Source organism: Leisingera caerulea DSM 24564 (assembly GCF_000473325.1).
GTDB lineage: Bacteria > Pseudomonadota > Alphaproteobacteria > Rhodobacterales > Rhodobacteraceae > Leisingera > Leisingera caerulea.
Window position 1 is genome coordinate 2048509 of record NZ_KI421513.1, and the last position, 55894, is coordinate 2104402.

General features: G+C 59.5%; 57 protein-coding genes and 1 pseudogene (1 of these 58 cut by a window edge). 40 read left to right on the plus strand and 18 right to left on the minus strand.

The genetic code is table 11. The features are described from left to right. Positions 1–53: 53 nt before the first annotated feature. Positions 54–707 carry a cytochrome c biogenesis CcdA family protein gene (locus CAER_RS28155; RefSeq protein WP_082023080.1) on the plus strand — a complete coding sequence of 218 codons (654 nt, stop codon included), beginning with the start codon at positions 54–56 and terminating at the stop codon, positions 705–707. 14 nt (positions 708–721) lie between these two features. Here CAER_RS28155 and CAER_RS0117200 read toward each other — a convergent pair whose 3' ends face one another. Further along, positions 722–937 (minus strand): hypothetical protein, encoded by a 216-nt coding sequence (locus tag CAER_RS0117200; protein WP_027236524.1) that lies wholly within the window; start codon positions 935–937, stop codon positions 722–724. Between the two features lie 477 nt (positions 938–1414). On the opposite strand from CAER_RS0117200, the gene CAER_RS28160 reads away from it, so the two are divergent. From CAER_RS28160 to CAER_RS0117220, 3 genes are all read left to right on the plus strand, one after another. Further along, positions 1415–2080, plus strand: coding sequence for a L,D-transpeptidase (locus CAER_RS28160; protein ID WP_036797386.1), 666 nt, complete (start codon positions 1415–1417; stop codon positions 2078–2080). 490 nt (positions 2081–2570) lie between these two features. Continuing rightward, the gene (locus CAER_RS0117215) at positions 2571–4922 is read left to right on the plus strand and encodes a heavy metal translocating P-type ATPase (protein ID WP_167332324.1); all 2352 of its coding nucleotides are present in this window, start codon (positions 2571–2573) and stop codon (positions 4920–4922) included. Between the two features lie 63 nt (positions 4923–4985). Beyond that, on the plus strand, positions 4986–5495 hold the full coding sequence (locus CAER_RS0117220) for a L,D-transpeptidase family protein (protein WP_035919395.1): 510 nt from the start codon (positions 4986–4988) through the stop codon (positions 5493–5495). A 223-nt stretch (positions 5496–5718) separates the two neighbouring features. Here the strand turns inward: CAER_RS0117220 and CAER_RS0117225 are convergent, their stop codons facing one another. The 7 genes from CAER_RS0117225 to CAER_RS0117255 are packed head-to-tail and all read right to left on the minus strand — an operon-like array spanning position 5719 to position 10339. Further along, positions 5719–6174, minus strand: a complete 456-nt coding sequence (locus tag CAER_RS0117225) for a DUF411 domain-containing protein (RefSeq protein WP_027236527.1) — start codon at positions 6172–6174, stop codon at positions 5719–5721. A 2-nt stretch (positions 6175–6176) separates the two neighbouring features. Beyond that, entirely contained in the window at positions 6177–7550 is a 1374-nt protein-coding gene (locus tag CAER_RS0117230; protein ID WP_027236528.1) for a M23 family metallopeptidase, read from the minus strand. After that, on the minus strand, positions 7547–8173 hold the full coding sequence (locus tag CAER_RS0117235) for an SCO family protein (protein WP_027236529.1): 627 nt from the start codon (positions 8171–8173) through the stop codon (positions 7547–7549). The genes CAER_RS0117230 and CAER_RS0117235 overlap by 4 nt, the downstream gene beginning before the upstream one ends. Next, entirely contained in the window at positions 8173–8637 is a 465-nt protein-coding gene (locus tag CAER_RS0117240) for a copper chaperone PCu(A)C (RefSeq protein WP_027236530.1), read from the minus strand. The genes CAER_RS0117235 and CAER_RS0117240 overlap by 1 nt, the downstream gene beginning before the upstream one ends. A gap of 27 nt (positions 8638–8664) precedes the next feature. Continuing rightward, complete coding sequence (locus CAER_RS0117245; RefSeq protein ID WP_027236531.1) at positions 8665–9324, minus strand: DsbA family protein; 660 nt, start codon at positions 9322–9324, stop codon at positions 8665–8667. Next, positions 9321–9746 carry a disulfide bond formation protein B gene (locus CAER_RS0117250; protein ID WP_027236532.1) on the minus strand — a complete coding sequence of 142 codons (426 nt, stop codon included), beginning with the start codon at positions 9744–9746 and terminating at the stop codon, positions 9321–9323. Before CAER_RS0117250 ends, CAER_RS0117245 begins: the two co-directional genes overlap by 4 nt. Next, complete coding sequence (locus CAER_RS0117255; RefSeq protein ID WP_051357804.1) at positions 9743–10339, minus strand: SCO family protein; 597 nt, start codon at positions 10337–10339, stop codon at positions 9743–9745. The genes CAER_RS0117250 and CAER_RS0117255 overlap by 4 nt, the downstream gene beginning before the upstream one ends. A gap of 174 nt (positions 10340–10513) precedes the next feature. Between CAER_RS0117255 and CAER_RS0117260 the strand changes: the two genes are divergently transcribed. The 3 genes from CAER_RS0117260 to CAER_RS0117270 all read left to right on the plus strand — a co-directional run bounded on the left by CAER_RS0117260 (position 10514) and on the right by CAER_RS0117270 (position 12857). Further along, positions 10514–10942 (plus strand): MerR family transcriptional regulator, encoded by a 429-nt coding sequence (locus CAER_RS0117260; RefSeq protein ID WP_027236534.1) that lies wholly within the window; start codon positions 10514–10516, stop codon positions 10940–10942. Between the two features lie 237 nt (positions 10943–11179). Next, positions 11180–11950: a transglutaminase-like domain-containing protein gene (locus CAER_RS0117265; protein WP_027236535.1), complete on the plus strand. Its 771-nt coding sequence runs from the start codon at positions 11180–11182 to the stop codon at positions 11948–11950. Further along, the gene (locus CAER_RS0117270) at positions 11940–12857 is read left to right on the plus strand and encodes a cation diffusion facilitator family transporter (protein ID WP_027236536.1); all 918 of its coding nucleotides are present in this window, start codon (positions 11940–11942) and stop codon (positions 12855–12857) included. Before CAER_RS0117265 ends, CAER_RS0117270 begins: the two co-directional genes overlap by 11 nt. A 297-nt stretch (positions 12858–13154) precedes the next feature. On the opposite strand, the gene mntR is transcribed toward CAER_RS0117270, so the two are convergent. Further along, a complete protein-coding gene (gene mntR, locus CAER_RS0117275; protein WP_152612216.1) occupies positions 13155–13613 on the minus strand; it encodes a manganese-binding transcriptional regulator MntR in 459 nt (152 codons plus the stop codon). A 109-nt stretch (positions 13614–13722) separates the two neighbouring features. Here mntR and CAER_RS28165 point away from each other — a divergent pair, with 109 nt between their 5' ends. Genes CAER_RS28165 through phnE form a run of 4 tightly spaced genes read left to right on the plus strand, consistent with a single transcriptional unit; the run spans position 13723 to position 17943 of the window. Next, positions 13723–15576, plus strand: coding sequence for a cytochrome c peroxidase (locus CAER_RS28165; protein WP_036797390.1), 1854 nt, complete (start codon positions 13723–13725; stop codon positions 15574–15576). After that, the gene (locus CAER_RS0117285; protein ID WP_027236538.1) at positions 15576–16433 is read left to right on the plus strand and encodes a phosphate/phosphite/phosphonate ABC transporter substrate-binding protein; all 858 of its coding nucleotides are present in this window, start codon (positions 15576–15578) and stop codon (positions 16431–16433) included. The genes CAER_RS28165 and CAER_RS0117285 overlap by 1 nt, the downstream gene beginning before the upstream one ends. Continuing rightward, positions 16430–17200, plus strand: coding sequence for a phosphonate ABC transporter ATP-binding protein (locus tag CAER_RS0117290; protein ID WP_027236539.1), 771 nt, complete (start codon positions 16430–16432; stop codon positions 17198–17200). The genes CAER_RS0117285 and CAER_RS0117290 overlap by 4 nt, the downstream gene beginning before the upstream one ends. Further along, positions 17200–17943: a phosphonate ABC transporter, permease protein PhnE gene (gene phnE, locus CAER_RS0117295; protein ID WP_036797393.1), complete on the plus strand. Its 744-nt coding sequence runs from the start codon at positions 17200–17202 to the stop codon at positions 17941–17943. Before CAER_RS0117290 ends, phnE begins: the two co-directional genes overlap by 1 nt. 158 nt (positions 17944–18101) lie before the next feature. On the opposite strand, the gene CAER_RS0117300 is transcribed toward phnE, so the two are convergent. Further along, positions 18102–18479: a YnfA family protein gene (locus CAER_RS0117300; protein ID WP_051357805.1), complete on the minus strand. Its 378-nt coding sequence runs from the start codon at positions 18477–18479 to the stop codon at positions 18102–18104. Beyond that, positions 18425–18838: a MerR family transcriptional regulator gene (locus CAER_RS0117305; RefSeq protein ID WP_027236542.1), complete on the minus strand. Its 414-nt coding sequence runs from the start codon at positions 18836–18838 to the stop codon at positions 18425–18427. Before CAER_RS0117305 ends, CAER_RS0117300 begins: the two co-directional genes overlap by 55 nt. 76 nt (positions 18839–18914) lie before the next feature. Between CAER_RS0117305 and CAER_RS0117310 the strand changes: the two genes are divergently transcribed. The 6 genes and pseudogenes from CAER_RS0117310 (at position 18915) to CAER_RS29300 (ending at position 22831) form a co-directional block, all read left to right on the plus strand. After that, positions 18915–19307: a mercuric transporter MerT family protein gene (locus tag CAER_RS0117310; RefSeq protein WP_027236543.1), complete on the plus strand. Its 393-nt coding sequence runs from the start codon at positions 18915–18917 to the stop codon at positions 19305–19307. Positions 19308–19319: 12 nt separating this feature from the next. Next, positions 19320–19634, plus strand: coding sequence for a cation transporter (locus CAER_RS0117315; protein ID WP_027236544.1), 315 nt, complete (start codon positions 19320–19322; stop codon positions 19632–19634). A gap of 321 nt (positions 19635–19955) precedes the next feature. Then, positions 19956–21380 (plus strand): mercury(II) reductase, encoded by a 1425-nt coding sequence (merA, locus tag CAER_RS0117325; protein ID WP_027236545.1) that lies wholly within the window; start codon positions 19956–19958, stop codon positions 21378–21380. A gap of 157 nt (positions 21381–21537) precedes the next feature. After that, positions 21538–21705 (plus strand): annotated as a pseudogene (locus CAER_RS29760) (cation transporter); the annotation flags it as partial. 74 nt (positions 21706–21779) lie between these two features. After that, positions 21780–22247, plus strand: a complete 468-nt coding sequence (locus tag CAER_RS0117340) for a DUF411 domain-containing protein (protein ID WP_027236546.1) — start codon at positions 21780–21782, stop codon at positions 22245–22247. 38 nt (positions 22248–22285) lie between these two features. Beyond that, positions 22286–22831, plus strand: a complete 546-nt coding sequence (locus tag CAER_RS29300; RefSeq protein ID WP_082023082.1) for a c-type cytochrome — start codon at positions 22286–22288, stop codon at positions 22829–22831. A gap of 451 nt (positions 22832–23282) precedes the next feature. Here the strand turns inward: CAER_RS29300 and CAER_RS0117350 are convergent, their stop codons facing one another. The 4 genes from CAER_RS0117350 to CAER_RS0117365 form a co-directional block, all read right to left on the minus strand. Next, entirely contained in the window at positions 23283–24359 is a 1077-nt protein-coding gene (locus CAER_RS0117350; RefSeq protein WP_027236547.1) for a tyrosine-type recombinase/integrase, read from the minus strand. A 631-nt stretch (positions 24360–24990) separates the two neighbouring features. After that, entirely contained in the window at positions 24991–26838 is a 1848-nt protein-coding gene (locus tag CAER_RS28180) for an AAA family ATPase (protein WP_161631089.1), read from the minus strand. Between the two features lie 473 nt (positions 26839–27311). Continuing rightward, positions 27312–28049: a GIY-YIG nuclease family protein gene (locus CAER_RS0117360; RefSeq protein WP_245597377.1), complete on the minus strand. Its 738-nt coding sequence runs from the start codon at positions 28047–28049 to the stop codon at positions 27312–27314. A 308-nt stretch (positions 28050–28357) separates the two neighbouring features. Beyond that, positions 28358–28849: a hypothetical protein gene (locus CAER_RS0117365; RefSeq protein ID WP_027236549.1), complete on the minus strand. Its 492-nt coding sequence runs from the start codon at positions 28847–28849 to the stop codon at positions 28358–28360. A 171-nt stretch (positions 28850–29020) separates the two neighbouring features. Here CAER_RS0117365 and CAER_RS30640 point away from each other — a divergent pair, with 171 nt between their 5' ends. Continuing rightward, positions 29021–29143 (plus strand): hypothetical protein, encoded by a 123-nt coding sequence (locus CAER_RS30640; protein ID WP_206539693.1) that lies wholly within the window; start codon positions 29021–29023, stop codon positions 29141–29143. 411 nt (positions 29144–29554) lie between these two features. Continuing rightward, positions 29555–31216 carry a plasmid recombination protein gene (locus CAER_RS0117375; RefSeq protein ID WP_027236550.1) on the plus strand — a complete coding sequence of 554 codons (1662 nt, stop codon included), beginning with the start codon at positions 29555–29557 and terminating at the stop codon, positions 31214–31216. Between the two features lie 419 nt (positions 31217–31635). Here the strand turns inward: CAER_RS0117375 and CAER_RS0117380 are convergent, their stop codons facing one another. Further along, positions 31636–31995, minus strand: a complete 360-nt coding sequence (locus CAER_RS0117380; RefSeq protein WP_036797399.1) for a hypothetical protein — start codon at positions 31993–31995, stop codon at positions 31636–31638. 519 nt (positions 31996–32514) lie between these two features. Continuing rightward, positions 32515–33078: an EF-hand domain-containing protein gene (locus tag CAER_RS28185; RefSeq protein ID WP_027236552.1), complete on the minus strand. Its 564-nt coding sequence runs from the start codon at positions 33076–33078 to the stop codon at positions 32515–32517. A gap of 172 nt (positions 33079–33250) precedes the next feature. On the opposite strand from CAER_RS28185, the gene CAER_RS0117390 reads away from it, so the two are divergent. The 16 genes from CAER_RS0117390 (at position 33251) to petA (ending at position 50326) form a co-directional block, all read left to right on the plus strand. After that, positions 33251–33976, plus strand: coding sequence for a response regulator (locus tag CAER_RS0117390; protein ID WP_027236553.1), 726 nt, complete (start codon positions 33251–33253; stop codon positions 33974–33976). Next, complete coding sequence (locus CAER_RS0117395; RefSeq protein ID WP_027236554.1) at positions 33973–35373, plus strand: ATP-binding protein; 1401 nt, start codon at positions 33973–33975, stop codon at positions 35371–35373. Before CAER_RS0117390 ends, CAER_RS0117395 begins: the two co-directional genes overlap by 4 nt. 13 nt (positions 35374–35386) lie before the next feature. Beyond that, positions 35387–35713: an SHOCT domain-containing protein gene (locus CAER_RS0117400; protein WP_226429034.1), complete on the plus strand. Its 327-nt coding sequence runs from the start codon at positions 35387–35389 to the stop codon at positions 35711–35713. Between the two features lie 175 nt (positions 35714–35888). Continuing rightward, on the plus strand, positions 35889–36476 hold the full coding sequence (locus CAER_RS0117405; protein ID WP_036797401.1) for a L,D-transpeptidase: 588 nt from the start codon (positions 35889–35891) through the stop codon (positions 36474–36476). Positions 36477–36868: 392 nt separating this feature from the next. Then, positions 36869–38263: a multicopper oxidase family protein gene (locus CAER_RS0117410; protein WP_027236557.1), complete on the plus strand. Its 1395-nt coding sequence runs from the start codon at positions 36869–36871 to the stop codon at positions 38261–38263. After that, positions 38260–38742 (plus strand): c-type cytochrome, encoded by a 483-nt coding sequence (locus tag CAER_RS0117415; protein ID WP_027236558.1) that lies wholly within the window; start codon positions 38260–38262, stop codon positions 38740–38742. The genes CAER_RS0117410 and CAER_RS0117415 overlap by 4 nt, the downstream gene beginning before the upstream one ends. Further along, entirely contained in the window at positions 38739–39470 is a 732-nt protein-coding gene (locus CAER_RS0117420) for a DsbA family protein (protein WP_154667788.1), read from the plus strand. Before CAER_RS0117415 ends, CAER_RS0117420 begins: the two co-directional genes overlap by 4 nt. Before the next feature lie 219 nt (positions 39471–39689). Further along, positions 39690–40370 (plus strand): TVP38/TMEM64 family protein, encoded by a 681-nt coding sequence (locus CAER_RS0117425; RefSeq protein WP_051357808.1) that lies wholly within the window; start codon positions 39690–39692, stop codon positions 40368–40370. A gap of 544 nt (positions 40371–40914) precedes the next feature. Beyond that, a complete protein-coding gene (locus CAER_RS28190; protein WP_167332325.1) occupies positions 40915–41289 on the plus strand; it encodes a DUF5676 family membrane protein in 375 nt (124 codons plus the stop codon). Between the two features lie 60 nt (positions 41290–41349). Then, positions 41350–42735 (plus strand): MBL fold metallo-hydrolase RNA specificity domain-containing protein, encoded by a 1386-nt coding sequence (locus CAER_RS0117435; protein ID WP_027236562.1) that lies wholly within the window; start codon positions 41350–41352, stop codon positions 42733–42735. After that, complete coding sequence (locus CAER_RS0117440; RefSeq protein ID WP_027236563.1) at positions 42732–44237, plus strand: thymidine phosphorylase family protein; 1506 nt, start codon at positions 42732–42734, stop codon at positions 44235–44237. The genes CAER_RS0117435 and CAER_RS0117440 overlap by 4 nt, the downstream gene beginning before the upstream one ends. Then, on the plus strand, positions 44234–45136 hold the full coding sequence (locus CAER_RS0117445) for a ribose-phosphate diphosphokinase (protein ID WP_027236564.1): 903 nt from the start codon (positions 44234–44236) through the stop codon (positions 45134–45136). Before CAER_RS0117440 ends, CAER_RS0117445 begins: the two co-directional genes overlap by 4 nt. 47 nt (positions 45137–45183) lie before the next feature. Next, a complete protein-coding gene (locus CAER_RS0117450; protein ID WP_027236565.1) occupies positions 45184–47544 on the plus strand; it encodes a copper-transporting P-type ATPase in 2361 nt (786 codons plus the stop codon). A gap of 241 nt (positions 47545–47785) precedes the next feature. Beyond that, positions 47786–49147 carry an APC family permease gene (locus CAER_RS28195; RefSeq protein WP_051357809.1) on the plus strand — a complete coding sequence of 454 codons (1362 nt, stop codon included), beginning with the start codon at positions 47786–47788 and terminating at the stop codon, positions 49145–49147. 128 nt (positions 49148–49275) lie between these two features. Next, the gene (locus CAER_RS30790; RefSeq protein WP_226429044.1) at positions 49276–49458 is read left to right on the plus strand and encodes a DUF2933 domain-containing protein; all 183 of its coding nucleotides are present in this window, start codon (positions 49276–49278) and stop codon (positions 49456–49458) included. A gap of 319 nt (positions 49459–49777) precedes the next feature. Beyond that, positions 49778–50326 (plus strand): ubiquinol-cytochrome c reductase iron-sulfur subunit, encoded by a 549-nt coding sequence (petA, locus tag CAER_RS0117460; protein WP_036797405.1) that lies wholly within the window; start codon positions 49778–49780, stop codon positions 50324–50326. A gap of 183 nt (positions 50327–50509) precedes the next feature. Here the strand turns inward: petA and CAER_RS0117465 are convergent, their stop codons facing one another. After that, positions 50510–50707 (minus strand): cation transporter, encoded by a 198-nt coding sequence (locus CAER_RS0117465; protein WP_027236567.1) that lies wholly within the window; start codon positions 50705–50707, stop codon positions 50510–50512. Positions 50708–50886: 179 nt separating this feature from the next. Between CAER_RS0117465 and CAER_RS0117470 the strand changes: the two genes are divergently transcribed. The 5 genes from CAER_RS0117470 to CAER_RS0117485 form a co-directional block, all read left to right on the plus strand. Further along, on the plus strand, positions 50887–53397 hold the full coding sequence (locus CAER_RS0117470; RefSeq protein ID WP_027236568.1) for a heavy metal translocating P-type ATPase: 2511 nt from the start codon (positions 50887–50889) through the stop codon (positions 53395–53397). A 23-nt stretch (positions 53398–53420) separates the two neighbouring features. After that, positions 53421–53822: a Cu(I)-responsive transcriptional regulator gene (gene cueR / locus CAER_RS0117475; RefSeq protein WP_027236569.1), complete on the plus strand. Its 402-nt coding sequence runs from the start codon at positions 53421–53423 to the stop codon at positions 53820–53822. Between the two features lie 609 nt (positions 53823–54431). Beyond that, a complete protein-coding gene (locus CAER_RS29770; RefSeq protein WP_152612217.1) occupies positions 54432–54824 on the plus strand; it encodes a hypothetical protein in 393 nt (130 codons plus the stop codon). An 82-nt stretch (positions 54825–54906) separates the two neighbouring features. Continuing rightward, a complete protein-coding gene (locus CAER_RS0117480) occupies positions 54907–55131 on the plus strand; it encodes a hypothetical protein (RefSeq protein WP_051357810.1) in 225 nt (74 codons plus the stop codon). Next, on the plus strand, positions 55131–55894 hold the 5' portion of the coding sequence (locus tag CAER_RS0117485; RefSeq protein WP_027236571.1) for a TolC family protein. The gene runs 697 nt beyond the window's last position; the window shows 764 of its 1461 coding nt (coding positions 1–764); it begins with the start codon at positions 55131–55133; its stop codon lies off the right edge, out of view. The genes CAER_RS0117480 and CAER_RS0117485 overlap by 1 nt, the downstream gene beginning before the upstream one ends.

A 55894-nucleotide genomic window follows, 5' to 3' on the forward strand; every position in this document is an offset into this window, starting at 1 on the left:
TCACAGTGCGGAACTTTGCAGCCGTTGCCTTTTCGGGTGTTTGCTGACGCAGCATTCGCTCGCAACCGCGGCACGCTCATCGCAGCTTTCCAGCCACTGCTGGTGATGTCGAAGAGGTCAGCCGGGCTCAGACCCTTTGGCTCAACCTCTGCTTCGTGCTCGGGTTCTCAACGATATTCATGGCACTCAGGGCTTCGGCAACGGCCCTGGGTCAGGCACTGTTGCGGTGGCGTTATGAACTCAACCTCGTTGGCGGTGGCATCGTGATTCTGTTCGGGCTGTTCATGATCGGCGCGGCGCGGATCGGCGCCATGGAACGGGATCTTCGGTTCCATCTCGACGTCCCCGGCGGCAGGCCGGCCGCGTCCTATGTTCTGGGCCTCGCGTTCGGCTTCGGCTGGACCCCCTGCATTGGCCCAATTCTCGGTGCGATCCTCACCGCCAGTGCGGCGAGCGCCATGGTTGGGCAAGGGGTCTTGCTACTGGCGATTTATTCTGCAGGCCTTGGCGTGCCGTTCCTGATTGTTGCGGGTTTCACCGATCGGCTTGTCGGCCGGTTGCAAGGCGCCAGACGGGTCGGGTGCCGCCTGCATCAGGCCGCGAGCGCGGTCATGGTCGTGATGGGGCTTGCGATGATGACCGGGCAGCTCACCGCGCTGTCCTACTGGCTGCTCGATGTCTTTCCGGTCCTCGGGCGGATCGGCTAGCAGCCAAATGATTGTCAAACTCCTAGCACCGATCCTGGGATCAAACCTGTCTGTTCCACCACCGCGAGTACAAGGCCGGCACTAGAGTTGGATTCTATCTGCACGAGCCGGCAGTCGGCCGCCCAGTCGATCCTCGCGGTTGGATCCAGCGCATGAACGTTCCGGGCGAGTTGGCCGTAGTCCGCCTCGCCCGTATAAAAAGGGACATCAATGATCAGCTTCCGGTTCATTGACAGACACAATGCAGCTTTCCGGCGCTGGAGTGTCAAGACTTATCCGGTACGGTACAAGAGCTGCGCCACGTCTATTACAACGGTCTGCGTGTCAATCGGCATGATGTCGGGACGCGTCATAGGCATTCAAAATGGCTCTGAATCGATTTTGGCACAACTACCCCGTCTCTAAGGTCAGAATACTTGAACGAGCCGTGACTTGAACACGCCGATATTCGCCCTGCCATCGAAGCCACCGCGTGGCGCAATGGGCCGAAATCTGCCATTCAACTTCTCTGTCAGAAACCTCCATGTGATGAACTGATCAGTTTTCCCTACCCACGGAGGCCTTGCCAGGTTGGGACAGTAAGCAAAAATAGCTCGGTCCAGAAATCTACGCTGGCCTCAGAAACCCCTTGACCCTTTAGTAGCTGTAGCTCTTATCGGAGTGGGGTAATTTGAAGCAATCAAAGGGCACAGGAGAAAATCTCAGATATGATTACGAGACGCCATTTTGTCGCAAGTTCGTCAGCACTGTTCTCTACTGCAATCGCAGAACCGGTGTGGGCCGGATCTTGGCCGACTGCCACACAGAAGGCAAATTGGGACGCTCAAATCACACCGCCAAACTATGATCCGGCAACGTCTAATCCATGGGGGCTGCACCAACGTTTCCTTCCCACCCGGGTCGTTGCAAACGACGGGTTGGTGCCGGGGGACATCCATGTCGATGCCATTGCGAGATACCTTTACCACATTGAAGAGGGGGGAACTGCCATGCGCTATGGTGTGGCCATAGCCCGTGGCAATTTGTACGAACCTGGCACTTACACCATCCGGCGAAAAGTTGAGTGGCCGCATTGGACGCCTACTCAATCCATGATCGAACGCGACCCGGAGGCCTATTCCCAGTATGCAGACGGGCAGGAACCAGGCCCCAAGAACGCGCTAGGTTCCCGCGCTCTCTATTTGTTTGTTGGAAACCGCGATACCTACCTGCGTATTCATGGAACGCCTTGGCCGCGTTCGATCGGTGGCAGGGCGAGTTCAGGATGCGTCCGCATGGTTATGGCGCATATCAACGATCTCTACCCAAACGTGGAAACCGGCTCGACGGCCTATCTGTATGAGGCCGAAGACGGCATCACTTCACGGAGTTGAGGGGGAGGTTGGTGACCTAATCTATGCGTTTGGTTTCGAACAGATCGGGTTTCCCGCCGTTGTTCTAAGCGGCAGCAACGTGGTTTCAACTGGCCCGCTATGCTCATACCAGTAGCAGCCGTCTTCAGGCAGAAGCCGTGCAGACGCAAGATTTTGTCCCGGAGCCGCGAGATCAACGACGGCGTCAGGCACGTTTCCGACCCGCGTTGCGGCGTTGCCGGAGACACTAGTAGAGGAAGAACATCCTGCCAGAATTAGCATTGTGGCCACGATTGCCGCATTTCGTTTCTGCATCTGAACCTCTGCCGTTTGCTTTTTTGTTTCCCGTCGGCAATCTGGCATACGGTATGTTTCGCCACAAGCCAGAGGTCGGACCCTCGCATTTACGGCGCATTTGAGCGTCTAGCGAAAAAACGCGTTTGACCACTTGAAGCTCTAGGTGCTGTAGGAATTAGGTTCGAAGGATCTCGTCGAATCTGAAGGTCCGCCTATGCCGCTCGAAACCCGCCGTAACGATGACAATAGCACCTGCACGCAGGATCATGAATCTGCCTGCTGCGGCGGTGCTTCAACCTGCGGGGACATTGGTCCGGCAGGCCCGCCCCCTGCTAACGGGCGCAGTTTCCAGGTCTCCGGACTCGATTGCGCCGAAGAGGTGGCAATTCTGAACCGGGCCGTGGGTCCGAGTGTGGGCGGAACCGAGCACCTGGCGTTTGACGTGATCAACGGACGCATGACGATCCTTGATACCGCAATAGCACTATCCGACTCCGAGGTCACCAAGTTGGTCGCTAGTACCGGGATGAGTGCGAAGCCCTGGGACGTCAAGAACGCAGCGAAGGATCAGGCAGCGCATCTGGCACGTCAATGGCGCTTCACCGCGTTGAGTGGCGGATTTTGGGCAGCAGGTTTCCTCTACCACATCGTCGAGACCGGTATGAGCGGGGCTATAGGGCTGTTCGCTGGTCATGGGGAGGGACCGATGCCGATGGCCGAAGCCGGACTCTTCGCGGTTGCGATCCTCTTTGGCGTCTGGCTCGTCGCTCCCAAGGCGTGGTCCTCAGCGCGGCGGTTCTCGCCCGACATGAACCTCCTGATGGTCGTCGCCGTGGCCGGCGCCATCGGCCTTGGCGAATTCTTCGAGGCCGCGACGGTCGCCTTTTTCTTCTCGCTTTCGCTTTATCTCGAAAACTGGAGTGTCGGCCGGGCGAGGAACGCAGTTTCGGCGCTGCTGGACCTCGCGCCCCCCACGGCAAGGGTGCTTTATGACGATGGATCGGAAGCGGAGGTTCCAGCGTCCGCGGTAGCTGTAAATGCAAAATTCATTGTGCGCGGCGGCGACCGCATTCCGCTTGACGGTGAAGTCGTAGGGGGAGCGGGTGCTGTTGATCAGGCCCCCATTACCGGTGAAAGCGCTCTGGTGCCAAAGGAACCGGGCGACGAAGTCTATGCCGGCACCATCAACGGTGAAGGCACTCTTACTGTGCGGGCAACGAAGAAGGCATCGGACACAGTGCTTTCGAAAATCATACGCATGGTTGGCGACGCGCATTCCCGCCGCGCTCCTGTGGAACAGTGGGTGGCGAAGTTCGCGCGGATATACACGCCGGTAGTCATGGCACTGGCAATCGCTCTCGCGGTTCTTCCGCCACTTGCTGGCGGCGCATGGGGCTTCTGGTTCTACAATGCTCTGGTGCTCCTGGTCATCGCCTGCCCCTGTGCGCTGGTGATTTCGACGCCTGTCTCGATCGTTGCGGCGCTGGCCTCTTCGGCGCGGGCGGGCGTGCTGATCAAGGGCGGCGCCTATGTCGAGGCACCTGGCCGCACGACGGCGCTGGCCTTGGACAAGACCGGAACGATCACCGAGGGCCGACCGGAGGTTGCGGCAATCCATCCGCTTGGAATGGTGGAGGCGCGGGACCTGCTTGCGCTGGCGTCTTCGCTGGAGATGCGCTCCTCGCACCCGCTAGCGCGCGCTATCCTCGAGCGCGCCGGGCGGGACGCCGTTTCAGTAGCCGCTGCGGAGGATACCCGCACGGTGCCGGGGCGAGGGCTCGAAGGTCGCATGGGTGACCGGCCCGTCTGGCTTGGTTCTGACCGGTTCGCCGCGGAGAAAGGTTTTGGGGATGCCATTCCTGATGAGTTGCGGGACCGGATCGAAGGGGCGGGGGCGACGCTGGTCGCGTTGGGCGACGAGACGGGCGTGTTGGGCGTTCTTGAACTGCGCGACCGGATCAGGCCTGACGCCAAAGGCATCGTCTCTCGATTGCACGCACAGGGTGTCAACACCGTTGTCATGCTAACTGGCGACAACGAGCGCACGGCGCGCGCGGTAGCAGCCGAAGTCGGTATCGACGAGGTTCGCGCTGAACTGCTGCCAGAAGACAAGGTAACCGCCATCGAGGAACTGGTGGACAGCCATTCGGTTGTTGCCATGATTGGGGACGGCGTAAACGATGCCCCCGCCATGGCGCGGGCGCATTACGGCATCGCCATGGGCGCCGTAGGCTCGGACGCGGCCATCGAGACGGCGGACATCGCGCTGATGACAGATGACATCGCCAAGGTGCCGTGGCTGATTGCCCATTCGCGCCGCACGATGAGCATCATCCGCCAGAATATCGGCCTTTCGTTAGCGACGAAAACCGCCTTTGTCGTGGCGACTGCATTCGGAATGGCCTCGATGTGGGGGGCCATTGCTGCGGACGCGGGTGTGTCGTTGCTGGTGGTGGCCAATGCGCTGCGGCTTCTGAACGCGGACGGCCGCCACAAGTCGCCGCCGGAAGGCGGCGAGCCAGCAGGTGAACAAATGGCGAAGGGCGCTTTGGCACATGGTCATTGATTTGGTGCCGGCCCTTCAACTAGGGTTGTGGTAACAAGCCGTCAATAATGGCACCGAGCAGCGATGATCAACAGAATCCCGAGACGCAGAATTCTACTGGGCGGCATTGCCGTCCTCCTATCCGGCTGTGCAAGCAAGTTCCGTAGTTATACCGGGCCCGAAGTTACCCGTTTGCGGCTCTACAAATCAGAACGTTTGCTTGTTCTGGATGGCGCTGAGGGTGTTTTGCGCACCTACCCGGTCGGGCTGGGGTTTGCACCGGAAGGTCATAAGCAATTTGAGGGGGATGGACGAACACCCGAAGGCGCCTACCTCATTGACCGGCGCAATCCTGACAGTCTGTTCCACCTCTCCATCGGCATCTCTTATCCAAACGAGGCGGACATCGCATTTGCAGCGGCGCAAGACAAATCTCCGGGTGGTGACATCTTCATCCATGGCGGGCCGCGACGGGGCATTGACCCAATGAACAAACGCGACTGGACCGCAGGCTGTATCTCTGTGTCCGACCGCCAGATCGAAGAGGTCTATGCAATGGTGCGGGACGGGACGCCCATCGAAATATATGCATAGACCGCGCTCGACGGCGGGCAGTCACGCAAATGGTGCTTGAATTGCGGCATTGAAGGCCGAGATTGCAAACACCATCACGATCACCTCGCAGGCATCGGTATACTCCGTCCGTAGAAACGAAACCGGTCTGTGATCATCAAGTGATTTGGTTGCAAGGTAGCCTGAACGGCCAGGCGAACAGAGGAATACAGCTCCGTTCTCAGCCCGCGTGCAATCGTGCTGATCAGTTGCCGGGGTAACTGGCGTAGACTTCGGTCGAGCCGTCATTGTTGATAAGGAACACATCGTAAGCCTCTCGCCAGCTGCCCTGATCCATACCAGGCGATCCGAGCGGCATGCCGGGTACGGCAAGACCCACTGCGTCGGGACGCTCGGCAAGGAGCCTGCGAATGTCGGCCGCGGGCACATGCCCCTCAATTACGTAACCCTCGGTGAGACCTGTGTGGCAAGAAACCATGCGCTGCGGCACACCGTTGTCGAGTTTGAACCGCACGAGCAGCCCTGCGAACATGTTTTTTCCGCTTGGAACAAACACGCTTTCCCCCAGATGTTCCATCCAAGCGAGGCAGCAACCGCAGCCATTGGTCTTTTTAACCTCAATGGGCGTCGATTGGGCCAGCACCTGTGCGGCGGGGAGCAGGGCAAGAGCACATGCCAGGGCGGCGATCGGTCGTTTCATGGTCAAAGCCTTTCATTGGGGTTCTCGGCGATCACGCTGGCAAGCTGCTCCTCCAGCCTGGCGCGTGCCGCCCTCAGGCGTGTAAGCGCCGCTGTGTCCGGTGTTGCACGCCTGGTGGCCTCGGCGAGCCGGTCATCGGAGAGCGGGTCAGTGGGCCGGCCGTCTACGCGCACCTCGTAATGCAGATTGGGGCCGGTCGCAGTGCCCGTCGCGCCGATCCGGCCAATGGTATCCCCGGCCGACACGCGTTGACCCTCAGCAAGGCCTTCGGGCACGGCGCTGAGATGAGCATATCGGGTCAGTGTGTCCGCACCATGGGCAATCTCGACAACACGGCCATAGCCACCGCGCCATCCAATAAACGCAATACTTCCGGGCGCAGTGGCGCGGACAGGCGTTCCACGCGCTGCAGCAAAGTCCACACCAGTGTGCATGCGGACATTGCCAAAGACCGGGTGCTTGCGGCGGCCGAAGACGGAAGTTAGCCGCGCGCCCTCTACTGGCTGGGAAAAGACACGCAGCACTTCGCCGTCGAGATAGATTGTAGCCTTGCCGGTTCCATCCTCTGGCCAGGCGATTTCATAGAGAGCGTCTCCAAGGTCCAATGCAGCGAACGAAATTTCGGGCTGGCGGACAGCCTTGTTCGCAACCCGCGCCTCGCGCCAGAGAAGGCGCAGCGTCTCGCCGCCGCTCAGTTCGCGCCGGAAATCCACTGTGCCGCCCAGCATTTGCGCCAGATCGACGGCGAACCGGGCTGGTATCCCGGCATCGTCCAGTGCCCCGAAGATCGAGGTTTCGATCCTGGTCTCGCCAGCAAGGGTCACGATTTCGGGTTCAGGGGCCACAACCCGGGTGGCGAGCTGCTCTCCAAATAATGCCTCGATCCGTATGCCCTCTTCGACAACAAGGGTCACATTGCGAGGGCTTCCATCTGTCGTGGATATGACAGTGATTGCGTGACCGGGGCGCAGTCGGCGGAGATCGTATTCTGCGTCAATCGCAAGGGCGATCTCTGCGCGGTCTGTGGCGGCAAGCCCGGCCTCGGCCAGAACCGCATCAAGCGTCTCGCCCGGAGCTATTTCGCGTGACCATGTGATGAGTGGCGGTTCTATGGCAGTCAGCGGAGCATCGTTCCTTACCACGGCCGGAAGGAACGGCGGACGAAAGTCCGGCGCACTTCCAGGCCGCGTGCGGGCAAGCCTGTAAGAGGGGCCTTCCACAAACCGAGGCGGTGTGAGAGGCGCAGGTTCCCAAACGCCAGCCTCGGCTAGGGTCGGCTGAACAGGCGTAGTTGAGTAGGATGTGGCGACCATTGCGACCGCCGCCGAAATCCCGCTCGTTACCGCCAGCCCGGCCATCAGGCACCTCAACCTCATGTTGCTCCCTCCAGTCTAACTTTCATCGCGCGTCGGATTTTCGGAACTGCGAATTCTCTCGGTTCGTGGTAGTCGATAGTGCTGACGAAGCGTCCCTCGGCATCGAACAGAAAGACCTTCGCCGTATGGTTCATCGTGTATCTCCCATCTTCGCCAGTAACCTTCTCATAGGTCGCGCGAAGGCCCTCGATTGCACGCTTGATCTGCGCTTCTGGACCGGTCCAGCCGCGGATCGCCGAATGGAAGTAGCCGACATACTCTGCCATAGCGTCGACAGTGTCGCGCTCGGGATCTACCGTGATAAAGATGGTGTTCAGCCGCTCGGCGTCCTCGCCCATCATGTCCAGCCAGCTTGAGATGTCCGAGAGCGTCGTGGGGCAGACGTCAGGACAGTAGGTGAAGCCGAAGAATATCATCGACGGGCGCCCGACAAGCGTATCAGGGCCGACTGGCTGCCCTTTGTGGTCAGTCAGGCGGAAGTCCATCGCCGTAAGCGGCAAGGGCCGCTGGTCCATGGGCTCTGGTGCGCCGGGGCCGTCTACACGCCACCAGCCCAGCAAGAGTGTCAGGCCAATCGCACCAAATGCCGCCGCGCCATATCCGAGAGCTGAACGCCGCCGCATCAGTTTCCCGGGCCGCGCGCTGCGATGCCAAGAACCGGCACGTTGACCGTTACCCAGCCACCGTCCGAAAAAACAAGCGAAAGCGGAAAAGTCTCCCCTTCCTTCATCGGGCGCTGAAGTTTCATCAGCATGGCATGCAGACCGCCGGGCTCCAGCGCGACGGTCTCTCCTGCCGCAATAGACACGTCACCCGCGGGAGCCATTGAACTGACGCCTTGTTCGTTCGTCGAACTCCGATGAATTTCAGGCATCATGGCAATATCAGTCTTGATACCTGTCAGTGTGACCGGCTCATCGCCTTCGTTCACTATCTCCATGTAGGCAGCTCCGGGACGGCTGGTGCCGATAGATGCCCGCGACCAGGCATTCTCGATGCTCACTTGGCCGGAACCGGCCAGCGCGGCGGAGGCGGCGCCGAGTGGCAGCACAAGTGCTGCAAGGGCAGCATGAAGTACCGGTTTCATTTCGCCAGTTTCCTTTCAGATTGTCACTCAGCTATTGGTTGCCGCGACTTCGGCTGCGACCAGCGCGCGCAATTCTGCCTCGCCGAAAGTAGCGAGCGGCTTGCCGTTCACAAAGAAGGTCGGCGTCTGGCGCACACCCACGGCTTCGACATCGGCACGGTCCTGATTGAGGATGCCTACAATATCCGGCAGGCGCATTTGCGTCCGCGCGGCTTCTGCGTCGAGACCTGCGACCGCAGCGATATTGAGGATGAGGCCGGGCTCGGGCGCACCGTGGGACGCCCAGCGGGGCTGATCCCGCAGTATCGCTTCCAGAACTTCCTCAAAGACCCCCTGCATGCGCGCAGCTTCGAGGACCTGGATCGCTTCTTCCGAAGCTTCCCCGTGAAACGGTGTGTAGCGGATCACCACACGCACTGTATCGCCATGCTCGGCCATAATATCCTTCACGACCGGGTAAAATGCGCGGCAGGCTTCGCACGCAGGATCGAAGAACTCCACGATCGTCACGGTCGCACCCTCGGGGCCGAGAACCGGCGAATAGGGCCGGATCAAAGCGTCGGCAATCTCCGGGGTGACTGAAGAGGCCTCCCCAATGGGCTCTGATCGCGTTGCATACCAAGAGGCGCCAGAAAAGGCCGCAACTGCGAGAGCAGAAACGGAAAGGATCAATGAGCGGCGGTTCATTCGGTATTTTCCTTCAAAGAAGCGGCTGACAGGGCAGCGGTGAGGGCAAAGGCCAGGAACGAGAGCAGCGGGATTGGCACGCTGAGGACAAGCTGGCCTTGGTCAGTGCAGGACGGACCTGCCGCAGTACAGGGCTGGATGCGTTCGGGAATGAGCCCCCAGAAAAGGCCGAGATGCCACAATGCGATGGCTCCGCCGGCGAGAGAAAGCGCGACACCGTAGCGGCCGGCCCTCCTGTCCCGCCACCAGAGCCCGCAACCCAGCACAACCGCCAGCGGGAACATGAATGCCCGTTGAAACCAGCAGAGGACACAAGGCGTCTGCCCCAGAACCTCGCCAATGAACAAAACAGACAGTGAGGAAACTAGTGCAACGATCCATGCGGCTGCGAGCGACGTGTCGGATGATAGCCTGAATGTCATAAGGAAATCTGCTCTCTCAGACTGGATACGATCTCTTCTGCTGGCGTGCCATAGGGCCACGCCGTGACATAGCCACCTTCAGGATCGAAAAGGAACAGCTGCGAGGAATGCCCCATAGTGTAACCGCCGGGGGCCGCAGCCTCCTCGATTTTTTCGTAAAAGATGTGAAAGCTCTTCGCTGTCCGGTCGATCTGGTCCGGGGTCCCCGTGAGACCGATGATGCCGGCCTCGAAGCGCGGTACGAAATCTGCAAGCGTCATTGGTGTATCGCGCTCGGGATCGATCGAGATGAAGAGCGGCTGAATCCGCCCGGCGTCCGGACCTAGACCTTCCATCACAGCGGCGACCTCAGCGAGAGTCGTCGGGCAGACATCGGGGCAGTTCGCGAAGCCAAAAAAGACTAGCATCCACCGCCCGGCGAAGTCTTCCTGCGTCCGTGTTATTCCTTGATGGTCCGTGAGTTCGAAGGCCGCACGGAAAGCCGACTGCGTCTCACGTGCCTGATCCGCACGATAATCCGCCCAAAGCAAAAGCCAAATTAGCGCAACAGCCGCCAGCGCCCAAAGAATTTTCCGAAGGAGTTTAAGCTTCAAAGCAAGCAGCCCGTTTCTGATTCCACGTATTTTTTGCGCGTCTACACCCTGCAGCTACTAGAGGTTCAACCGTTTTTTTCAGGAGAGGGACTTTGTCGCGTGTCTGTGAATTGAGTTGTGGCCAGTGCCAGACCCAATTAAACCTACCAGAACTGTAGCGTCCTGGGGGTGCGTATGCTCACGATTGGCAGTTTGGGAAAGAAGACTGGCACCAAAGTCCAGACCATCCGCTACTATGAACAGATTGGCCTGATGCCCGAACCAGGCAGGACCGAAGGCGGTCAGCGGCGCTATGGTGAAGCCGAGCTTGATCGCCTATCCTTCATCCGTCACGCGCGCCAGCTCGGCTTTTCTCTGGATGCAATCCGGGAACTACTCGATCTGAGCGACCATCCGGAACGGTCCTGCGACGAAGCCGATGCTATAGCACGGCGGCAGTTGAAGCAGGTGTATCAGCGGATCGCCAGACTTGAGGCGCTGCGCACTGAGCTTGAACGAATGGTGCATGAATGCAGTGGCGGCAAGACATCTGATTGCCGGGTCCTTGAGGTGCTCCGTGATCATGCCGAATGTCTGACGGAGCACGACGAAATCGGCGCATGAGTGCAGCTCTCAACTATCCGGGGCGTTGTGCATTTAAGCACTGACATGCCTTCTTTCGAAGGCAGCCGCTGCGAGCACGAAGTCTGGAGGCTCACAGCCTGCAAAAGGAGTGGACCACATAACAGCTTAAAGGCAAGTGATCCTGACAATCCTGGATAGCGATTGCAGGATTAGGGCTTGAAGCTACAGTTACTGTAGCGGTTACACCCCTTCTTGCAAGATTCGAGGAGAAATGCAGTGTATCCGGCAGATCCGCTTCTTAAGCCTACGAGGCTATTGGACTTTGACCATCCGTCAATTGCCAGGCTAATAACGAACCGCGGGTGGAAGGAACTGGCCCAGCATGAGCAAATCGGCGCGGTGTACGGCTTCGTCCGCAACGAGATTGCCTTTGGTTACAACCACGCGGATGACATCCCAGCCTCCAGGGTTCTCACCGACGGCTACGGCCAGTGCAACACCAAGGGCACACTGCTCATGGCGCTTTTACGCGGAGTGGGTGTGCGGTGCCGGCTGCATGGCTTCACGATCCACAAGGCGCTGCAGCGGGGCGTGGTACCAGAGATCGTTTATCCAATTGCTCCAGACGAGATCTTGCATTCATGGGTGGAGGCCGAGACAGAGGAAGGCTGGGTCAATCTCGAGGGTTTCATCCTTGACGAGGCATTCTTAGGGACGCTCCAGGCCGCCTTTTCCGGTACCGAAAGCCTATGCGGCTATGGTGCCGGAACCAATTGTTTGAGCGCGCCACCAGTCGATTGGACAGGTGGAGACACTTACATTCAGAAAACTGGTATTGTCCGGGATTTTGGAACTTTCGGCACACCGGACGAATTCTACCGGGACCACCGGCAGGCGTTCGGAATTTTGCGTGACTGGCTCTATCGCAAAGTTATCCGCCACTGGATGAATGCTCGTGTCCGCGCAATACGGTCCGGGCACGTGCCGCACATCCCGGGACTGGGCCTAGTGAACCACCGCCACGAGAAAAACCAAGATGCCGCATGATCATGGCCATGCTCATATCGATCCTGCTTCTGGAGACCGTCGGATTTCCATCGCGATCTGGGCGAATGCCCTTCTGACCATCGCTCAAGTCGTCGGCGGAATTTTCGCGGGCAGCCTCGCTTTGATCGCGGACGCGCTGCACAACTTTTCAGATATGGCATCTCTCCTCATCGCGTTTGCCGCGCGCAAGATCGCCCGGCGGCCCGCCGACGAGCGTATGACTTTCGGCTACGGCCGGATCGAGATTGTCGCTGCGCTGGTCAACTACACAACGCTCATACTGGTTGGTGTCTATCTCATCTACGAGGGGGGCATGCGGATGATCGACCCCCCCGAGGTTGCGGGCTGGACTGTCGTAATCCTCGGCGGCATTGCGCTGGTGGTGGACACGTTAACCGCATTTCTCACTTACTCGATGCAGAAAGGCAGTGTTAACATTCGAGCACTCTTCCTGCACAACCTTTCTGATGCGCTGGCTTCAGTCGCCGTGATTATCGGTGGCTCGCTCATCATTCTCTATGACATGAAGTGGGTTGATCCTGCGATCACAATTGGTATCGCGCTTTACATTCTCTACCTCGCTGTGACCGAGATCGGCCGCCCAATCCGGACGCTGATGCTGGGCAGCCCGCCGGACATAGACGGCAAGGGGGTCGTGGAAGTGATCCGGAGCGTGGACGGTGTTGCCGATGTTCATCACGTGCATCTTTGGCAAATGCAGGAACACGAGGTCGCGCTCGATTGCCATGTGGTAGTCGAAGAGGGATGCCTTGCCAATGCTGAGCAGATCAAGTCGGATATCAAATCGTCTCTCGCAAAACACTATGGCATCCGCTATTCCGTTCTGGAGTTTGAGGCATCCGCCAACATGCACACCGGCGCGGAGTTGTTTGGACATGGTTCATGACAGTCGATGCAAGGCACACCGGTTCCAGCGGAAGCCTTGGAAAGCGTCTCATGCCGAGGAAGATTGGATGCCTCTTGCCGGTAGACAATAGATCTCCTCGTCTCCCGGCAATAAATCACTCACGGATGCTTCCAGCCTGCAGATTGATAGGGGTAAAACCGGAAGGCAATCGCGCGGGCAGCTGTATTGCTGTGCTGAAAGCCCGCCTAAATTAGCCGCACTCGTCATGGGCAGCACGATCTCATCGGGAATTTTGTGGGCTTTCTAGCCGCCCCAGTCAATAGCGCCAAAAATAGCTCAGCTTTTTGTCCGTTCACTGGTAAACGCGTGGAATACAGATAAGGTTTCTTCGCTGACGTGGTGCTCGATCCCTTCGGCATCATATTCGGCCACCTCTTGCGACACGCCAAGAGCCACAAGGAAATCCACAACGATTCTGTGCCGTTTGCGGCAGGCTTCGGCCAGCTGGCGGCCTTCTTCCGTCAGGCGGATCGAACGGTAGGGCTCCTGCAGAATCAGCCCTTCCCGTTTCAGGCGGTTCAGGTTCTTGGAGACCGTGGGCTGGGTCACGCCTAGACGCTCGGCGATTTCAACAGGCCGCGCTGCGCCGTTCATGTGAATCAACTCGGCAATCAGCTCGACATAATCTTCGACCATCTCGCTTTGATGAGCCGTGCGTACGGCCTCAAAACCGCTTGCCTGTTCATCTGGGCTTCGATTGAGGGCGTTTTCATCTGTTTCGGTCATGTCGCTCATAAGATCGCATGTCATTTTGGCCTCCCTGTATGCCTGCAACAAGGCGGGTTGACAACGGCATAGAAGAAACTACACAATTTAGCCAAAGCTAACTTTTGTAGGTTCGACCATGAAAAACCTCATTTCAGCGGCATTAGTCGGCCTTTTGCCGGTGGCCGCCGGGGCCACAGCGATTGAGCAAGCCCCATGGGCGCCGCGCTCTGCCGCTTACCGCCTGACACTGTTCATGGGGAACCTGACCCCGGTTCCCTGGGAAAAAATCGAAAACAGCTGGACCGCACCGGCACCGGGCAGCGCATTGTCTGAAGATGCCATGTCGCGGGTGAGCCCGGATGAGGCCCGCGCAATCAGCGCGGCTCTTGCATCGCATGACCGCCAGGCGCTGTTCGAGGCGGCCACGGCAGCCGTGGCCCAGGGTATCCTGCGTCACTTGGCAGCGGCAGAGACTGCGCTTGGACAGCCCTACGCAGCACATGAGGTTGCCAATGCCGAAGCGCTGTTCCGGGCGTTCGAGGACGGCATCAAGGCGGCGGATGCGAATGCCGCGCGCGATCTGGGGCGGGCATGGCTCGCCCTGAACTCCTCGCTTGGCACTGCTGGCGTGCTTGGCCATGGAGCGCAAGAGACCGATGCAGAGAGCTTTGCCGCAGCACGTGCAACGCTCGAAACCTATCTGACAGAAAATTATTTGCCTGCCGCCTATGCGGAACGCGAAACGCTGACCCCGGTCCCCGAAAGCGCAGTGCGCTCGGGAACGCCGGTGTCGCTGCCTGCAACCTTGCCGCCGGGGTCGAATATCGCCGATCAGCAGGAATTGCCCCGGCTGGTGCTGCAATTTGAAGAAGCTGGCGAGGATGAGGCGAACCTGCCGCTGGTTGCCTATGGCGACATGCTGTTCGACAGCCCGGAAATTTTTGGCGGCCCGGCTCGCGAACTGGGTATTGCCTGTTCCACCTGCCACAACCGTTCGGATGTGAACCGGGACTTCTTCATCCCCGGACTGTCAAAATACGCGGGCGGCATGGATGTGGACGGCTCCTTCTTCAACCCGATGTTCAATGACCGGGTAGACGACCATCTGGACACGCCTTCAATGCGGGGCATCCGCTTTACTGCGCCTTACGGGCGCGATGGGCGCGAGCCCAGCCTGCGGCGGTTCATCCGCAATGTGATCGTGACCGAGTTCGCAGGCGATGAGCCGACACCCTTCCAGCTGGACGCGCTGGAGGCCTATGTCAAGCAGTTCGACTTTCTTCCGAATCCGAAAATCGACAGGGCGGGCAGGCTGACGAATTTGGCCTCGGAAGCTGCCAAGCGCGGGGAGAAGCTGTTCAACACCGATTTCGCCGGACTGGGAGACCGCTCCTGCGCCTCGTGCCACACGCCCGAGCGTAACTTCCGCGATGGTCTCACATACGACATCGGCACTGCCGAGCCCCCCTTCCCGGGCGGTACGCCAATCCACTTTGAAACGCCCACCTTGCGCAATATCAACTTCACCGCGCCCTATATGCACGACGGGTCGCTGCCAACGCTGGCCAGCGTTGTGGACTGGTTCGACGAAAGCAAAGTTCTGGGGCTGGATGAGGCACAGCGTGCCGATCTGACCGCCTATCTCGAGGCTGTCGGAGATGGTGAGGAACCCTATCAGGCGTTTGAAGGCCGCGACAGCGTGTTCCGCTTGTCCTGGGAAGAACTGACCACTTTCGCAAGCACCCTGGATACGCTGCTGCCGATGCGCGATGCCGAAAACATCGCCCTTCTGGTGGATACGGTCGCCCCTGATCTGGCGGCAGATGCGAGTGTCATGGTTAATCAAAACTCCAAGCCGGAGATCTATGAGTTCGCGGCCATCCTGCGGGCTGTCGGCGATGCAAGCGCCAAAGGCGATTGGGAGGAGGCAGGCCGCCAGTGGGACCTGTTCAAAGCGATGCAAGCCGATATTGACGAGAGGATGTTCTGATGCTGTCGCGCCGCAATTTTCTGGCCGTATCGGCCGCATTCCTCGCCGCGCCAGCCTTGGCAGCGGGTGAGGAGCTGAAACTGGCCTTCATTCCGCAAGAAAACCCCGAAAAGCTGCTGGGCGACATAAAGGCGGTCACCGGCTGGCTGTCCGAACGCATGGGAATGCCGGTGACAGGGTTTGTGACCTTCGACCATGCCGCCGCCGTCGAGGCGCTGCGCAACGGCGATGCAGACATATCTTTCATGGGCGCTCTGCCTTATGTTCTGGCCGAGGATCAGATTGGTGCCGTGCCACTGCTGTCCGAGGTCTACCGCGGGCAGCCGAGCTATGCGGGTCGCGTGTTTGTCCGCAAGGACAGCGGCATCGAGACGCTGGCCGACCTCAAAGGGCGTGACATTGCCTTTGCCGATCCGGTATCGGAGTCCGGCTATCTATACCCGCTTGATCTGTTCGTGCGCGAGGGGCTTATCGCCGATGCCGCCGATGCGGACAATTTCTTTGGCCGGAAGTTCTTTGCCGGGGGCTATCAGCAGGCGATGCAGGCCATGGCGAATGGGCTTGTGGATGCCGCCGGCGCCAGCCAGTATGCCGATCTTCTGCTGACGCCGGATCAGCAGGCAGAAGTCAAAGTCCTGGCCGAAAGCGAACAGATCCCAAGCCATGCGGTTGTTGCACGGCCCGGCCTGGACAAGGGCGTGCAGGCCAAGTTCATCGAAACCATGTTGCAGCTCAATGAGCCAGGCAACCGCCACCTGCTGGCGTATCTCTATGGGCCGGACGGCTACATCGCGGTGGACCGGGACGTTTACGAAGGCGTGCGCGAGACGGCACGGCGCTACGGGTACCTGAAATGACAGCAGCTTTCACCCTGAATGCAGTGTCGCACCACTTCGGCGGCGCCGCGGCGCTGTGCGAAGTGTCGCTCAGCGCCGCACCGGGTGAACGGGTGGCCCTGCTTGGCCCGTCGGGCGCCGGGAAATCCACCCTGCTCGCACTGCTCGACGGCCGCCTGCGCGGCTGGCGCGGCGAGGCCGAGGTTCTGGGGGTGCCGCTTTCGGCAACGCAGGCTCCGCCGCGTGAGCTGCGCACCGGTGCCGGGTTCATCTTTCAGGAATTTGCACTGGTTGACCGGCTGACTGTCTATCAGAATGTGATGAACGGGCGGCTTTCCCGGATGCGCATCTGGCCCTCCCTTTGGGGGCGGTTTGGCGAGCAGGACCACCTCAAAACAGCTGCCGCGCTCGAAGATACCGGTCTCTCCGATCTGGCCCGGCGTAGGGCGGACCAGCTTTCAGGCGGTCAGCGGCAGCGGGTGGCAATTGCCCGTTGCCTGGCGCAGGATCCCAGGCTGATCCTTGCCGACGAACCGGTGAGCAACCTTGACCCCGCCCATGCGGAACGGATCCTCGGCCTGATCACAGGCGCAGCTGACAAACGCGGCATCGGAGTCGTCTTCAGTTCGCACCAGCCAGAACTGGCGCGCCGCTTTGCCGACCGGATTGTGGGGCTGCGAGCCGGCGCAGTGCAGTTCGACAAACCCTCCGCTCAGGTGACCAGCGACGACATCGCCGAACTTTACCACGGCACGGTTCCCGGCGCCGGGCTGCGCGTGGTCAGTTGATGAGCCAGGTGCTGACTTGGATCGTGCTGGCGGCGGCCGTCCTTTGGTCCGCCACAAGCGCAGAAATGGGGCTGGACAAGCTTCCCGGTGCAGGGCCTCGCCTGGGCGAATTCCTCGGGCGGATGATGCCGCCGGACCTGTCGATCTGGCGCGAAGTCATGCGGGGTCTGGCAGAAACCCTGCGGATTGCCATCCTCGGTACTTTCTTTGCGGTCATCCTGTCCGCTGGGCTGGCAGTTCTCGCAGCCGAGACCCTAGTGCCGTCATCCGTTTGGCGCCCGGTGCGCGGCCTTCTGGCGATGATCCGCTCCATTCCGCTGATCCTGGTGGCGATGCTCATGGTTGGTGCGGTGGGGCTTGGGCCCTTGCCCGGGATCCTCGCCATCACCTTCCATGCAACGGGGATGCTGGCGAAATTCTATGCCGAAGCGATCGACAATGTGGCCGCCGCCCCGGTGGTAGCACTGGAAAGTGCTGGCGCCAGCCGCACGCAGCAGCTGCGATGGGCGATTTGGCCTCAGATGGCGCCGGTCATCCTGCGGGACACCGTGTTCCGTTTCGAACTGAACCTGCGCGAAAGCCTAATCCTCGGCATTGTCGGTGCGGGCGGCATCGGGCTTTATGTCCAGACCTACGTGCGCTCGTTCCAATATGACAAGGCCGCGACGGTAACCATGGCCATTGTTGTGCTTGTGCTTGCGTCGGAGGCGGTCAACTCCGCCCTGCACAAGCGGTTTTCCTGAGCGGATCCTTACAGTTTATGACTACGGTTATAGGCGGCTGAAATGCTGAGTGGCCGGCGCCCCTCCACAGCGCGTAGCAAGGGATTCCGAACTGAAGGCTGGAGCCAAGGGAAACAGAAGGGCTCCAGCCTTCTTCTAAGATTGCTTGCCGGCGGACGTTAACTACGCAACGGCATCAAAATGAGAGCGCTACCGATCAGGCATATCATCATTCCTGCTATATCCCAGCGGTCGGGGCGATTGCCTTCGGCCAGCCACATCCAGAACATAGAACTGGCGATATAGACGCCGCCATAGGCGGCGTAGGCCCGCCCGGCAAATGCGCTGTCTGCGCGCGTCAGAAGATACGCGAACAGCACAAGGCTTGCGATGCCGGGCACGAGCCAGAGCGGCGAACGGTCGAGGCGCAGCCACGCCCAGAAGGCAAAGCACCCGGCGATTTCCGCCAGGGCTGCCAGGGCAAAGATCAGAAACGTCCCGGTCAAGATGCCAGCGCCTCCAGCACCGGGCACTCCGGGACATCCTCGCCGGAACATTGGCCTGCTGTTGCGGCCAATACTTTTTCGATCCTGCGAAGGTCTTCAATTTTCCGGCGCACATCGCTGAGATGGCGTTCAGTCAGGGCTTTCACTTCGCCGCAAGTCTGGGTGCCGCCATCCACGAGGCCAAGCAGCCCTTTAATTTCGTCAATGGCAAAGCCGAGCTCGCGGGCCCGCAGGATGAAACGCAGACGCTGAATGTGGCTCTGCCCGTAGATGCGGTGGCCCGCAGCCGTGCGCGGCGGGTCCGGCATCATGCCGGTCTTCTCGTAATATCGGATGGTTTCAAGGTTGCAGCCCGTTGCCTTGGCCAGCTCCCCCCGAGTGAGAGATGTCGCGTTTTTGTGATCTGGCATCGTAAATAACCTCCTTGCCCCTGTAGCTACTACAGGCCCTACACAAGGTGCTAGCCCTATTCGTGAGGAGAAAAATATGAGGATTGCTGAAAAGCAAACCGGAGAAGCGGACACGGGTGTGAACCGAAACAGCAAAGGCTGGCTTGCCGCGGGCGGTCTGCTTGGCGCGGTTTTTGCGTCCGCCTGTTGCGTCGGACCGCTGGTTTTGCTCACGCTCGGTATCTCGGGGGCCTGGATTGGTAACCTGACCGCACTTGAGCCCTACAAGCCGGTATTCGCTCTGATCGCGCTTGGCTTCATCGGCGCCGGCTTCCGGCAAGTCTATTTCCGCAGGCCAGCCACCTGCGAACCTGGCTCCTACTGCGCCAAGCCTTCTTCGGCACGCATCACCAAAACCGCACTCTGGATCTCGCTGGTTCTTGTTGTGGCAGCTCTGACCATCACCTGGTGGGCGCCGCTCTTCTATTGAAAGGAATATCTCATGAAAAAAATGCTCGCCGCGGTTCTCGGCTTTGGCCTTCTCGGAATGGCGTCCATCGCCTCCTTTGCGCTGCCCGCTGCCGCCCAAAGCGTTGCAGCGGAGGAGACTGTAACCTTCGCAGTTGAAAATATGACCTGCGCGCTCTGCCCGGTGACTGTGAAGCACGCCATGGCGGGGGTGGGTGGCGTGCGCTCTGTAGACGTGGATTTTGAAGCAAAGACTGCCACGGTTGTTTTTGACAGCGCGGCAACAAGCGCTGAAGCTATTTCGGCAGCCTCCGCAAATGCTGGTTATCCGGCGATGGAGAAGGGCTGATCCTGTGCGCGACAGTCTGATGGGAGGCCTCGCCGCGACAATCCTGGCGGCACCGCTGGTGATAATCTGCTGTGGCGGCCGTGTCCTTTTGTCTGCGCTTGTCGGAACGGTTGGCGGGTGGCTGACCGGGTACGGCATGATTGCCATTGGGCTGGCGGCTGCGGCTCTTGCATTGGTCTGGCGTTCGATGCGCTGCGGCTGTTTCTGCCCCCACTAGGATGGTGCTCCTTTGGGGCTGAATCTGATCCCGGCAAAGTTCGCCGGAGCATGAACCAATCACAAAACAACGGCGCCCGCGCGCGCCCTGAAAAGGATCAAAAAATGAACAGCGACTGCTGCACGCCGAATGGAGAATATGACCTTGCTGTCATTGGGGCCGGATCGGCGGGTTTCTCGGCCGCGATTACTGCGGCCAAAGGCGGCAAACGCGTGGCGCTGATCGGGCACGGCACCATCGGCGGCACCTGTGTGAATGTGGGTTGTGTGCCTTCGAAAACGATGATCCGTGCCGCCGAGGCGGTGCATGGCGCGATGGCTGCGCATCGCTTTCGCGGTCTGAAAGCCAGCGCAGAAGTCACAGACTGGGCTGCGATAACCGGGGCCAAGGATGATCTGGTCGCTATGCTGAGGCAGAAGAAGTATGCCGATTTGCTCCCAGGATACGAGGGTGTCACCTATATCGAAGAAGGCCCCGCGCGGCTGGTTGCGGGCGGTGTCGAGGCAGGAGGCCGGTTTATCCAGGTGCCGAAGGTGATCATCGCAACCGGCGGGAGGCCAGCACAGCCAGACATCGCGGGAATTGAAACTGTGCCGTCCCTGGACAGCACGTCTCTGCTGGAATTGGAGCATTTGCCTGAACGCTTGATTTTTCTGGGCGGCGGATTCATCGGCGTTGAATTGGCGCAGATGATGTCCCGGATGGGCGTCAGTGTGTCTCTTGTCTGCCGCTCTCGCCTGCTGCCGCAGGCTGAGCCAGAGGTCTCCGAAGCGCTGGCGGAAATCCTGCGCGACGAAGGCATTACGATTTTGGAAGGCGTTAGCTACGAGGGTAGCCACCGTGAAGGCAGCGAAGCAGTTCTGCACGTGCAAAAGGACGGTGCGGTGCAGGATCTGGAGGCAGATTATCTCGTCCTGACAACCGGGCGCACCCCGAATACCGAGGGACTTGGCCTTGCGGAGCTGGGGGTTGAAACGGATGCGCGAGGGGCCATTGCTGTCGGCGTGGATATGCAATCCAGCCGCCCCGGCGTCTATGCGGCCGGGGATGTGACGGACCGCGATCAGTTTGTCTACATGGCAGCCTATGGCGCGAAACTGGCAGCCCGCAATGCAGTTCTGGGCGGTCAAGAGACCTACGATAATGCGGCGATGCCCTGGGTTGTATTCACCGACCCGCAGGTGGCGGGCGCCGGCCTGACCGAAGCGCAGGCGCAAGCGGCGGGCCATGAGGTGAGAACCAGCGTTCTCACGCTCGACAACGTGCCGCGCGCGCTTGCGGCTCGGGACACGCGCGGCCTGATTAAACTGGTGGCCGATGCCAGGACAGACCAGCTTCTGGGAGGTGTTATCATGGCGCCGGAAGGCTCCGACAGCGTCCAGACTCTGGCCATGGCCTTGAAATTCGGAATGACCGCTAAGTCACTTGGAACTACGATATTTCCCTATCTCACTACCGTAGAAGGGCTGAAACTCGCAGCGCAGACCTTTGACATGGATGTAGGTCAGCTCTCCTGCTGCGCAGGGTGAATTGGGAGCACATCGGATGACCGGTATTGAAGCTCTCCTGCAAGACATTGACAGCCTGTCGCTTATCACGGTCGGTCTGCTGCTTCTCGCCGGTTTGGTGGTAGCATAGCCCGAGTTCGTTTTGCTTGATTGCCGTAGCGACAGGGCTTGGCGCCAGAACGTGGCAGTTATGTTTGCGGCCTTGGGGGTCTGGGGCACGGCAAGCGGTTGGCCTGACCTGATTGTTGCTGCGGTCATGGCAACGTTGTTTCTTTCCCCTGCTTTCCAGATCGTGCGCCAAGCGCTCGCCGAGCGCCGGGAAGTTGGAGAACATCAGCATGTTTGACGAGGATCAAGACAACCTATCTCGAATGATGCGAAATTTGCTCAACTGAGTCGCAAGTACAGAGGACTCTCACTATGCACCTGAAACGCCGCCAAATACTGACTTACGCCGCAGGCTTCGCCAGCACAGCACCATTTGCCACGTTTGCGCAAAACACACCTTCCATCCATGTTCTCAAGGATCCGAATTGCGGCTGTTGCAGTGCTTGGATCGATATCCTTCGGCAGGAAGGCTTTCGCGTTACCGAGGAGCGCAGCTTTGGAACACTGCTCGTCCGCCACAAATTGGACAACGGCATTCCCGAAAAAATGATCTCCTGCCACACAGGCGAGATCGATGGCTACATGATCGAGGGGCACGTACCGGTTGCCGACATTCGTCGTCTATTGGAGGAGCGACCTAGCGCCATTGGACTTGCTGTTCCTGGGATGCCCTACGGTTCGCCTGGGATGGGGCCGGAAGATCGTCGTGAGGCCTACGACGTATTCTTGATCCTTAAGGACGGCAGCACCGAGGTGTTCACGAGTTACGAAGCGGCCTGAGGCGACATTCATCGAGCGGAATCAGTAAGGAGGAGAAGATGACACGGCGTGGATTACGCATTCTTGCCCTTGGCGTTTTGTCTATCGCTATTGCCGGTGTGGCCGGTGCCCAACAGCAAGCAGGAGACTGGTGGGGTCATGGGCCAATGGGACCGGGCCACATGAGGTCTGAACGCATGCCTGGTTGGGGGCATGGCAACATGGGACCTGGCCAGCAGCAGCGCATGCAGCGACACTGGACATACATGAACGAGGGCGTGCCTTCAGCCTATCGGGGGGCTCGAAGCACCATTCGCGCGACACCCGGAAATCTTACGGAGGGTCAGGCACTTTACACGGAAAACTGCGCGAGGTGTCATGGCGCCAAGGGTTTGGGAGATGGTAAAGCCGGACGCTCGCTCGTTCCCTCTCCGGCCCTCCTGAGATGGTTGATCCAGATGCCGATGTCGGGAGATGAGTATCTTCTTTGGGCTATCTCCGAGGGTGGAGAACGCTTCGGAACAGACATGCCAGCTTTTAAACAAACGCTGAGTGAAGAAGACATCTGGAAGATCATCGCCTACATGCGCTCAGGTTTCCCTTGATCTGTCGTCAATCTGCTGGTCTTCGAAGAGATTTTTTGCTGTCGATACTGTGACGATAGTTCCAGCAGATAAAAGTCTGACAAGGCGGCATTCTGGTAGGAAACACGGAAACAGACATTCCTGTAAGCCGCAGCACCAGCAGGTTAGGGGCTCGAAACTCGATTTCGCCGCACGCAGCATAAACGTCTGCTTGCTCCGATGGCAAACCAATGAGTTAATAATGAAGACTGGTGCGAGAGAGGGGAGTCTGCTGAAAAAAAGATTGAGGGGTTAGTGGCGCCTTAGTGAAAAAACTATGTGTCACCCTTCACTAATTGACGCAATCTGACGGATGAGCGCGGGGTCAGCTTGCCGCACCCCGCCTGCGAAAGTGAATGCGCTCATGGCTAAAAAATGGCGTATATGCGGAGCCTAGGCTAACCAAATCAACTTTTTCACCCCGGCATCCTACCTACTTTATCACCCTGATCTTTGCCCCGAAAATGGCTTTCTGCCCCTGATCGGCCTGCAACTGTGTACGGAAGTCCCAGCCGTGCGCCAGAAGCTTTTCTGGCAGATCGGCGGGGGCCAGCTTGGCATACTTGAGCGCCATATCTGGTTTCTTCCAGCCGCCACGCGTCATCAGCAGAAGCAAGTCCTTGTTCATCGCATAGTGCCATGTGGCAAAGGTATGCCGCAGCGTGTGCGGTGTCACATCGCCGCCTAGTTTGGCCGCAACACGCGCCTTGGTGAAGGCAGCTTCAATCTGACCGCCGCTGCCGGTGCTGAGCTTGTATGCCTTTCCCTTCGGCGTGCGGAAAACAGCCCCGGTTTCCGGCAGTCCTGAAGCAGCAAGCAGACGCATCACACGCGCCGGAAATTCGGCCATTTTCAGCTCGCCATTCTTGGATGTCGGAATGAGCGCTTGACGGGTTTCTAGGTGAAGGTTTTCACATTGCAGTCCCAGCGCCTCGCTGGTGCGGCAGCCGGTTCCAAGCAGGAATGTCACGATCGGGAGCAGGTGTGGCTCGCTTGCTTCCAGTAGATCCTCGGCCTCGCCAGGTGTCAGCCAGCGGATTTTGGACTGGGGCTCCTTGCGACGGCGGAAGCGGCGCGGAGTCACATGGCCATCGTCAGCGGCTAGATTGTAGATGGCGCTGATGGGGGTGATGATCTGCCGGTTGATGGTGGCGGGTGCAGCGTCGGGCATCAGGATCGCCCGTGCCGCTTTGTTCGCCGCGTCATTGTCGACGTCGGCCAGCCGTGTCTTTTCCCCGAAGTGAATCAGCAGCGGTCCGATGAACCGGGTTTCCCCACCACTTTCCATGTAGGTCAGCGCAGCCTCGGCAAAAGTCAGGGTTGCCGACTTACCAAGTGTCGCACGCTCGATGATTTCGGCTGACCGTCTTACACGGATGATTTCTGCGGCTTTTTTGTCGCTAACTCCAGTGCTCTCATAAATGCTTTGTCCTGCGAGGGTACCCCGGATGACGAAATTTCCGGTGGGTTTGCCTTGGCTGTTTTTGCGCCGAAAGAGAATGAGGGGCATCTCTGAACCTCCCCCTTAAAGAATGCGTTTAGCAGATCCGGCGGACGGTAGAGGATGCGAACTCGTCCGCTCACCTCAACCCGTGCGAGGCTGCCGCTTTTGAATTTGGAGTCCAGCCCGCTGCGACTGGTGAAGATTTTGAAGCGGGCGAGATAGGCTATAGCTTCCTCTGTGGTCAGCAGACGCTCCTCGGACAGTGCATGCATCGGATGATCCTCAAGCAGGCAGTTGATTGTGGCCGGGCGACCGGGTGTTTCCGGCGCCTGCTGGCTTTTGGCATGTCTTCTCCGGTCCCGTGCCATTGACCGAGGTCTCCTGTCTCCGGCGGGCGGCGGCCGCCCGCGTGCGTTGATGGAGACAGTTTACGGCGCTCGATTGGGTTGGATCGACCCGCGCTATGAACCTGTAGAGGCGAGAGATGTGGATAAGTGCCTAGAAATACGGAACTTTCCCTCTGCAGAGGGCGCCGGGCAGGGACGTTGGGCAAAGAACTGTCCGGCAGGGGTTTTGGGCAAAGTTTTTCCAGGAGGGAATTATCCGGATTTTGGGTCAACCGGTGCCTGCACCGCGGAAGTTTGCGCATAAGCTTTGTGCAAATCCGGTGGCGGCGCGGCTTGGTTGGCGGGCGCATCTACTGGTCCTGGACCGGCTCCGGACCATTTTTGCGCGGCACGTCGCGCAGCCAGGACCGGACCGCTTTGGCATCGAACTCTCGTTTCTGCACCAAGTCTGCAGCCATGTCCTGCAGCAGCTGCTGATGGGGGTACAGCAGCGCGCGCGCGTGGTCCTCGGCGTAGTCGAGTTTCTCACGGAGGCGTTTGCGGTCGGGTTCAGCCAATTGCGCGTGATCCTGCGGTCCAAACCAGCTGTTGCCGAAGGCGCCTAAACCCAGTTCAAAATCCATTGCCAGGACCATCCGCGCTGCTTTCCCGAGGTCGGACGTGGCACTGCCGCCAGCGCCCGCGGACACAGTATTAAAGATGAGCCGCTCCGCTGCCCGACCGGACAAGTGGACGTACAACTGACGGTCGAAATCCGACGGCAGACCTGCATTCGGAGGAACATCCCGTTCGATTGTTCCGCCTGCGGCAGCCACCCGGACCTGTGTGATCGCCTCGCCGAAGATCCAGGCGACGATGGCATGGCCGCATTCATGGACGCAGATGCGGTAAAGTAAGTCATGGCTCTCCTTCAGTTCCATGACTTGCAGATGGCGGCGTAGAAGCTGGAGATCGAGCGGGCAGCCGCTGTGCCGGGCTTCACTGCGGGCAGAGCGCACCGCGGCGTCGATGTCGGCGGCGGTCTTGCCGATGCTGTCCCGCGCCAGCAGCTGCAGATCCCCCTCTTGGACTGCGTCCTGCAGCCGCTCAGCAATGAGGTGCTGCAGCATCGCCTTGCTTGGCAGCGGCATCTCGATCTTGATGTCAAACCGCCCGGCTCTCAGCACCGCGGGGTCTAGGTGCTCCGGGTGGTTGCAGGCACCGACGACCATGATCCCTTCCTCCCGGCTGACGCGGTCCATCTGCTCAAGGAACCCGGCGACCACCTGGCGCCTGTAGCTGGCACTGTTGTCGCCGACGCTGTCGCGGGAACCGATCGCGTCAATTTCATCCAAAAAAAGGATACAGGGAACATTCTTCTTCGCTTCATCGAAGCTTTTGCGCATCGCAAGCAGGAGGTTACCCAAGTGACCGTTGGCCTGCCATTCAGCGCAGCTGGTCTCGATGCAATTAACCTCGGCGCTCCCTCCCATTGCCCTGGCCAGATAACTTTTGCCGGTGCCTGGCTTGCCAAAAAGCAGCAAGGAGTGCGGGATCTCATTCCAGGCCACGCCGCCTTCGGCCCACAGGCGCAGGTCAGCAACCAGTTGCCGGGCGGTGTCATATGCTGGGCCAATGCCTGTGATCTCTTCCCTCGGGGCGTGGGCTTCGGGCGGTGAAGCCGCAGCGGCAGCAAGCGCTTGTGTGATGCGCTGCGCGACCCTTTTGGCAGTGGGCGCACGCAGGGCGAAAGAGAGTGTGGGGGTGGAGAGTTCTTGCAGCTGGCCGCTCGGGGGCAGCGCGGCGCGGGCGGCGGCTTCATCAATGCGGCCCGTGCGGCTGTGGGTCCGACGCAACAGGGCGATCAGAAAATCTGCGTCCACCTGTGGCAATGCCAGCTGATGACAGTGCTCCGCCACCAGCGGCGCCGGCAGGGCCATCTCATCCGGCAGGCAGATCCACAAAGGCTGGCTGTGCGCCAGGCCTTTGATGATTTGGTCGCGCAGCTCATCAATGTGTTGCTGTTCAATCGCACCATCGCGGGCACTGGGGACAGCAAGGGTCACGCGCTGAGGCAGCTGCACCTGGCGCCGGGCGTCATAGGCCTGCCAGCCCGGCGGCAGCAGGGCGTGGTTAAGGAGGTTTTCCACGCTTGAAAAACCGGAAGCAGGAACGTTGCGAAGGATCAGCACGGCGCCACGGGCAAGCTGCGCGTCCACTGCAGCCGGGGAGCCGAAGGCCGCGGCGATCCGCAGCAGCAGAAGCAGCTTGTCTGCCGGCAGGTCTGGGTCCGGCAGCCAGCGGCCCGTGTTGTCACAGGCATATGGGTCGGCACCTTCCTGCTCCAGCGCTTCCCAGAGTTCCGGCGGCAGATGCCGCGCGTCCGGCTGCTCGCTCAGATGTTGCAGCAAAGAATGGGGGTGATCCGGTGCAGGGGGCACAAGGGGCTCCTCGGCGCCAGCACTGTCGTCTGGCGCGTCTTCTTTGAGTGTCTTGCGGCGCGCCTGCTGCAGCTCATGGTAATAGAGATGATAGCGGCGGGCGCAGCCTTCGGCGAACTGCCACCAATCGGGGCGTGCGGATTTGGAGAGATCGAGCTGGCTCATGGCAAGCCTCCTGTGAACAGGCAAAAGGGATCGGGCGCCCGGTGAAACCGGGCGGGAGATGTTGGAAATTGAAGGGGAGGGGGCGCTTAGCTGTCTTCTTCTGCCTCGATGGCGTCGAGCATCGCGAAGATCACCTGGGCCGCATCGGCGAAATAGACCTCGCTGCGGACCCGCAGGGCGTCACTGTAGAGCTCTGGCGGTGCGACTTGATCGGAAAACCCCGCCTGCAGCTTCGCGTGCAGCCGCTTCTCGGCCTGCAAGGCCAGCTGCCCGGTTGCCATCGGAACGGTCTTCAGGATCTTCGCGTCCAGGTCACGGTGCTTCAGCAACTGGTGGCGCAGGCGGGAATCCGGGTTCCGTGAAAAGCCAAGCTTGACGAGGCGCAACCCGGAGGCCAGCCGGAATTGCATCGCGTAGAGGTAGCTTGGTGCGGCAGGCCAGTCCTCACCGCATTGCCCGCAGGCAAACCGGCTGGTTTGCATGTTGGCACGGGCGATCCTTTGTTCGTGGCCGCAGGACGCATGCCGGTACAGACGGTAGTTCTGGTTGCCACCTGTGTCTTCTCCGATCAGGTGCCACCCCCGTTCTTCTGCTTCAGCCTGTTCTTTGTCAGCGTGGCAAATCTCGCACCGTACACTGCACAGGCCTTCGGCTGCCCGCTTCACCATCTCAAATTGCCGGCGCAAGTTATGGCCGCAGGGGGCGATATAGTGGCCATAGTGACGGTCTTCCGGATCGCGGCCTGCCCACTTTAAACCTGCGGCCGCGGCGTCGGCCTGCCAGCGCGCTTCGATGCAATGCGGGCACTGCGGCTGGCTGTTCATTAGAACAAAGATCTTGCTGGCATGTGCCAAGCCGCAGCTTTGGCAGGCTAGAAGCAGATGATACCGGTCTTTGATGCGCTGGACGATTTTGAATCCTTTTGCGTTGGCGGCGGCGCGCCAGTGGGGATGGACCGTTTGCGGGAAATGTTCGCAGGTTGAGTGGGGCATAGCAGCCTCCGCATAGGCAAAATTGGGCTGGGCAGGCGCCGGAACTGGCGCTTGCTGAAACTTCAGACATGGCATGGCTGAGCCGGGCGCAGCGGCGTGTCCGCCGCGGGCCGGGTCAGAAGAATGCTGGGATGGTGGGCCTAGTTGGGCAGAAAGTTCTGCGCTTCAGCCGCCACAGAGAGTTCGATGAGAGCGTTCATCTGTCGCGCGCCTGTCTGCAGCAGGGCTTGGCAATCACCATCTTCGACGGTGAACAGCTCCTGGTTCTCATGGAACAGCTGCTGAAATCTGAGAGCCTCTTCCGGCCCCGTGGACTCGATGAGGAAGTGCAGCAGCATGCTCATGCGCTGCAAAGGCAAGTCGCTGGCCCGGACCACCTGCGCGGTCAGGATGTCGCCGCTGAGTTTAAGGCAATCCTGCCATTTGGCTTCTGCGGCCTCTTGAAAGTTGGTGCAAGCGGGATCCCAGGCGAGGGAGTGAGACAGATCACGCTCCAAATTCAGGGCTTCGTCCACTGCCTTGGTTAGTGCGCCGAAGGTGTGGTTGATGAAGGTGGGGCTGCCATCTGCGACAGATGCGGGCCACGGGTCTTTCAGCGCGCACTCGCGCATGATACGGAAAGTATCAGCCATAGTCGGTCTCCTTCCGCGAGATCGGTTTGGTTAGGGCCGGGCGGGGAGCTTCCACCTTCCCCTCGGTCCGTTGCAAATGTGTGCAACTAAATGCAATATGCACCCATTGAATCTGAATGTCAACTGCACACAAGTGAACACATGGCCAGAACATCAGCGATATCTGTACGAGTGACTGAAGAAACCAAGAAAGCCGTAGAAAAGGCAGCGGCGGAGGATGACCGGTCTGTAGCCTCTTTTGTTGAACGGCTTCTGATCGCGCACCTTAAAGAACAAGGGTATCTGCAAAAGTAAGTGCGGGCGCCTGGAGGAAATGACCCAGGTGTCTGGTTCCAACTTCGCATGATCGGCTTGCTGCCCTTCCAGATTATCGAAAAACAATAAGTCATCCCAGGCCCCCGGCAGGGCGAGTCCAGCAGGCTGCTGGCCGCAGGAAGCATGTTTGGGCGGAGCCCGGACTGCGACCGAGGAGGGGATCGAAGGGGGTATCCCCCTCGCGAACTGGCAAGTTGAAATTCCGGGGTCCAGCCCGGGATTGCAACTTGCCTAGTGAGTTACAAGCCTCACAAAAACAAAAATAAGCCTATCGGGATTTTCTTCGTCTTCGCGGAGACTCGGATCAGAGAAGCAGATCCGAGCAGCAAGATGACAGTACAGCCCAAGTTTACCAACTCAAAGCCCGTAATTCTTAATGAAGCACCGGTCGTGCTGCGATTTGCAGGCTTGTTTCCGCGGGACCTTGGCAAGTTCAAGATGCATGACGAGCGCGGCGGCGGCGACCTGGATCATGTCGACCAGGAGTTGTCGCGGCTGAACCAGGTGCTGGCCGGCGAGCCGGGCTGGCAGCAGCAGATACGCGGCGAAATTGCTGAGATGCGCCGTCACAATCACGAGGAGCATTTGCGCGCTCTGAAGGCCAAGTCACGCATGAAGGACGCCAGGAAGCTGGAGGCGGAAGGGCCTGCAGACCCCTGGCGATCCTGCAGCAGAGGCCCGCTTCGTGAAGGCATATTCACTGTCAACAAAGACTGGTTCGGCGGCGCAGGGCTCTCTGAATGGGATCCGGAACGTGTCTCTGCTTTCCGCAAAACCGCCATGTCGTTCCTCCGTGAAAACTTTCCAAACGGTCAACTGCGCTATGCCAGTGCCCACGTCGATGAGGAGGCTTATCACATCCACTTTGTCGTGGCCGTTTGGACCGAGAAACCATCCGCCAACCGCGGGCATCAGATCCTGCTGCAGGCATCTGAGAACCCGCTCATCAAAAGCTATGAGCATGCCCAGGATCTTGCCGGAGAAGCCTTCGAGACAATTGGGATCACTCGGGGGGAGCGCCGTGCCGAGGCCCGGCGCCAGGCTCGGGCAGAGGGAAAACCTCTGCCCGAGCGGCGGCAGCATGTGCCGCCGTCAAAGTGGCGTGCCGAGGAGCGCCTCAAGGCGCAAGCGGAGAAGAAGCGCATCCTGGGCGATGCCCAGGACGAGGCAAAGGCGGCCGTTGAAACCGGCCGGGACCTGGCCAAGGCCACGGTCAAGAAATCGCGTAAGCGCGCGGTAAAAGAGGCGCGGGCCCGCAAACAGCGGGCCGCGCGGGAAGCTGCAAAGATGATCCGCCGCCGCGATACAGCGGAGGCAGAGGCTGTGCAGAATAAAAAAGCGGCTGACGCCGCGAATGCTCTGAAAAAGAAAATTGTGGCTGAGGTCGGGGTATTGGAGCCGAGAGTGAAAGGGTATGAGGCAAGGGCGGAAGAAGCTGCAGAAAAGTACCGGGCCGAAACGGCAGCGCGGAAGGCCGAAGAGGAAAAACGCGCGCGGGTTATCCAAGAAAGGCAACAGGCCGAGCAGGTGCTGAACGCCACGAAGGCGGAGAAATCTGATCTGGCCGCTCAGCTGCAGCAGATGGTTCAGCACCGCCGTCAGGCAGAGAAAGCGGCTGCTGAGGCCCGGGCTGCCCGGCTGGCTGAGGAGAAGAGGCTGCAGGAGGCAGAAGAAAAGGTCCGGTTGAAGGCAACGGTGGCAGAGGTCATCACGGATGCCATCGAGTCCGGGTTGGATTTGGTTGCTGAAGGGGCGATTTGCTGGCGGGAGGCGTCTGCGGATCAGCAGGCAGGCTTGACCTGGGGCGTGGCCGCTCCGGATACCAAGGGTGCGCGGGCCGAAACGCTGAAAGAAATCCGTCCAGCAATGCGGATAGTCACGCGTATTGCTCAACTGGTGGCCCGGACCGTGAAACGCGTCCTCGCCAAGGAACGGCAAAAGCTGAAGCAGGACGCGGATTATGTGCGCGGCCTGCGTCAGAAATGGGCGCCGGAAGATGATGCGCGGCTGTCAGGGATCTCGCGTGGGGAGCCGGGGAATGGGCCAGTGTAGGCAACAGTGCTAAATACATGCTAAAATGACCTCTGAGACGATCCGCTCAACATGCGGAACCAGAGACTTATTTAAGTGCCTCGTCAGGAACAAAAAACGCGAGGGTATTCAGAAGTCCAGCCGGCTCAGAAGGCACTATCAAGTGTTGTCCATTTTTTGGATACGGTCCCCTGGTGGTTTCAGAAGTGCCAGGCGACGTTCAGGTCGTGCTAGGTATCATCGAAAAAGCTGTCAGATCTGTGGACGAGGGTTACGAAAGTGATACGGTCGCCTGGTTGTCGAATTGGTGTCTGACGCCGAAGCTCGAAATGGTCTCGGTGAGCGCCTTCGGCCGGACTAACCCTTACCGCTGTTCTCAGTATGGCTGGAGACAGGGTTTCTGAGCCAACTTCAGGGTTGGTATGACGCTTTGCTGGCATTCAGGATATTGCTGTTGTGCAGAGCATAGCCCAAAGGTCGTGCTGCCAATCGCCGCTGGGGGTGGCTGTGTTGATCATGAATCTTTTGAGACCAGTGTCGACATATGCCGGTTCTCCGCATTTGACCCGAACCGGGTGTTTCCTAGTGTCGTCGTAGAGAACTGTGCCGTTTGCATCTGTTTGAACCAGTTTGATGGCGACTTCAAAGTCGAAGTCTTCCTCGCTGGTGACCTGGTATTGGGTCACGCTCAATTGAACCGTGGTGGCGTCCGGGAAACTGGCTGTGTGAAAGACTGTCTGTTGACCCGCGCTAGGCGTGGCAAAAAGAAGAAGACCAAACACTATTGGAAGGATATACATATCCCAACTCCCGCAGCGCTCGCCTCGTGACAAAAATAGCACAAATTGCCGCTGCGCACGACTCGAAAATTTGAAACGTAATGAGCTGTTCCAATCTTCGGTGCGCCCCGCGCTGGACCCAGATGCCGCAGGCCGGTGTCAAAATGTTTAACAAATATAGAACTTTAGAGCTTTCGCGCCGGCAGATCGGCTGAGCCGTCGGGAAAGACGTGACGGCCGGTAACCTGCTCCACGGTCCACCGCGAACGCGTCCAGCAGCTGCGTGTTTCCGTGTCTCGGAAACGATGGGAGTGCATCATTTGCGGAAATGACCTGGGTACGGCTATGGGGCGAGAAAAGGGATCTACTTTGCATTAGCAATCGGCAAGCGAGTAATTGTTCGATCACCCGCCACAAGCTTGCCGCTGCTTAGTAGTACAGCAAAAATGCCCAGCTTTTAAGGGATACGTTGAGATACTTGCCCCTAGAAAGGATGCCATCAGGCAGTGCCAGGTGGCATCCAGTAAAGTGTCTTGAGGATCAGTTATCCTTTGGCTGGTCCATCATACCATTGCCGGGCTGATTGCTTTTGGATTGCTGACCGCTATGGGCCATGCCGGATCCTGCCATCATCTGCTTCATGCGTGCCGTCTGGGCTGAGATCTCTTCCTCAGTCACCGCGCCGTTGCCGTCTGCATCGAGATGTTGAAAACGGTCTACCATTTGTTCGCGGATTATAGCGCTGTGGAAGGATTCGAACTCATCGATCGAAAGCGTGCCATTGCTGTCCGCGTCGTACTCCTTCAGAGCGGATTGAAGTTTTTCCGCCAACATGCCGGGTTTGCCCATGCCCAACATCTGGCGGTCCATCATGGCGCTGCCCATGGCGTGCCGCCCGTGCATCTGCATCATCATGTTATGCATTCGCTTCATGTCAGACATCATACCTCGGCCCATCATCTGCGAATCTGCATTTTGTTGCATCATGCCTGATGTATTGGCACCGGGTTTGCCGCTGTGGCCGTGGCTGGCCTCTGCCAGTGCTGCGCCCGCCAATGTGCCGGATACCGCGAGAGTAAGCGCAATAAGTTTCAAATTCGTCATGTCCAGACCTTTCCCAGGGTGTTTGGATACATCCAATTTGGGATGTCAGGCGTGAGCTTGCCAGAGCGCCGGGTCGGGGAATTGTATCGCCCTGTCACAGCCGAAGCAGTTGATACATTCTGCGACAAAACTCTGCAGGACCACTTGCAGCAATAACCTATAATCGATGCAAATGAATGAAATGCCACATATTCTCGTCGTTGACGATCACCGTGAAATCCGGGCTGCGGTAACACGATACCTGGAAAAGAACGGCATGCGCGCAACTGCAGCGCAAGACGCGGCAGAGATGGATGCGAAACTGGCAACCGGGCATTTCGATCTGATTGTTCTGGACGTGATGATGCCGGGTGAAGACGGGCTTTCGGTCTGCCGGAGACTGTCTGGGGAAGGCGGTATCCCAATCCTTATGCTGACGGCCCTTGGGCAGGAAACAGACCGGATAGTCGGCCTGGAGATCGGTGCCGACGACTATTTGCCCAAGCCATTCAATCCGCGCGAGCTATTGGCACGCATCAAAGCGATCTTGCGCCGCACCGATCGTTCCGAACCATTGGCAGGCCGCTTGGCCGGGAAAAACGTTCGGTTTGCCCAGTGGGTGCTGGACAGCGACCGTCGTGTCCTCATTGACGGCACCGGGCAGGAAACTGCCCTGACCGGTGCCGACTTCAAGCTGTTGACGGTTTTGCTGGAGCGGGCGCGTTTGGTCCTGAGCCGGGATCAGCTTATGGATTTAACTGCGGGCCGGCGGGCGCCGCCGCTGGATCGGACAATAGACAACCAGATCAGCCGCTTGCGCCGCAAGATTGAGCAGGACCCCATGCAGCCGCGCCTGATCATCACCGTGCGCAACGGCGGCTATAGCTTGGCGGCAGATGTAGAGGTGATGGACGGATGAGGCGTGTCCTCAACAGTCTGCGCGGCCAACTGGTGCTATTGGTGATCCTGGCGCTGGCCGCCGCTCAGGCGGTCAGCCTTTGGCTATTTGTCGACGAGCGCAGTTTGGCGGTACGCGCGGCTCTCGGAGCGGAAACTGCTGGACGTGCCGCCAATGTGGCCCGACTGATCGAAGAAGCGCCTGCAAGTCTACACGCCTCGATTCTACGGGCTGCGAATTCGCCGCTGGTACGGTTCGGTATCGCACCGGAGCCCGAAGTCGAACATATGACGCATAACGGCAATGGGATTGTCGAAGAGCGAGTGCGGGCACTTCTGGATGGTAACTTCAGCCGCGAGATCCGGGTTGAGCTGCATGAGGTTGATGGCGCGGATCTGCCGCTGCCCCACCTCGATCAGGAAATGGCCGCTATGCACCGGGAAATGATGCGCGGACACATGTCGGCGATTGAATTGAAGCTGTCCATTGCGTTGTCTGGCAGCCAATGGCTGAATGTTGATACCCGGTTTGAACGGCCGCCTTTGCAATGGCCGCTTTTTTCGACACTGACTTTTGCGCTTACAGCGGGCTTCATTCTAATTGTTGTGTTCTGGTTCTTGATGAGCCGGGTAACGGGACCGCTGCGCAGGCTTTCCGTTGCTGCTGACCGGTTGGGGAGGGGAGAAGACGTGGACGCACTGCCTGCGGTAGGGCCATGCGAAGTGCAAGATCTGACCGATGCGTTTAACCGGATGCAAGAACGCCTGAAACGTTTTGTTGCAGATCGCACCCGGCTGCTGGCGGCGTTGGGCCATGACCTTCGATCGCCTTTGACAGCTATGCGGGTCAGGGCAGAATTTGTCGACGAGGAGGAAACCCGGGACAGCCTCATATCTTCGATCGAGGAAATGCAGAGCATGGTAGACTCGGTATTGGCTTTCGCCCGGGGGCTGGCGGTGTCCGAGCCGCTAGAGGTGTGTGAACTGGGTAAGTTCCTGGAACAGCTGCGCGCTGATATGCTTGATCGCTTCGATTTACATCCAGGGGTGACGACAGAAGTTGGCCTGCGGCCAAACGCGATGCGGCGGGCTTTGCGCAACGTGATCGAGAACGCGCTGCGCTATGGTGGCTGGGCGCGGGTTGGATACGGGATCGATGGCAAAAACGCTTTGATCACGGTGGTAGACTCCGGCCCAGGTATCCCTGAGGAAGATTTGGAGCGGGTGTTTGATCCGTTTCTGCGGCTGGAGGCGTCGCGGTCGCTCGAAACCGGCGGCTACGGGCTCGGCTTATCCATCGCTCGTACGATTGCGCGGGCTCATGGCGGTGACATAACCCTGGCTAACCGTCCGGATGGCGGGCTGTTGGCGACGCTCGCAATCCCTCTGGCGAAGGATCAAACCGAAATTGAAACGTGAACCGGAGACAAAGATGAAACGACAGGTTGCAACTCTGGCAATTGTGCTTCTGCCCTTGGCTTCTGCTGTGGCTTGGGCGGATACTTCGGGTGACTGGGACCGGGGATATGGCCACATGATGTGGGCAGGCGGCTTCGGTATGCTCGGCGCCCTGATGATGCTGCTGTTCTGGGGAGCGTTTATTGCTCTCATCGTAGTGGCGGTGCGATGGCTGACTGACAAGCGTAGCGCAGGCCCGGACACCTCTAGTGACGCGCTGAAGGTGCTGCGCAGCAGGTTTGCCCAAGGTGAAATCGACGAAGAAGAGTTCAGGCGCCGCAAGGCCGCACTCGACGAATGACATCTCATGCTCCGCGTATTGCGGCGCGTGTCAGAGGCTGAGCCGGAGGCAGGGGCTCGTGAAAGAAATGGCAGGCAAGCAGACGTGCTGATTATCGAGGGCGCAGCGGGTGTTAATCTTTGGCAGGGGCTCAGAAGACTATACGGTACCGGTGAAACAGTCAGAAGGAGGAATTATGCTGAGACGGGATTTCATTGTCGGGGCAGGGGCGTTGACGGTGCTGGGTTCAAAGGGCAGCGCGCATACGCCAACGCTTCCGGTCTACGATATGCCCGAAGAGCTTTTGCCGCGCGAGGTGCGCATCCAGAACGACCTTACGCCATATGAGGTGCATGTGGATCCAGAGCAGTTCGCACTGTACTGGACGCTGCCTGAGGGCCGCGCGATCCGTTATGCGGTCGGGATTGGCCGGCCTGGCCTGTACGAGGCGGGCGAATTCTATGTCGGCGCGAAAAAGGTGTGGCCCAGTTGGAAGCCGACACCGGACATGATACAGCGCGAACCGCACCGCTATGCCAGGTTTGCCGATGGCATGCCCGGTGGTCTCGGTAATCCACTTGGCTCACGCGCGCTTTATCTGTTTCAGCCCGGGCGCGGGGATACGTTTCTGCGTATTCACGGCACCAATGAACCGGACACAATCGGACGGCGCGTGTCGAATGGTTGTGCAAGGCTGGTAAACGATCAGATGATCAACCTCTACGACAGGGTGCCGTTGGATACCCGGGTTGTGCTTCACCCCGTGGTGAACTTGCCAGCCTGAGGTTGCGCATAGGACTTGCCGGTTGTCGGATAGGCAGAGTTCGGTCCGAGATGCAGAGAGATGCGTCCCCAAACGTTCACTAACCGCACCACGGCCTTGGCAGGGGCGCGGTGTGGGAGCTCTAGAAGCCTGTCATGGAAAAGCAGGCGCTCGGGCCCGTCCTAAGAACTTGGGCGAATGTGTCTGGGATACTCTCGGATACAAAAATGGTGATGAGGCGGCATTGACGTTCCCATGCTGGAAGGCGGCAGTGCAAAGCCAAGGGAGACGCGGTTTGGAAGCAGTAGAGGCATACCGCCCTCCGCCAAACTGAGTGAATGTTCTGATTATTGAGATAATCAGAACATCAGTGAACCGTCCCTCGCGGTTCGCTTGTCTGAGAGGAAAGAGAAATGTTTTCAAGACGAGGGTTTCTGACAGCGGCGGGTGCCGCTGGCGTGTTGGCGGAATTGCCGGTCCGGGGGGATGCCCTGGTGCCGGACATGATGGAGTTGCGCGCCACCGTCAAAGCGGTGCAGCTACTGCCGTCAGACTACCCAAAAACTGAGATTTGGGGTTATTCAGGCGGCACGCCGGGACCGGAAATCCGGGTGCCCCAAGGCGGCCGGGTGCGACGGCGTTTTGTCAACGATCTGCCGCAGGCAAGCACGGTCCATTGGCACGGCATCCGCGCGGCGAATTCGATGGATGGGGTTGCTGGGCTTACCCAGGCACCGGTTCAGCCACGGGGCAGCTTCGACTATGATTTCACCGTTCGGGATGCAGGCACCTATTGGTATCACGCGCACAACCGGTCCGTCGAACAGGTGGCGCGCGGACTGCACGGCCCGCTCATTGTTGACGAAAAGGCACCTCCGGATATTGACCGGGATATCACACTGGTACTCGATGACTGGCTGCTGGAACCTGATGGCGGGCAGCTAAATCCAGACTTCGAGACGCGCCATGACCGGTCACATGCTGGCCGGTTGGGCAATTTCATTTCGACCAACGGACAGTCAGCCTGGACCCAATCGGTCAAGCGGCATGAGCGGCTCCGGCTTCGGCTGATCAATGCCTCCAACGCTAGGATCTTCATGCTGGCGCTGGTCAACTTCGAGGGCTGGGTGATGGCGCTGGACGGGATGCCGCTGCCAGCACCCAAGACCGTTTCGGGAGATTTGCTGCTCGGTCCCGGCCAGCGTGCTGATCTCCTTGTAGATGTCACAGCCGGAGACGGCGAAGAGGCGTTTCTCGCGCGGATCGAGGACAATCAAGGCTATGCCCAGGCTGCCTTCCCGGTGCGCGGCGTGTCCAGTAGCGCCCGGCGCGGTTCCCCGGCGCCGCTTCCGCCGAACCCGGCGATGGAGGTGACGGGGTTGGATGCTGCGAGGGAGCTGCGGCTTGACATGGCTGGCGGAGCAATGGGTTCGCTGCGCAGTGCTGTTCTTAACGGGCAGAACACCGGGTTCCGGCAAATGGTGGAGGCGAACCAGTTCTGGGCCTTCAACGGTACTGTTGGCATGACGCAGACTCCGCTGGCCACGGTGGCGCGGGGCGAGACTGTCCGGGTCACAGTGTCCAACGACACAGCATTCCCGCACGCTATGCATCTGCACGGGATGCATTTCCGCACCGTAAATGCCGATGGCTCGATGGGCCACCTGCGCGACACGCTTCTCAGCTTTGCCGGCGAAAGCCACGAGATTGCTTTTGTTGCCGATAATCCCGGCGATTGGGCATTCCACTGTCACATGCTTTCGCATGCGGCCTCTGGCATGATGACCTGGATCCGGGTGCAGGCATGACGCGGGCGGTCATCAGTGCGGCGGCGGTGCTGGCGGTCGCCGGAGTTGCAGCGGCGTGGGTTTTCCGGCCTTCTTTCCCGGTCGCGCCAATGGCTGATGCGGTGTCAGTTGCACAGGGAAAGGTGCTCTATGCGGAGTACTGTGCGTCTTGCCACGGGGCAAATCTTGAGGGCCAGCCGAATTGGCGCGGCCCAGGGGAGGATGGCCGCCTGCCGGCGCCTCCGCATGATGAGACGGGCCACACTTGGCACCATTCTGACCGAATGCTGTTCGAATATACCAAATTGGGGGGGCAGGCTGCGCTAGCAAACAGCGGAGTCGCCTTGGACAGCGGCATGCCAGGCTTTGGCAGCCAGCTGAGTGATGCGCAAATTCGCGGTATCCTGAATTTCATAAAATCAGCTTGGCCCGAGCGCGAGCAGCGGTACCAAGCAGAAAGAACAGAAGTAGAAGCCCAGCAAGAAGGAAGAAACCAATGATCCGTCCTAAACGTATTTTGCCGTTACTCTGTCTTACCTTTTTGCCTTTGCCCGGCTTGGCCAAAGAATTGACAGAGGCGGAGATCAAGCAACTGGTCTATGAGGCAATCCTGGAGCGGCCCGAAATCATCATGCAGGCGGTCGAAATGCTGCAGCTTGACCAGGACGCCGCCAAAGCTGAAGCTGCTCGGGTGGTTCTTGACAACAACCGTGCCACGCTGGAACGCGATCCCAACGCCCCGGTTCTGGGCAATCCCGAAGGGGATGTAACAGTTGTCGAGTTCTTCGACTACAACTGCCCCTATTGCCGCCGTGCGATGGCTCCGGTGCAGGGGCTGCTGAAAGATGATGACAATGTCCGGCTGGTCTACCGCGAGTGGCCCATCCTGGGCGAGGGTTCTGTCTTTGCTGCACGTGCCGCTCTGGCGTCGCGCAAACAAGGCAAGTACGAAGAATTCCATTGGGCGCTGATGGGAATGGAGGGCAGGGCCACAGAGGCTTCGGTCATCCGTATCGCACGTGAAACCGGGCTGGACGTGGAACAGCTGCGCCGGGACATGGACGCGCCGGAGGTGGAGGAGCATATTGCCACTTCTATGGCGCTGTCGCGCAAGTTGGGCTTCAACGGCACGCCCTCTTTCGTAATTGGCGAAAACTTGATTCCCGGTTTTGTTGAGCAACCGCAACTGCAAGAATTGGTAAAACAGGCACGCGAAGCTGCGGATTAATAACGATTGCTCTATTGCGGGCAACATCAATCAGGGCCGGTGCAATATTGCTTGGAAAACTCGCCTATTTTGTATCGAGCTGTCGCAAAGCGCTTTGCTACGACTGAGCGATACATTTGCCCATCCGGGCAAGGTGGATCGGCCAATCCTAAATGTCCTAGTCTGTGGAAGATGGCGGTACATCAAAAAACGCGCCAACGATTTCGACGAGGAAGGCACATGCTGCGCACAGGACGATTACCGGATTTCCGTCGCCGCCACAGGTCGGTGCTAGCGGTTATGGCCGTCGCTTTGTTGATGGTGCTTGTTCTTTGGAAGGCTGATGCTTTGCCGCCTGCAATGACGCGTGCAGACATTACAGCTTGGGTCGATGCGGCTGGCATCTTGGGGCCGCTGGTGATCGTAGGGCTGATGACTATGGCGATCGTTGCCAGCCCTTTGCCTTCAGCTCCTGTAGCGGTGGCAGCCGGGGCGGCCTACGGGCATTTGCTGGGCACCGGTCTCGTTGCACTGGGGGCCGAGTTGGGAGCGATCATCGCCTTTCTGATTGCCCGGCGATTGGGGCGCTCGGCTATCCAGCGCTATCTGGGCGCTAAGCTTGAGACAGGTCTCATGGGATCGCAGAATGCACTGATGCTGACGGTGTTTGGCAGCCGCCTTTTGCCCTTCGTCTCATTTGACTTGATCAGCTATGCAGCAGGGCTGACTGCATTGCGGTTCTGGCGCTTCGCACTCGCAACCGCGGCTGGCATTTTGCCAGCGAGCTTCATCCTGGCGCATCTTGGCAGTGAGCTGGCCGGGCCTGATGGACCTGGTGCCATCTGGGCAGTGCTGGGGCTAGGGCTGCTGACCGGAGCGCCTCTTCTTTGGGCAACCTGGAAGCGAGAGCAAGGCGGTTGAGGCAAATCAAGGCCTCCGGGCAAATAACATGTAGACTTGAGTAGTCATTTGGAGAAGCGGATCGTGGGAGTTGCAGGAGTAACGTACAGGAGAATTGGACTGCGGCGGCTTCGCTCGGCGCTTCACCTGACACTGGTCCTGCTGTTGTCTGCAATTCTGATGGCGTCTGCGGGGGCGGACCGAACGGTAGGTGCAGAGCATTCAGTATCTGGCTATAGCCATGTTCAGGCCTTAGCTGCGGATTATGGGCAGCAAGAGTCTATTCAGCACGATCGAAGCCTCTATAGCGTGCCTGCGTCTTTGGGTGACTGTGGACTGCATGCAATGTGTCACGCTTTGGCTCTACTCCCACTTGTCCTGATGCCTGAATGGAAGCCGGAAATGTCGGTTGCCGTATTCAATATCCGGCTGCTTGCGGACGGAATAGCCCTTTCACCGTCTCCTCACCCTCCGAATTTTTCTTGAACCAACCACCCGGTCCAGTTGAGCGTCCAGCCAAGCGGCCCGGTTCACATGCTGTGTGGTGTGTTCAGGAGTTCGAGAAGTGTTTGCCATACTCTATTTTGCGACTGCAGCTCTGCTAGTCTTTGCTGTGCTGCGGCTTGGATGCGGCCCTTGCGCAACGGGTCATGTTTCTGAGGTCGGCCCCGAAAACGTGATGGCGCCCCCGCGTATCCCTGTCGTCAAGCTGGGCTGGGCGCTGAGCATTTTCCTGGCCGTGACTTATATGCTGTGTGTCGGCTTCGATCTGATCTTTCCGCAGTATGCGATGTACCGCGCTTGGATCTCGCTGATGCCTGGCATGACGTGGCTCACAGCAACTTCCTTCCTGATCGGTCTAGCAGAAGCCTTTGCCTACGGTTGGTTCGTGGCACTCGTATTTGGGCCAATTTTCAACGTGATCGCCGCGCGTGGATGAGGTGCAACAGGTCACCTTGCTACCCTAAAGCGTTCGGAGCAATAGAAGAGGAGAAGCGCAATGAGCAAGTCGCAGCAACCGACCCTGCGCTTCCTCGGGGCCACCGGGACCGTCACTGGATCCCGCTACCTCGTTGAATGGCGCGGTCGCAGGATCCTGATCGATTGCGGACTGTTTCAAGGGTTCAAGCAGCTCCGCTTGCGCAATCGGAAGCCTTTTCCGGTCCGGCCTCGATCTATCGATACTGTTCTCCTGACACATGCACATCTCGATCATTCCGGCTATATCCCTGCGCTGGTTAAGGCAGGGTTCGCGGGCAAGGTCATTTGCACACAATCGACCAAGGAATTGTGCGGCTTGATCCTGCCCGACAGTGGACATCTGCAGGAGGAAGAGGCGTCCTTTGCCCGCCGAAAGAAGTTTTCGGTCCATGCCCGCCCGACCCCCCTTTACACGCAAAAGGATGCGCAGAAGGCGCTGAGCAAGCTGGAAACTGTACCATTCGACACGCCAGTCGATTTAGGCGACGGGATCACGGCCAACTTCATCCCGGCAGGGCATTTGCTTGGAGCGGCGCAAATACGATTATGCCTTGGTAGCACGGCATTGCATTTCAGCGGTGACCTCGGCCGTCAAAGCGACCCTCTGATGCGCTCTCCAACCCCGTTTGCGGGGGCGGACGTCCTCGTGTGTGAATCCACCTATGGCAACCGCCAGCATGAGCCTGTCGATGCCGAAGCGCAGCTCTCCCGTGTTATCCGCCGAGTTATCGGGCGGGGCGGAACAATCCTCATCCCGGCCTTTGCGGTAGGGCGGGCACAGGGGCTGATGTATCACATCGCGCGGCTTTGCAGACGCGGTGATATTCCCGAAGTGCCGGTCTTTCTAAACAGCCCGATGGCAACAAATGCCACCGAAATTTATCACCGCCATCACAAGGAGCATAAGGTCAGTTGGGCCGAATGCTCGGATATGTTTGAACTCGCCAAGCGTGTGCGTTCTGTTGAGGAATCCAAGCAGATCAACACCATGCCTTTCCCCAAAATCATCATTTCAGCCAGCGGCATGCTGACTGGAGGACGTATTTTGCATCACGTTCTTTCATATGGAGGGGATCGCCGTAACGCGATCCTGTTGTCGGGGTTTCAAGCCAGCGGAACGCGCGGTGCTGCGCTTGCCGCCGGAGCAGATCACTTGCGCATCTTTGGGCGTGACATCCCGATCGAGGCCGAGGTGATCTCTCTGGGCAGCTTGTCCGGCCATGCCGATGCCAACGAGCTGCTTGAATGGCTGGGCGCTGCGCCGGTCCCTCCCCGGATGACCTATGTAACTCACGGTGAGCCAGAAGCGGCCGACGCGCTGCGTTTTCGCATCAACCATGAACTGGGCTGGAAAGCGAGGGTGCCAGAGCACCTTGAAACAATCAGTTTGGAGACGCCGCGATGACGCGTGATAGACATTGCCTTCCGCTAGTACGGGCGGAAATAGACACTTACAGCCAGCCTGTCGTCTTCATGCATCTGGACTGCCATGTTTGCCGCGCCGAAGGATTTCGTGCGCTGACCCGGGTGCGGATCGACTGCGGCGGACGGTCGGTGATCGCATCGCTGAACGTTGTCACCGGGGCAGGATGGCTGGGTCCGGAAGCGGCAGCGCTATCCGACGCAGCTTGGGCTGCATTGCGGCCGAGGCTGGGTGATATGGGTCAGTTCTCCCACCCCGAACTGCCAGAGGCGGCTTCGCTAATCCGCGCCAAGGTCTATGGTGAGCGGCTGCACCAAGCGCAATTCGCCACGATCATAAAAGATGCGATGGCACACCGGCTGTCGGATTTGGATCTGGCTGCCTTCGTAACGGCTTGTGCAGGAGAGCATCTGAGTACCTGTGAAACCATCGCTTTGACCCGTGCCATGCAGGAGGCTGGCAGATCACTGGAATGGGGCGAAGGGCCTGTGCTGGACAAGCATTGCGTTGGCGGATTGCCCGGGAACCGCACCACACCGATCGTAGTGGCCATCGTCGCGGCAGCAGGGCTTGTGATCCCCAAGACATCCAGCCGTGCCATTACTTCGCCTTCAGGGACCGCTGACACAATGGAGGTAATGGCTCCGGTGGCGCTCGATACTGCTGCCATGAGCAAGGTTGTCGAAGCGCAGGGTGGCTGCATCGTTTGGGGCGGAGCCTTGGGGCTTAGCCCGGCCGACGACATTCTGATCCGCATTGAGCGGCCTCTCGACTTTGACAGCGACGGGCAATTGGTTGCCAGCATTCTCTCCAAAAAGGCGGCGGCCGGATCGGACCGTGTCGTGATCGACATCCCTGTGGGGCCCACCGCGAAAGTGCGTTCGGAAAATGCGGCCGAAGCCCTGTCGGCGCGGCTGCGCGCCACAGCCCGGGCGATTGGATTGGACCTGGCGATTCATGTCAGCGACGGCAGCCAGCCAGTAGGGTGCGGGATCGGTCCGGCACTCGAGGCAATGGATGTGCTGAAGGTGCTGCGCCGTACACCAGATGCGCCGGGCGATCTGAGAGAACGGGCGCTGGTACTGGCTGGGCTCCTGCTGGAAATGAGCGGAGAAACCGCAGGCGTTGAGCGGGCGAGGGTTTTGCTCGACAGCGGCGCGGCGGAGCATCGGTTCATGGCGATATGCGCGGCTCAGGGCGGGTTTGCCGAGCCGGCTAAAGCCCCCTACCGGATACCTTTTGTAGCCCCTTGCGATGGAGTGATCACAGCTATCGACAACCGCCTTATTGCCCGGGTGGCAAAACTGGCCGGGGCCCCGCAGCAGGCCCGCGCAGGGGTGTTGCTTATGGCGCGGCCCGGGACACTGGTCCAGCTCGGACAACCCCTGTTCGAAATCTGGGCTGAGACGCCGGGCGAATTGGCCTATGCCAGCGATTTTTCCAGCGCGCAGAAAGAGATTTTCCGCATTGAGGTGCCAAAATGAGACCCGTTCTGATCCCATTTCACAATATGCGTCCACTGGCAGATCAACTGGCGGCGCTGATCGGGGCAGAAGTGGCGCCAGTGGACTGGCACCGGTTTCCGGATGGCGAGAGCCGGATAACCCTGCATGGTGATCTCGAAGGCCGCGAGTCGGTGATCCTGTGTTCTTTGTGTGACCCGGACCGGCATGCGATGCCGCTGCGCTTTGCCGCTGATACGGCGCGCGAGATGGGCGCTGTACACGCCGGTCTAATTGCGCCCTATCTGGGGTACATGCGCCAGGACCGGAGGTTCCACTCTGGAGAGGCGGTTAGCGCCAGATTGTTCGCCCGTTTCCTCGAGGAAAGCTTTGACTGGCTTGTGACGGTGGATCCGCATCTGCATCGGATCCAGGCCCTTGATGAGTTGTTTGCCATTCCCGCTGGCCGGGTTTCTGCTGCGCCACTGCTGGCACAGTGGATCGCGGAGAGTGTTGAAAATCCGGTGCTGGTTGGCCCCGATAGCGAAAGCCGGCAATGGGTTGCGGAGGTCGCTTCGCTCGTTGGCTGTCCATACGAGGTTTTGCGCAAGGTGCGTTCCGGCGACCGCAGAGTTGAGGTTAGCAAATCCGGCCGCCAGTGGAGATGTTCCGGCACACCAGTTCTAGTCGATGATATTGCGTCCTCGGGGAGAACATTGGTGGGGGCAATCGAACGGCTGGCGGAAGCCGGAGCCAAGCCGCCTCTGTGTGCGGTAATCCATGCAGTCTTTGCCGGGCAAGCTCACGCCGAGATTCTGGCCGCCGGGGCAAGCCAAGTCGTGACCACCGATACGATTCCTCATGAAAGCAATGCTATCGGCATCGCCCCGCTTCTAGCCGAGGCGGCAAATCATACGCTGGCTGCGTTGACCTTACAGTGACTTGAAAACTCACGATGGCGGCATTCCCCAACCGGAAGGGCAATAACATGAACGAACTTCCCAACAATAAAAGCTCCAGTGTAGCAGACGAAGACAAATTTGTTTGTCCGATGCACCCGCACATTCGGAGCGCTGAAGCTGAAAACTGCCCGATTTGCGGCATGCACCTTGTCCCAGAAGCTGGCAAGGAAACGGCCGGTCATGCTCACCACCATGGGCACGCAGCTTTCGGGCATGGAAAAACTGCTCTGAGTGGAGGTTATGACAAGGTTCCCATTGGCTGGGAAGGCCCTGTGTATACTTGCCCAATGCACCCGGAAGTTCGGCAAACCGAACCGGGCGCGTGCCCTCTTTGCGGGATGGGGCTGGAGCGAGAAGCAGGTTCTGTTGCGGAGGAGGGGCCAAACCCAGAACTCACCGATTTCACCCGGCGGCTCTGGGCCGGTGCGATACTAACAGTTCCATTGTTGGTTCTTACCATGGGGCCCTATGCCGGCCTGGCAGGTGTCCGGGATATTTTCGGGGAACGTAACACACTCTGGATTGAACTGCTTCTTGGCTCGCCGGTTGTCTGGTGGAGCGGCTGGCCGTTTCTTGTTCGCGGCTGGAACTCGTTCCGCACCATGAACCTCAATATGTTCAGCTTGATCAGCATGGGAGTGGCGGCGGCCTGGCTATTCAGCGTTGCGGCAGTACTTGCACCGGGCATGTTCCCTGACGGCTTCCGTGACGCCGAAGGGCATGTCGGCGTCTATTTTGAGGCTGCGGCAGTGATTGTCACGCTTGTTCTGTTGGGGCAGGTGATGGAATTGCGGGCCCGGGAAGGGACCGGGCGGGCGATCCGTGCCCTGCTGGATATGGCGCCCAAGACCGCACGGGTGATCCGCATCGGTGGACAGGAAGAAGAGATCCCCCTAGATGAGGTGCAGGTGGGAGACCGGCTGAGGGTAAGGCCGGGAGACAAGGTGCCGGTGGACGGCACGGTGTTGGAGGGACGCTCCTCGGTCGACGAAAGCATGATTTCCGGAGAGCCTGTCCCGGTCGAGAAGGTCGAGGGTTCCAGTGTTACAGGTGCGACGATCAATGGCACCGGGTCATTGGTGATTGAAGCCACGAGAGTCGGGGCCGACACGATGTTGTCCCAGATCGTCGATATGGTGGCTAAGGCGCAGAAAAGCCGCGCACCAATCCAGAAGTATGCCGACAAGGTGGCAGGCTGGTTTGTGCCGGCCGTGATTGCTGTTGCGGTTCTGGCTTTTGCCGGATGGGCGATCTGGGGTCCGGCTCCTGCGCTGAGCTATGGCCTGGTCGCGGCGGTCGCCGTATTGATCATCGCCTGTCCCTGCGCGCTTGGCTTGGCGACGCCGATGTCGATCATGACCGCGACCGGCCGGGGTGCGCAGGCCGGTGTGCTCATCAAGAACGCCGAGGCGCTTGAGCGGTTCGAAAAGGTGGACACGCTGATTGTCGACAAGACAGGCACCCTGACCGAGGGCAAGCCGCGGCTGATCGCGGTTGTGCCCGAGCCGGGCCATGACGAAGCAGAAGTGCTCCGGCTGGCGGCGACGTTGGAGAAAGGCTCGGAGCACCCTTTGGCCGAGGCCATCGTGACCGGAGCGCTGGAACGGGGCATCAAACTCGGTGAGGCCACGGAATTTGATGCAGTCACCGGGAAGGGGGTGAAGGGGCGTGTGGACGGCCATGCGGTGGCGCTTGGCAACCTCCGCCTGATAGCGGACCTGGGGCTGGAGGCTGCCGGTCTTGCTTCTACGGCCGATGCCCGTCGGGATCAGGGTGAAACCGTAATGTTCGTGGTACTGAATGGCGCCGTGGCCGGCCTGGTGGCCGTTGCCGATCCGGTGAAGGAAGCGACCCCTTCCGCGCTGAAGGCGCTACATGATCTGGGCTTCCGCATCATCATGGCCACCGGCGACAATGAGCGCACGGCCCGCGCCGTTGCCGGGAAGCTGGGTATCGACGAGATCCGCGCGGATGTGCTGCCGCAGGACAAAGCCCGAATTATCCGCGAGTTGCAGGAACAGGGGCGCAGCGTCGCCATGGCCGGGGACGGCGTGAATGACGCGCCCGCGCTGGCACAGGCGGATGTCGGTATCGCCATGGGCACCGGCGCCGACGTGGCCATCGAAAGTGCGGGTTTCACTCTGGTCAAGGGCAACCTGGATGGCATCGTGCGTGCCCGGCGCCTGGCGCGCGCGACCATGCGCAACATCCGGCAGAACCTGTTCTTTGCGTTGATCTACAATGCCTCCGGGGTGCCGGTCGCGGCGGGAGTACTGTTTCCGTTCTTCGGCATTCTGATCAGTCCGATGTTTGCCGCTTTTGCAATGAGCGCGTCATCTGTTTCCGTGGTGCTCAATTCCCTGCGCCTACGCGGGGTAAAGATATGACCGGGCAAACTTTCCTTTTCCTCGCCTCTCTGTCCGGTGTTGCAAGCGCAGTCAGGCGTGGTCGCCGCGTTCAGAGCCAGACGGCTGCAGGCCGCTGTTTCGACACTAGGCGAGTGAACAACCGGGGCCGGGCCGTGAGCGGAGAGCGTGATGGTGCAGGAGGTCGGGGAGGCCCGCGCCGGATCGCAGACGCAACAGCAAACAGCAAAGAAACCAGGCAATTAGTTCATAGGAGTCCGCGATGAGCGAGGAAAGTGAAGGACATGCCCAGGCCGCGGACTACAGGTCCGGCTCGATTTCTCTGACCGGGGCTGTCGCCATGGGCACCGGCGTGATGATCGGGGCCGGTATCTTTGCGTTGACGGGACAGATTGCGGGGTTGGCCGGGTCCTGGTTCCCTCTGTCGTTCGCCGCAGGTGCGCTGGTCACGATGTTCAGCGCCTACAGCTATATTGCGATGTCCAACGCCTGGCCCTCCGCCGGCGGAATCGCGATGATCCTGACCAAGGCATATGGTCCGGGTACGGTGGCGGCTGCGGCCTCGGTTCTCATGGCGCTGTCGATGGTGATCAACGAAAGCCTGGTGGCGCGCACCTTTGCGACTTACGCGCTTCGGCCTTTCGGTATCGATGGCGGACCGTTGGTGCCGTTGATCGGCGTGGCGCTGATCATCTTCGCGTATATGGTCAATGTTTCCGGAAACCGTTCTGTCGGGCGCTGGTCAATCGTGATGTCCGCCATAAAGATCGCAGGGATCGCGTTGTTCGGCATTGCGGCACTCTGGGCCAGCGGCGGTGAATGGCAATCAGGGAACGGCGGTGCAGAAACCAGCGGACTGGGCTTCGCAGCCTCGGTGGCCCTGTCCATCCTGGCGTTCAAGGGTTTCACCACGATAACCAACAGCGGTGCTGAAATCACCGATCCGCACCGCAATGTCGGCAGGACCATCCTGATCTCAATCGCCATTTGTACCGCAGTGTATCTGCTGGTGGCTTTGGCTGTCGGCGCCAGCCTCAGCACAGAGGAGATCCGCGCAGCGCAGGATTACGCCCTTGCCGAGGCCGCGGGCCCGGTGCTCGGGCAGGTTGGATTCTACCTGACCGTGGCACTGGCTATGGTGGCAACTGCGTCGGGGCTGATAGCCAGCATCTTCGCCGTTTCCCGCATGCTCACCATGCTGACCGACATGGAGATGATCCCGCACAGCCATTTCGGCATGTCCGGCTCCATCCGGTCGCACATGCTGATTTATACCGTGTTTGTTGCCGGTGCATTGACCGTGCTGTTTGACCTTGGGCGCATCGCCTCGCTGGGGGCGTTCTTCTATCTGGTCATGGATATGGCAGTGCATTGGGGCGTCTGGCGGAACTTGCGGCGCAAGATCGAAGTGCGCGGCTGGATCCTGCTGACAGCATTGGCTCTCGACGCGGCGGTTCTGGCGGCATTTTCAGTGATCAAGTGGCAGTCGGATCCAATGATTGTGCTGATTGCTCTAGCCGTGATCATCGCGGTGCTGCTGGCTGAGCGGCTGTTTCTTGCCCGGGAAGGGCAACGGGACAACACGTCTGGCGTACACAGCCAGCACCGGCAGCCAACTGAATAGGTAGATGAAAGGAGACTGCAATGAGTAGAGAAACCGGACAGGATAGCATCGTTCGAAACACCCGGAAGCCATCCATCTGGCGCAAATGGGGGCCATTGGCTGGGTCACTTGCCCTTGGCGCAATTGTAATGGGATGGGAATACCGTGAATTCGTATTGCCGCTTATATTGTCGCCGGCCTCACTTTTAGTTGCCTGCCTGGTAATGCATTTCTTGATGCACCGGGGGCACCGTGGCCACGTTGGGACACACAGCTCCGGAAGGCGCGAAAAGGAAGAAGAGGGCACAGTTGGGCCCGGCGATACATCCTAATGGCCATCTCGGGGCGCTGTATCGGGGCAATTTTTTGAAGCGCTCCTTTGCTTCCGGGCCAACGGGGGCGGTGTGCCGGACTGTCTTGAGCTTCCGCCTGGGATGGAAGGGCGGCTGGATGGGTGCCGTCTCACGGCATCTTGTAGGTAAGCGGAAGTTCTTTCGAAAATTGCCATACCCAAACCAAGGATGAGCACGATGCGTCACCAAGGCGAAGCCAATCGAAGCACAAAAGGGACTGGAGAGGGGGGCACTATGGCAGTTGGACACGGCCGCTGAGGATCGCCCGGCTGTCACTCAAAGGGAAGGGAGATTGACAATGGTACAGGACAATGACCATCCGGAACATTCCGGCCCTGGCACCCGGCGCGACATCCTCTACTATGCTACAGGAGGTACCGCAGCCGTGGCCGCTGGAGCCGCCATTTGGCCACTGATCGACAGCATGAACCCGAGTGCCGATGTCTCGGCGCTTTCGGTTGTGCAGGTCGATCTTGAGGGTGTCGAGCCTGGCAGCCGGATCACGTTGAAATGGAAAGGCAAACCCGTTTTCATCGATCACCGGACCGAAGCCCGGATTGCTCAGGCCCGCGCGGATGATGCAGAAACGCTGATAGATCCGGAACTGGACGCCGATCGGGTTCAGAAGCCCGAGTGGCTGATAGTGGTTGGCGTGTGTACCCACTTGGGCTGTATCCCGTTAGGCCAGGGAGGTGGCGATCCGACTGGCGGATACGGGGGATGGTTTTGCCCCTGTCACGGCTCGCACTATGATACTTCCGGCCGTATCCGAAAGGGCCCGGCTCCGCGCAACCTGGATGTGCCGACCTACGAATTTGTTACCGACACGCTGGTGAAGATCGGCTGATGCCGCGGAATTCTGCTGTGGTGCCTTTGCCTGCTGCGCGAAGGGCAACGGAACTGTCGAAGGACTGATGGCTGCCCGGAAGCCGCTGGCGAAACCATGGCTTGCCCGGCAGCGGGAACGCGGGAAAAAGGTGTCCCGAGCCAGAAACAAGGGTGCCGCCATTAGCGGCACCCTTGAACAGTGTCAGCAAACTTCGGACGCGTAGCCTTCCTCTTTGAGCGCTGCCTGGATGCTCTCACGAGCAGCTTTGCTTTCGATCCGGACTTTCCGCGCCTCCATATCAAACTCCAGCGTCGCGCTGCTGTCCAGGTTGGTGACTGCCTTCTCAATTGCCGATTTGCAATGGCCGCAGCTCATGTCGTTGACCTTAAATGTGATCATGCTTGGTTCTCCTTGGTTCCATGCCTGGTGTTACCGGGTTACCGCACGGGAAGGTCAAGCGGGCAATGCACTGTCAATCGCCTGATGAAACTATTTTCAAGCAGGAAAGGGGAATGACCCTTGACCTTCCAGTAACTGGAAGTCCCATGTTGCTGCAAACAACCAGCTTTGGTGATGAAATGACACAGAACGAAACAGTCCGGTTCCAAGTTGAAGGCATGAGCTGCGCATCCTGCGTGGGACGCGTGGAACGCGCGCTGCAGGCCTTGCCCGAAGTCACTGGTGCCACGGTCAATCTCGCGAACGAGACTGCGCAGGTCAGCCACGACGGGTCGCTCTCTGCCGCTGGCCTGGCTGCAGTGCTGAAGGAGGCCGGATATCCCGCCGTGACCGATGAAGCCACACTGGAAGTCCAAAACATGACCTGCGCCTCCTGTGTCGGCCGCGTGGAACGGGCACTGAAGGAGGGAGCGGGGGTTTTGGACGCCGCCGTCAACCTGGCCACTGAAACCGCGACGGTGCGGTTTGCAGCAGGCGCCACGACACCTGCCGAACTTGCAGCGCTGGCTACGGCAGCTGGGTATCCCGCGCAGCCGAAATCAAGTGTGCAGAACAACGCAGAAAAGCGCAAAGCTGAGGAAACCCGGCAACTGGCCCGGCGGACGCTCTTTGCGGCCGTTCTTGCCCTGCCGGTGTTCCTGATCGAGATGGGCAGCCATGTGATTCCAGGCATGCATGAATTCGTAGCGGGCGCAATCGGAATGCAGACCAGCTATTTCCTGCAATTCCTGTTGACCACAATCGTCCTGTTCGGGCCGGGCCTGCAATTCTACACCAAGGGCTTTCCGGCCCTCCTCAAAGGCGCGCCTGACATGAATTCGCTGGTGGCGCTGGGCACATCGGCGGCCTACGGGTTCTCGCTGGTGTCGACTTTCGCGCCCTCATGGCTGCCTTCGGGGACGGCCAATGTCTATTACGAGGCCGCCGCAGTGATCGTCGTGCTGATCCTGCTGGGTCGGCTGCTGGAAGCCCGGGCCAAGGGCCGCACGGGCGAGGCGATCCGTAAACTTGTCGGGCTGCAGGCGAAAACCGCACGGGTTGAGCGTGGCGGCGAAATTGAGGAGCGCGCGGTCGAAGACATTGCTGTGGGCGATATCATCCACGTGCGACCGGGCGAAAAGATCGCGGTCGATGGGGTGGTTTTGAGCGGCTCCTCCTATGTCGATGAAAGCATGATCACAGGTGAGCCCATTCCAGTGCAGAAAACCGAAGGCTCCGAGCTCGTAGGTGCCACTGTGAACGGGACCGGCGCTTTGACCTTCCAGGCGGCGAAGGTGGGCAGTGATACGATGCTGGCTCAGATTATTCGGATGGTCGAGCAGGCGCAGGGCGCGAAGCTTCCGATCCAGGGGCTGGTGGACCGGATTACCACCTGGTTCGTGCCCGCCGTAATAGCGGTTGCGACATTGACCGTCGCTGTCTGGTTTCTGTTTGGCCCCGAGCCCGCGCTCAGCCTCGCTTTGGTCGCAGGGGTGGCGGTACTGATTATCGCCTGCCCCTGTGCAATGGGCCTTGCGACACCGACCTCAATCATGGTTGGAACCGGCCGTGCCGCCGAAATGGGCGTGCTGTTCCGCAAGGGAGATGCGCTGCAGCTGCTGCAGGAAAGCACGGTGGTTGCGCTCGACAAGACCGGCACGCTTACCGCTGGCCGGCCGGAATTGACTGACCTGATCCTGGCCGGGGGCCAGACCGAAGATGAGGTGCTGCGGCTGGTCGCCGCCGTGGAACAAAGTTCGGAGCATCCAATTGCCAAGGCTATCGTTGCAGCAGCGGAAGCGCGGGAGATCAAGCTGCCGGACGCCGACAGCTTTGACTCGATCACCGGCTTTGGCGTCCAGGCATCGGTTGGAGGCCGTCAGGTGCTGATCGGCGCGGACCGGTTTATGGAACGCGAAGGCGTGGATCTTGGTGCGCTGGCCGGGAAAAGCGGTTCGCTGGCCAGCAAGGGCAAGACACCGCTTTACGCTGCTGTTGACGGACAGATTGCCGCGGTGATTGCCGTGGCCGATCCGGTCAAGCCGACAACGCCTGGTGCCATTGAGGTGCTGCACAGGATGGGCCTCAAGGTTGCTATGATCACCGGCGACAACGCCGTGACGGCCCAAGCGATCGCCGACGATCTCGGGATTGACCATGTGGTTGCCGAAGTGCTGCCAGAAGGCAAAGTTGCTGCGCTCAACAACCTGCGTGCGGATGGCGGCAAGCTGGCCTTTGTCGGGGACGGTATCAATGATGCACCGGCCCTTGCTGCTGCGGACGTAGGTATCGCTATCGGCACTGGAACCGATGTGGCTATTGAGACCGCCGATGTCGTGTTGATGTCCGGTGACCTCAATGGAGTTGTCAACGCCTTTGCGGTCAGCCAGGGCACCATGCGCAACATCCGGGAAAACCTGTTCTGGGCGTTCGGCTACAATACGCTGCTGATCCCGGTCGCGGCGGGGGTGCTATACCCTTTCGGCGGGCCGTTGTTGTCACCGGTGCTAGCAGCAGGCGCTATGGCGCTGTCCAGCGTATTTGTTCTGACCAATGCGTTGCGCCTGCGCTGGATTAAGCCAGCGGCAGGAAAGCACCATGTGGAAATCAGAGGACCGAAAGCCGCATTGCAGTCCGCGCCAGCTGAATAAGGCCGACCGAAGGGAGAAACAGCATGAATATCGGGGATGTTGCAGAACGGTCAGGTGTGCCGGCCAAAACCATCCGATATTATGAGGATATCGGATTAGTCAAACCCACGCGCGGTCGCAATGGATATCGCGAATTCGAAGAGAGAGAACTGCACCGTCTTGAATTTATCGGTCGGGCCCGATCACTTGGGTTCACGATTGAGGACTGCCGTGACCTACTGGCGCTTTATGATGACGAGTCCCGCACCAGCGCCGAAGTAAAACGCGTTGCGGAACAAAATCTGCAAGAGATCGACGCAAAAATATCAGGTCTGAAAGCCATGCGAGACACGCTCAGGTACCTTGTTGAGCAATGCTCTGGCGACCATCGGCCCGATTGCCCGATCCTGAAAACGCTCAGCAACGGCCCCGCTCACAACTTATGAACAAAATCAAATGGCGTCCCGCGCTAAAACGCGGGCACTAGTGATGGGCCCACAGGACCGCAAGGGTTATAAAGCCTGTCATGCGCCAGACTACTGCCTACCGGTCTTAGGCCTGTGATCAGTGCGGAAATTACTTCAGTCATGCAGCAGCAATCAAGCCAACTTAGGGTACACCCGGCATTAGTCCTCGAAATGCATGTCAAATTTGCTGCGCAGCTCACTCCAGCTAAATTTTCTGTAGAGTAGTGATCGAAGCCGGCCTTGTCTCCAGCCGCTGGCAGACAGGGCTTACCACCTTGAAGCTAGCTTGAAAGCAAGCCGGTTAGGCCACATTTTGCATGATCTTATGTGTGTGTCGTCGAGGCATGCACAGTCTCCGAAAGCTGACAGATTTCTGCGGTATGATTCGCGCCTTTCACTCAACTTTTGGTTCTCAAGTGTTTCCGGTTTCGGCCACCCCTCCCGCGCGGGAAGGTTTGCTGGAAGCAATGCATGCATTGGCGGAATGTTGCGCAAAATCCAGAATTTCCTTAGGGGCACGCAAATTTGTGCGCTGCATGCATCATTGCCGTCTTGACGCGGGCCGGTCCTGTCAGGAGAAATACCGGAATGGCGTTTCTGGCACATATCTTCCGGCTGATCAGGGTGGCTGCTGCATTTGCAGTGATCCTTTCGCTGGGATTTGCGCTTCCGTCCGCCGCGCATTCCCTCGCTGGCCATCACGGTAGTGCGGTAGTTTCTCATAGTGGGGGCAGCCACGCCGATGCGGCCATCTCAGGCGCGGCATACGACGCTTCCCATACCAGCGCACACGATGGACCGGTCGCTCCCTGGAACGCTGCTGATACCGGAAACTGCTGCGCAGGCGCCTGTATGGCCGTTGCGGTGATTTCTCTGCAGCCGGATTCAACCTTTGTTCAGCAGCCTATCCGCTGGGTAATGGCTTCCGCCCAGCTTCCCTCACAGGACCAGGTCAAGGTCTTGCGTCCTCCAAGAACCTGAGATCCTGAACCGCCACAGCGGTCATTGAATCTGTTCTGTGCTCTAGCACAGAATTTCTACAGATTTTTCTCAGGAAAACCACATGAAGTCTCTTTTTCTGGCCGGGGCGGGCGCCCTGCTGCTGGGGGCGTGCGCCAGGACACCGGCGGCACTGCCCGATACCGCAGCCTTGCAAACTGCCGCCGCACCTTCCGGTCCATACCGTTCCTTAAAGTACCAGTCTCCCCTCAAGGGGTTTGAAAACTACGAGCCTAGCGGCCCCGCCTCCTGGCGTGGTGTCAACGAGCAGCAGCAGGAGAACCACTGATGACGGCAAAAACTTGGCGCGTCCTTCTGGCGCCGCCCCTGGTGCTGGCCGCCTGCTCGGCTGCGGTGCCGGAGAAATACACCAGCCCGCAGGCCGGGTTTCAGGAAGTCGCCCGCCAGACCTCTGCCGCCATTGGCAAGCGCACGGCCTTCGCCCAGACACAGGCCCAGAATGAGGCGCTGGCCAAAGAGGTCCGGCAGCTGGTGCAGGGCAAGACGATCTCTGCCGATACCGCGGTGCAGGCTGCGCTCTTGAACAACAAGGGGCTGCAGGCGTCTTACGCTGCGGTTGGCCTTTCAGCAGCAGAGGCCTGGCAGCAGATGACACCGGAAAACCCGGTGGTTTCGATCGGCCTGATGGGGATCGGCGCACCGGAGCTGGGCCTGTACCGGGCGCTGGAATCCACCATCGCTGTGAACCTGCTGGACGTGAAGACCCGCAAGCAGCGCATCGCCGTGGCTGAGGCGCAGTTTCAGCAGGCCCAGCTGAACGCGGTGAACGATACTCTGGCGCTGGCGGGGCAGACCCGGCAGGCTTGGATCAATGCGGTGGCCGCCTTTGAGCGGCTGAGCTATCTGCGCCAGGCCAGCGGAACAGCGGCAGCGGGGGCGGAGCTGGCCAGCCAGCTGGGCAAGACAGGTGCGCTGAACAAGGCGGGACAGGCGCGGGAGTTTGCCTTTAATGCAGAGCTTGCGGGGCAAGTAGCCCGCGCCCGGCTGGAGGCAAAGCTCGCCAAGGAGGAGCTGACCCGGCTGATGGGCCT

What these genes read in the sequence shown, in the direction of transcription:
- CAER_RS0117200 (WP_027236524.1), bottom strand. Translation starts at nt 937, where the DNA reads ATGAACCGGAAGCTGATCATTGATGTCCCTTTTTATACGGGCGAGGCG.
- CAER_RS28160 (WP_036797386.1), top strand. Translation starts at nt 1,415, where the DNA reads ATGATTACGAGACGCCATTTTGTCGCAAGTTCGTCAGCACTGTTCTCT.
- CAER_RS0117215 (WP_167332324.1), top strand. Translation starts at nt 2,571, where the DNA reads ATGCCGCTCGAAACCCGCCGTAACGATGACAATAGCACCTGCACGCAG.
- CAER_RS0117220 (WP_035919395.1), top strand. Translation starts at nt 4,986, where the DNA reads ATGATCAACAGAATCCCGAGACGCAGAATTCTACTGGGCGGCATTGCC.
- CAER_RS0117225 (WP_027236527.1), bottom strand. Translation starts at nt 6,174, where the DNA reads ATGAAACGACCGATCGCCGCCCTGGCATGTGCTCTTGCCCTGCTCCCC.
- CAER_RS0117230 (WP_027236528.1), bottom strand. Translation starts at nt 7,550, where the DNA reads ATGAGGTTGAGGTGCCTGATGGCCGGGCTGGCGGTAACGAGCGGGATT.
- CAER_RS0117235 (WP_027236529.1), bottom strand. Translation starts at nt 8,173, where the DNA reads ATGCGGCGGCGTTCAGCTCTCGGATATGGCGCGGCGGCATTTGGTGCG.
- CAER_RS0117240 (WP_027236530.1), bottom strand. Translation starts at nt 8,637, where the DNA reads ATGAAACCGGTACTTCATGCTGCCCTTGCAGCACTTGTGCTGCCACTC.
- CAER_RS0117245 (WP_027236531.1), bottom strand. Translation starts at nt 9,324, where the DNA reads ATGAACCGCCGCTCATTGATCCTTTCCGTTTCTGCTCTCGCAGTTGCG.
- CAER_RS0117250 (WP_027236532.1), bottom strand. Translation starts at nt 9,746, where the DNA reads ATGACATTCAGGCTATCATCCGACACGTCGCTCGCAGCCGCATGGATC.
- CAER_RS0117260 (WP_027236534.1), top strand. Translation starts at nt 10,514, where the DNA reads ATGCTCACGATTGGCAGTTTGGGAAAGAAGACTGGCACCAAAGTCCAG.
- CAER_RS0117270 (WP_027236536.1), top strand. Translation starts at nt 11,940, where the DNA reads ATGCCGCATGATCATGGCCATGCTCATATCGATCCTGCTTCTGGAGAC.
- mntR (WP_152612216.1), bottom strand. Translation starts at nt 13,613, where the DNA reads ATGAGCGACATGACCGAAACAGATGAAAACGCCCTCAATCGAAGCCCA.
- CAER_RS28165 (WP_036797390.1), top strand. Translation starts at nt 13,723, where the DNA reads ATGAAAAACCTCATTTCAGCGGCATTAGTCGGCCTTTTGCCGGTGGCC.
- CAER_RS0117285 (WP_027236538.1), top strand. Translation starts at nt 15,576, where the DNA reads ATGCTGTCGCGCCGCAATTTTCTGGCCGTATCGGCCGCATTCCTCGCC.
- CAER_RS0117290 (WP_027236539.1), top strand. Translation starts at nt 16,430, where the DNA reads ATGACAGCAGCTTTCACCCTGAATGCAGTGTCGCACCACTTCGGCGGC.
- phnE (WP_036797393.1), top strand. Translation starts at nt 17,200, where the DNA reads ATGAGCCAGGTGCTGACTTGGATCGTGCTGGCGGCGGCCGTCCTTTGG.
- CAER_RS0117300 (WP_051357805.1), bottom strand. Translation starts at nt 18,479, where the DNA reads ATGTTCCGGCGAGGATGTCCCGGAGTGCCCGGTGCTGGAGGCGCTGGC.
- CAER_RS0117305 (WP_027236542.1), bottom strand. Translation starts at nt 18,838, where the DNA reads ATGCCAGATCACAAAAACGCGACATCTCTCACTCGGGGGGAGCTGGCC.
- CAER_RS0117310 (WP_027236543.1), top strand. Translation starts at nt 18,915, where the DNA reads ATGAGGATTGCTGAAAAGCAAACCGGAGAAGCGGACACGGGTGTGAAC.
- CAER_RS0117315 (WP_027236544.1), top strand. Translation starts at nt 19,320, where the DNA reads ATGAAAAAAATGCTCGCCGCGGTTCTCGGCTTTGGCCTTCTCGGAATG.
- merA (WP_027236545.1), top strand. Translation starts at nt 19,956, where the DNA reads ATGAACAGCGACTGCTGCACGCCGAATGGAGAATATGACCTTGCTGTC.
- CAER_RS0117340 (WP_027236546.1), top strand. Translation starts at nt 21,780, where the DNA reads ATGCACCTGAAACGCCGCCAAATACTGACTTACGCCGCAGGCTTCGCC.
- CAER_RS29300 (WP_082023082.1), top strand. Translation starts at nt 22,286, where the DNA reads ATGACACGGCGTGGATTACGCATTCTTGCCCTTGGCGTTTTGTCTATC.
- CAER_RS0117350 (WP_027236547.1), bottom strand. Translation starts at nt 24,359, where the DNA reads ATGCCCCTCATTCTCTTTCGGCGCAAAAACAGCCAAGGCAAACCCACC.
- CAER_RS0117360 (WP_245597377.1), bottom strand. Translation starts at nt 28,049, where the DNA reads ATGAACAGCCAGCCGCAGTGCCCGCATTGCATCGAAGCGCGCTGGCAG.
- CAER_RS0117365 (WP_027236549.1), bottom strand. Translation starts at nt 28,849, where the DNA reads ATGGCTGATACTTTCCGTATCATGCGCGAGTGCGCGCTGAAAGACCCG.
- CAER_RS0117380 (WP_036797399.1), bottom strand. Translation starts at nt 31,995, where the DNA reads ATGTATATCCTTCCAATAGTGTTTGGTCTTCTTCTTTTTGCCACGCCT.
- CAER_RS28185 (WP_027236552.1), bottom strand. Translation starts at nt 33,078, where the DNA reads ATGACGAATTTGAAACTTATTGCGCTTACTCTCGCGGTATCCGGCACA.
- CAER_RS0117390 (WP_027236553.1), top strand. Translation starts at nt 33,251, where the DNA reads ATGAATGAAATGCCACATATTCTCGTCGTTGACGATCACCGTGAAATC.
- CAER_RS0117395 (WP_027236554.1), top strand. Translation starts at nt 33,973, where the DNA reads ATGAGGCGTGTCCTCAACAGTCTGCGCGGCCAACTGGTGCTATTGGTG.
- CAER_RS0117400 (WP_226429034.1), top strand. Translation starts at nt 35,387, where the DNA reads ATGAAACGACAGGTTGCAACTCTGGCAATTGTGCTTCTGCCCTTGGCT.
- CAER_RS0117405 (WP_036797401.1), top strand. Translation starts at nt 35,889, where the DNA reads ATGCTGAGACGGGATTTCATTGTCGGGGCAGGGGCGTTGACGGTGCTG.
- CAER_RS0117410 (WP_027236557.1), top strand. Translation starts at nt 36,869, where the DNA reads ATGTTTTCAAGACGAGGGTTTCTGACAGCGGCGGGTGCCGCTGGCGTG.
- CAER_RS0117415 (WP_027236558.1), top strand. Translation starts at nt 38,260, where the DNA reads ATGACGCGGGCGGTCATCAGTGCGGCGGCGGTGCTGGCGGTCGCCGGA.
- CAER_RS0117420 (WP_154667788.1), top strand. Translation starts at nt 38,739, where the DNA reads ATGATCCGTCCTAAACGTATTTTGCCGTTACTCTGTCTTACCTTTTTG.
- CAER_RS0117425 (WP_051357808.1), top strand. Translation starts at nt 39,690, where the DNA reads ATGCTGCGCACAGGACGATTACCGGATTTCCGTCGCCGCCACAGGTCG.
- CAER_RS0117435 (WP_027236562.1), top strand. Translation starts at nt 41,350, where the DNA reads ATGAGCAAGTCGCAGCAACCGACCCTGCGCTTCCTCGGGGCCACCGGG.
- CAER_RS0117440 (WP_027236563.1), top strand. Translation starts at nt 42,732, where the DNA reads ATGACGCGTGATAGACATTGCCTTCCGCTAGTACGGGCGGAAATAGAC.
- CAER_RS0117445 (WP_027236564.1), top strand. Translation starts at nt 44,234, where the DNA reads ATGAGACCCGTTCTGATCCCATTTCACAATATGCGTCCACTGGCAGAT.
- CAER_RS0117450 (WP_027236565.1), top strand. Translation starts at nt 45,184, where the DNA reads ATGAACGAACTTCCCAACAATAAAAGCTCCAGTGTAGCAGACGAAGAC.
- CAER_RS28195 (WP_051357809.1), top strand. Translation starts at nt 47,786, where the DNA reads ATGAGCGAGGAAAGTGAAGGACATGCCCAGGCCGCGGACTACAGGTCC.
- CAER_RS30790 (WP_226429044.1), top strand. Translation starts at nt 49,276, where the DNA reads ATGGGATGGGAATACCGTGAATTCGTATTGCCGCTTATATTGTCGCCG.
- petA (WP_036797405.1), top strand. Translation starts at nt 49,778, where the DNA reads ATGGTACAGGACAATGACCATCCGGAACATTCCGGCCCTGGCACCCGG.
- CAER_RS0117465 (WP_027236567.1), bottom strand. Translation starts at nt 50,707, where the DNA reads ATGATCACATTTAAGGTCAACGACATGAGCTGCGGCCATTGCAAATCG.
- CAER_RS0117470 (WP_027236568.1), top strand. Translation starts at nt 50,887, where the DNA reads ATGACACAGAACGAAACAGTCCGGTTCCAAGTTGAAGGCATGAGCTGC.
- cueR (WP_027236569.1), top strand. Translation starts at nt 53,421, where the DNA reads ATGAATATCGGGGATGTTGCAGAACGGTCAGGTGTGCCGGCCAAAACC.
- CAER_RS29770 (WP_152612217.1), top strand. Translation starts at nt 54,432, where the DNA reads ATGGCGTTTCTGGCACATATCTTCCGGCTGATCAGGGTGGCTGCTGCA.
- CAER_RS0117480 (WP_051357810.1), top strand. Translation starts at nt 54,907, where the DNA reads ATGAAGTCTCTTTTTCTGGCCGGGGCGGGCGCCCTGCTGCTGGGGGCG.